General features: G+C 58.6%; 51 protein-coding genes and 1 tRNA gene (2 of these 52 cut by a window edge). 23 read left to right on the plus strand and 29 right to left on the minus strand.

Translation table 11 applies throughout. The annotated features are described in order from the left end of the window. Window positions 1-288, plus strand: partial view of an HD domain-containing phosphohydrolase gene (locus CUJ84_RS16390; protein ID WP_105006981.1) — the 3' end only. 774 nt of this gene lie to the left of the window's left edge; only the last 288 of its 1,062 coding nucleotides appear in the window; the start codon falls outside the window, past its left edge; the stop codon is at window positions 286-288. Window positions 289-367: 79 nt separating this feature from the next. Here the strand turns inward: CUJ84_RS16390 and araD are convergent, their stop codons facing one another. The 6 genes from araD to chvE all read right to left on the minus strand — a co-directional run bounded on the left by araD (window position 368) and on the right by chvE (window position 8,688). Then, window positions 368-2,107: an L-arabinonate dehydratase gene (araD, locus tag CUJ84_RS16395; protein WP_018073838.1), complete on the minus strand. Its 1,740-nt coding sequence runs from the start codon at window positions 2,105-2,107 to the stop codon at window positions 368-370. 61 nt (window positions 2,108-2,168) lie between these two features. After that, window positions 2,169-3,602: an aldehyde dehydrogenase family protein gene (locus CUJ84_RS16400; protein ID WP_018481569.1), complete on the minus strand. Its 1,434-nt coding sequence runs from the start codon at window positions 3,600-3,602 to the stop codon at window positions 2,169-2,171. Between the two features lie 68 nt (window positions 3,603-3,670). Continuing rightward, window positions 3,671-4,666, minus strand: a complete 996-nt coding sequence (gene araD1, locus CUJ84_RS16405) for an AraD1 family protein (RefSeq protein WP_105006982.1) — start codon at window positions 4,664-4,666, stop codon at window positions 3,671-3,673. Window positions 4,667-4,784: 118 nt separating this feature from the next. Next, window positions 4,785-5,996: a multiple monosaccharide ABC transporter permease gene (gene mmsB / locus CUJ84_RS16410; protein WP_003561801.1), complete on the minus strand. Its 1,212-nt coding sequence runs from the start codon at window positions 5,994-5,996 to the stop codon at window positions 4,785-4,787. After that, entirely contained in the window at window positions 5,993-7,531 is a 1,539-nt protein-coding gene (gene mmsA / locus CUJ84_RS16415) for a multiple monosaccharide ABC transporter ATP-binding protein (protein ID WP_105006983.1), read from the minus strand. Before mmsA ends, mmsB begins: the two co-directional genes overlap by 4 nt. Before the next feature lie 92 nt (window positions 7,532-7,623). After that, window positions 7,624-8,688, minus strand: a complete 1,065-nt coding sequence (gene chvE, locus CUJ84_RS16420) for a multiple monosaccharide ABC transporter substrate-binding protein (protein ID WP_012758577.1) — start codon at window positions 8,686-8,688, stop codon at window positions 7,624-7,626. 271 nt (window positions 8,689-8,959) lie between these two features. Here chvE and CUJ84_RS16425 point away from each other — a divergent pair, with 271 nt between their 5' ends. Continuing rightward, entirely contained in the window at window positions 8,960-9,964 is a 1,005-nt protein-coding gene (locus CUJ84_RS16425; protein WP_105006984.1) for a LysR family transcriptional regulator, read from the plus strand. A gap of 158 nt (window positions 9,965-10,122) precedes the next feature. Then, window positions 10,123-10,593: a hypothetical protein gene (locus CUJ84_RS16430; RefSeq protein WP_105006985.1), complete on the plus strand. Its 471-nt coding sequence runs from the start codon at window positions 10,123-10,125 to the stop codon at window positions 10,591-10,593. On the opposite strand, the gene CUJ84_RS16435 is transcribed toward CUJ84_RS16430, so the two are convergent. Beyond that, window positions 10,594-10,875 carry a hypothetical protein gene (locus CUJ84_RS16435; RefSeq protein ID WP_105006986.1) on the minus strand — a complete coding sequence of 94 codons (282 nt, stop codon included), beginning with the start codon at window positions 10,873-10,875 and terminating at the stop codon, window positions 10,594-10,596. It abuts the gene before it with no gap. 314 nt (window positions 10,876-11,189) lie between these two features. Between CUJ84_RS16435 and iolG the strand changes: the two genes are divergently transcribed. Continuing rightward, the gene (gene iolG / locus CUJ84_RS16440; RefSeq protein ID WP_105006987.1) at window positions 11,190-12,182 is read left to right on the plus strand and encodes an inositol 2-dehydrogenase; all 993 of its coding nucleotides are present in this window, start codon (window positions 11,190-11,192) and stop codon (window positions 12,180-12,182) included. A gap of 509 nt (window positions 12,183-12,691) precedes the next feature. Here iolG and CUJ84_RS16445 read toward each other — a convergent pair. After that, the gene (locus tag CUJ84_RS16445) at window positions 12,692-13,915 is read right to left on the minus strand and encodes an ROK family transcriptional regulator (RefSeq protein ID WP_105006988.1); all 1,224 of its coding nucleotides are present in this window, start codon (window positions 13,913-13,915) and stop codon (window positions 12,692-12,694) included. A gap of 228 nt (window positions 13,916-14,143) precedes the next feature. Here CUJ84_RS16445 and xylF point away from each other — a divergent pair, with 228 nt between their 5' ends. The 6 genes from xylF to CUJ84_RS16475 all read left to right on the plus strand — a co-directional run bounded on the left by xylF (window position 14,144) and on the right by CUJ84_RS16475 (window position 19,752). Further along, entirely contained in the window at window positions 14,144-15,184 is a 1,041-nt protein-coding gene (gene xylF, locus CUJ84_RS16450; RefSeq protein ID WP_018073829.1) for a D-xylose ABC transporter substrate-binding protein, read from the plus strand. Between the two features lie 266 nt (window positions 15,185-15,450). Beyond that, on the plus strand, window positions 15,451-16,764 hold the full coding sequence (locus CUJ84_RS16455; RefSeq protein WP_017989150.1) for a sugar ABC transporter permease: 1,314 nt from the start codon (window positions 15,451-15,453) through the stop codon (window positions 16,762-16,764). Window positions 16,765-16,778: 14 nt separating this feature from the next. Beyond that, window positions 16,779-17,561, plus strand: coding sequence for an ATP-binding cassette domain-containing protein (locus CUJ84_RS16460; protein WP_003561812.1), 783 nt, complete (start codon window positions 16,779-16,781; stop codon window positions 17,559-17,561). A gap of 204 nt (window positions 17,562-17,765) precedes the next feature. Beyond that, window positions 17,766-17,842, plus strand: a tRNA-Arg gene (locus CUJ84_RS16465). 269 nt (window positions 17,843-18,111) lie between these two features. Further along, window positions 18,112-18,807, plus strand: a complete 696-nt coding sequence (locus CUJ84_RS16470; protein ID WP_105006989.1) for a hypothetical protein — start codon at window positions 18,112-18,114, stop codon at window positions 18,805-18,807. Window positions 18,808-19,215: 408 nt separating this feature from the next. Then, window positions 19,216-19,752, plus strand: coding sequence for a hypothetical protein (locus CUJ84_RS16475; RefSeq protein WP_105006990.1), 537 nt, complete (start codon window positions 19,216-19,218; stop codon window positions 19,750-19,752). A 504-nt stretch (window positions 19,753-20,256) separates the two neighbouring features. Here CUJ84_RS16475 and CUJ84_RS37990 read toward each other — a convergent pair. The 6 genes from CUJ84_RS37990 to CUJ84_RS16505 form a co-directional block, all read right to left on the minus strand. Further along, entirely contained in the window at window positions 20,257-20,400 is a 144-nt protein-coding gene (locus CUJ84_RS37990) for a hypothetical protein (protein ID WP_158686940.1), read from the minus strand. Between the two features lie 257 nt (window positions 20,401-20,657). Beyond that, window positions 20,658-22,322 carry a hypothetical protein gene (locus tag CUJ84_RS16480; RefSeq protein ID WP_199788718.1) on the minus strand — a complete coding sequence of 555 codons (1,665 nt, stop codon included), beginning with the start codon at window positions 22,320-22,322 and terminating at the stop codon, window positions 20,658-20,660. An 81-nt stretch (window positions 22,323-22,403) separates the two neighbouring features. After that, a complete protein-coding gene (locus CUJ84_RS16485; RefSeq protein ID WP_210208130.1) occupies window positions 22,404-23,501 on the minus strand; it encodes a dsDNA nuclease domain-containing protein in 1,098 nt (365 codons plus the stop codon). A gap of 649 nt (window positions 23,502-24,150) precedes the next feature. Beyond that, window positions 24,151-24,831 (minus strand): hypothetical protein, encoded by a 681-nt coding sequence (locus tag CUJ84_RS16490; RefSeq protein ID WP_158686942.1) that lies wholly within the window; start codon window positions 24,829-24,831, stop codon window positions 24,151-24,153. Then, window positions 24,818-25,651 carry a hypothetical protein gene (locus CUJ84_RS16495; protein WP_105006994.1) on the minus strand — a complete coding sequence of 278 codons (834 nt, stop codon included), beginning with the start codon at window positions 25,649-25,651 and terminating at the stop codon, window positions 24,818-24,820. The genes CUJ84_RS16490 and CUJ84_RS16495 overlap by 14 nt, the downstream gene beginning before the upstream one ends. A gap of 516 nt (window positions 25,652-26,167) precedes the next feature. After that, window positions 26,168-27,913 (minus strand): adenylate/guanylate cyclase domain-containing protein, encoded by a 1,746-nt coding sequence (locus tag CUJ84_RS16505; RefSeq protein ID WP_105006996.1) that lies wholly within the window; start codon window positions 27,911-27,913, stop codon window positions 26,168-26,170. A gap of 217 nt (window positions 27,914-28,130) precedes the next feature. On the opposite strand from CUJ84_RS16505, the gene CUJ84_RS16510 reads away from it, so the two are divergent. Beyond that, window positions 28,131-28,511: a response regulator gene (locus tag CUJ84_RS16510; RefSeq protein ID WP_105006997.1), complete on the plus strand. Its 381-nt coding sequence runs from the start codon at window positions 28,131-28,133 to the stop codon at window positions 28,509-28,511. After that, the gene (locus CUJ84_RS16515) at window positions 28,508-28,735 is read left to right on the plus strand and encodes a hypothetical protein (RefSeq protein ID WP_105006998.1); all 228 of its coding nucleotides are present in this window, start codon (window positions 28,508-28,510) and stop codon (window positions 28,733-28,735) included. The genes CUJ84_RS16510 and CUJ84_RS16515 overlap by 4 nt, the downstream gene beginning before the upstream one ends. A gap of 395 nt (window positions 28,736-29,130) precedes the next feature. On the opposite strand, the gene CUJ84_RS16520 is transcribed toward CUJ84_RS16515, so the two are convergent. Continuing rightward, the gene (locus CUJ84_RS16520; protein ID WP_105006999.1) at window positions 29,131-30,327 is read right to left on the minus strand and encodes an adenylate/guanylate cyclase domain-containing protein; all 1,197 of its coding nucleotides are present in this window, start codon (window positions 30,325-30,327) and stop codon (window positions 29,131-29,133) included. Between the two features lie 121 nt (window positions 30,328-30,448). On the opposite strand from CUJ84_RS16520, the gene CUJ84_RS16525 reads away from it, so the two are divergent. Together CUJ84_RS16525 and CUJ84_RS16535 are read left to right on the plus strand one after the other, a co-directional pair. Beyond that, window positions 30,449-31,147, plus strand: a complete 699-nt coding sequence (locus CUJ84_RS16525; protein ID WP_158686943.1) for a hypothetical protein — start codon at window positions 30,449-30,451, stop codon at window positions 31,145-31,147. Between the two features lie 562 nt (window positions 31,148-31,709). Continuing rightward, window positions 31,710-32,633, plus strand: coding sequence for an adenylate/guanylate cyclase domain-containing protein (locus tag CUJ84_RS16535; protein WP_105007001.1), 924 nt, complete (start codon window positions 31,710-31,712; stop codon window positions 32,631-32,633). Window positions 32,634-32,975: 342 nt separating this feature from the next. Here CUJ84_RS16535 and CUJ84_RS16540 read toward each other — a convergent pair whose 3' ends face one another. Continuing rightward, window positions 32,976-34,742 carry an adenylate/guanylate cyclase domain-containing protein gene (locus CUJ84_RS16540; RefSeq protein ID WP_105007002.1) on the minus strand — a complete coding sequence of 589 codons (1,767 nt, stop codon included), beginning with the start codon at window positions 34,740-34,742 and terminating at the stop codon, window positions 32,976-32,978. 199 nt (window positions 34,743-34,941) lie between these two features. Between CUJ84_RS16540 and CUJ84_RS37995 the strand changes: the two genes are divergently transcribed. Together CUJ84_RS37995 and CUJ84_RS16555 are read left to right on the plus strand one after the other, a co-directional pair. Beyond that, window positions 34,942-35,346, plus strand: a complete 405-nt coding sequence (locus CUJ84_RS37995; RefSeq protein ID WP_158686944.1) for a hypothetical protein — start codon at window positions 34,942-34,944, stop codon at window positions 35,344-35,346. 608 nt (window positions 35,347-35,954) lie between these two features. Next, entirely contained in the window at window positions 35,955-36,227 is a 273-nt protein-coding gene (locus CUJ84_RS16555) for a hypothetical protein (protein WP_105007005.1), read from the plus strand. A gap of 297 nt (window positions 36,228-36,524) precedes the next feature. Here CUJ84_RS16555 and CUJ84_RS16560 read toward each other — a convergent pair whose 3' ends face one another. The 3 genes from CUJ84_RS16560 to CUJ84_RS16570 form a co-directional block, all read right to left on the minus strand. Continuing rightward, window positions 36,525-36,719 carry a hypothetical protein gene (locus tag CUJ84_RS16560; protein WP_003577126.1) on the minus strand — a complete coding sequence of 65 codons (195 nt, stop codon included), beginning with the start codon at window positions 36,717-36,719 and terminating at the stop codon, window positions 36,525-36,527. A 489-nt stretch (window positions 36,720-37,208) separates the two neighbouring features. Beyond that, a complete protein-coding gene (locus CUJ84_RS16565; protein WP_018496949.1) occupies window positions 37,209-37,526 on the minus strand; it encodes a hypothetical protein in 318 nt (105 codons plus the stop codon). A gap of 289 nt (window positions 37,527-37,815) precedes the next feature. After that, the gene (locus tag CUJ84_RS16570; protein ID WP_105007006.1) at window positions 37,816-38,532 is read right to left on the minus strand and encodes a competence protein CoiA; all 717 of its coding nucleotides are present in this window, start codon (window positions 38,530-38,532) and stop codon (window positions 37,816-37,818) included. Between the two features lie 156 nt (window positions 38,533-38,688). Between CUJ84_RS16570 and CUJ84_RS16575 the strand changes: the two genes are divergently transcribed. After that, a complete protein-coding gene (locus CUJ84_RS16575; RefSeq protein ID WP_105007007.1) occupies window positions 38,689-40,860 on the plus strand; it encodes an adenylate/guanylate cyclase domain-containing protein in 2,172 nt (723 codons plus the stop codon). Between the two features lie 11 nt (window positions 40,861-40,871). Here the strand turns inward: CUJ84_RS16575 and CUJ84_RS16580 are convergent, their stop codons facing one another. Both CUJ84_RS16580 and CUJ84_RS16585 read right to left on the minus strand, forming a co-directional pair. Next, the gene (locus tag CUJ84_RS16580) at window positions 40,872-41,381 is read right to left on the minus strand and encodes a YHS domain-containing (seleno)protein (RefSeq protein ID WP_105007008.1); all 510 of its coding nucleotides are present in this window, start codon (window positions 41,379-41,381) and stop codon (window positions 40,872-40,874) included. Between the two features lie 13 nt (window positions 41,382-41,394). Next, on the minus strand, window positions 41,395-41,988 hold the full coding sequence (locus CUJ84_RS16585) for an ankyrin repeat domain-containing protein (RefSeq protein ID WP_105007009.1): 594 nt from the start codon (window positions 41,986-41,988) through the stop codon (window positions 41,395-41,397). 422 nt (window positions 41,989-42,410) lie between these two features. On the opposite strand from CUJ84_RS16585, the gene CUJ84_RS16590 reads away from it, so the two are divergent. Then, window positions 42,411-43,007, plus strand: a complete 597-nt coding sequence (locus CUJ84_RS16590) for a GNAT family N-acetyltransferase (protein ID WP_245457485.1) — start codon at window positions 42,411-42,413, stop codon at window positions 43,005-43,007. A gap of 120 nt (window positions 43,008-43,127) precedes the next feature. Here the strand turns inward: CUJ84_RS16590 and CUJ84_RS16595 are convergent, their stop codons facing one another. Beyond that, window positions 43,128-43,532: a hypothetical protein gene (locus CUJ84_RS16595; protein ID WP_105008215.1), complete on the minus strand. Its 405-nt coding sequence runs from the start codon at window positions 43,530-43,532 to the stop codon at window positions 43,128-43,130. A 1,038-nt stretch (window positions 43,533-44,570) separates the two neighbouring features. On the opposite strand from CUJ84_RS16595, the gene CUJ84_RS16610 reads away from it, so the two are divergent. The 3 genes from CUJ84_RS16610 to CUJ84_RS16620 all read left to right on the plus strand — a co-directional run bounded on the left by CUJ84_RS16610 (window position 44,571) and on the right by CUJ84_RS16620 (window position 48,435). Then, window positions 44,571-45,797, plus strand: a complete 1,227-nt coding sequence (locus CUJ84_RS16610) for a DUF3422 domain-containing protein (protein ID WP_105007012.1) — start codon at window positions 44,571-44,573, stop codon at window positions 45,795-45,797. A 234-nt stretch (window positions 45,798-46,031) separates the two neighbouring features. Continuing rightward, window positions 46,032-47,456 carry an adenylate/guanylate cyclase domain-containing protein gene (locus tag CUJ84_RS16615; RefSeq protein ID WP_105007013.1) on the plus strand — a complete coding sequence of 475 codons (1,425 nt, stop codon included), beginning with the start codon at window positions 46,032-46,034 and terminating at the stop codon, window positions 47,454-47,456. Between the two features lie 85 nt (window positions 47,457-47,541). Beyond that, entirely contained in the window at window positions 47,542-48,435 is an 894-nt protein-coding gene (locus tag CUJ84_RS16620) for a LysR family transcriptional regulator (RefSeq protein WP_011654937.1), read from the plus strand. A gap of 14 nt (window positions 48,436-48,449) precedes the next feature. Here CUJ84_RS16620 and CUJ84_RS16625 read toward each other — a convergent pair whose 3' ends face one another. The 7 genes from CUJ84_RS16625 to CUJ84_RS16655 form a co-directional block, all read right to left on the minus strand. Continuing rightward, on the minus strand, window positions 48,450-49,151 hold the full coding sequence (locus tag CUJ84_RS16625) for a DUF4405 domain-containing protein (RefSeq protein WP_245457486.1): 702 nt from the start codon (window positions 49,149-49,151) through the stop codon (window positions 48,450-48,452). Between the two features lie 26 nt (window positions 49,152-49,177). Beyond that, window positions 49,178-49,651 carry a cytochrome P460 family protein gene (locus CUJ84_RS16630; RefSeq protein WP_011654935.1) on the minus strand — a complete coding sequence of 158 codons (474 nt, stop codon included), beginning with the start codon at window positions 49,649-49,651 and terminating at the stop codon, window positions 49,178-49,180. Between the two features lie 657 nt (window positions 49,652-50,308). Further along, window positions 50,309-51,301 (minus strand): Bug family tripartite tricarboxylate transporter substrate binding protein, encoded by a 993-nt coding sequence (locus tag CUJ84_RS16635; RefSeq protein WP_105007015.1) that lies wholly within the window; start codon window positions 51,299-51,301, stop codon window positions 50,309-50,311. Between the two features lie 84 nt (window positions 51,302-51,385). Beyond that, window positions 51,386-52,801: an MmgE/PrpD family protein gene (locus CUJ84_RS16640; RefSeq protein ID WP_105007016.1), complete on the minus strand. Its 1,416-nt coding sequence runs from the start codon at window positions 52,799-52,801 to the stop codon at window positions 51,386-51,388. A gap of 36 nt (window positions 52,802-52,837) precedes the next feature. Then, window positions 52,838-53,740, minus strand: coding sequence for an SMP-30/gluconolactonase/LRE family protein (locus CUJ84_RS16645; protein ID WP_105007017.1), 903 nt, complete (start codon window positions 53,738-53,740; stop codon window positions 52,838-52,840). A gap of 32 nt (window positions 53,741-53,772) precedes the next feature. Further along, entirely contained in the window at window positions 53,773-54,528 is a 756-nt protein-coding gene (locus CUJ84_RS16650) for an SDR family NAD(P)-dependent oxidoreductase (protein WP_105007018.1), read from the minus strand. Window positions 54,529-54,705: 177 nt separating this feature from the next. Beyond that, window positions 54,706-55,482, minus strand: a complete 777-nt coding sequence (locus CUJ84_RS16655; RefSeq protein WP_041936962.1) for an IclR family transcriptional regulator — start codon at window positions 55,480-55,482, stop codon at window positions 54,706-54,708. Window positions 55,483-55,840: 358 nt separating this feature from the next. On the opposite strand from CUJ84_RS16655, the gene CUJ84_RS16660 reads away from it, so the two are divergent. Further along, a complete protein-coding gene (locus tag CUJ84_RS16660; protein ID WP_105007019.1) occupies window positions 55,841-56,821 on the plus strand; it encodes a Bug family tripartite tricarboxylate transporter substrate binding protein in 981 nt (326 codons plus the stop codon). A 141-nt stretch (window positions 56,822-56,962) separates the two neighbouring features. Then, window positions 56,963-57,671: the start of an aldehyde dehydrogenase gene (locus tag CUJ84_RS16665; protein WP_105007020.1), read on the plus strand. It continues 773 nt past the right edge of the window; the window shows 709 of its 1,482 coding nt (coding positions 1-709); its start codon is at window positions 56,963-56,965; the stop codon falls past the right edge of the window.

Here is a 57,671-nt window from a genome sequence, read left to right on the forward strand (position 1 = left end):
CATGAGAAATGGGACGGAACCGGCTATCCCAAGGGCCTGTCCGGCGACGCGATCCCGATCGAAGCGCGCATCGTCGCAGTCGCCGACGTCTTCGAAGCGCTCTGTTCCGATCGGCCCTACAAGCAAGCCTGGCCGATCGAGCGGGCTTACGAGGAAATCATCGCCTACAGCGGATCGCATTTCGACCCGGCCTGCGTTGCCGCTTTCCGTCGCAAATGGCCGGCGATCCGTGCGCTCTTCGAACATAGCGTCGACGAGGATCACAGCATGGCGATCCCAAACGGCTGATTGCCGTTAACCTGGAAAAACCGGCGGACAAGAAAAAAGCGGGGTGATGCCCCGCCTTTTCCAATCTTGGATAGCCCGATTAGTGGCTGTCTTTGCCGACCGCGTTTCCGCGACATCCCTTGAGGAAATCGAGGTCGGCGCCGGTATCGGCCCCTTCGACATGCTGCTGATGCAGGAAGGCATAGCCAGATGTGGGCAGATCATGGTTGGGCTGCCACTCGGCGAGCCGCCGCGCCAGTTCCTCATCGGAAATGTCGAGATGCAGACGACGGTTCGGCACATCAAGCTCGATCATGTCGCCGTTTTTCACGACCGCCAGCGGCCCGCCGACCGCCGCTTCCGGCGATGTGTGCAGCACGACGGTACCGTAGGCCGTTCCGGACATGCGGGCGTCAGAAATGCGCACCATGTCGAGGATACCCTTCTTGAGCACCTTCGGCGGCAGCCCCATATTGCCGACCTCGGCCATCCCAGGATAGCCCTTCGGCCCACAGTTCTTCATGACCATGATGCAGGTTTCGTCGATGTCGAGGTTATCGTCGTTGATCTTGGCCTTGTAGTCGTCGATGTCCTCGAAGACAACAGCCCTGCCCCGGTGCACCAAGAGATGCGGCGAAGCCGCCGAAGGCTTCAACACCGCGCCCTTCGGCGCGAGATTGCCGCGCAGCACGACGATGCCGCCCGAAGCTGTCAGCGCCTTTTCGGCCGGCAGGATAACGTCTTCGTTCCAGTTGACGACGTCCTTGACCTCGTCCCAGACGGTTTCGCCGGATACCGTCAACGCATCCTTGTGCAGGAGGCCCGCCTCGCCGAGGCGCTTCAGCACCACCGGCAGGCCGCCGGCATAGAAGAACTCCTCCATCAGGTACTTGCCCGACGGCATCAGGTTGACGATGGTCGGGACGTCACGGCCACAGCGGTCCCAGTCGTCAAGCGAAAGATCGATGCCGACACGGCCGGCGATGGCGAGCAGGTGGATGACGGCGTTGGTCGATCCGCCGATGGCCGCGTTGGTGCGGATGGCATTCTCGAAGGCCTGCTTCGTCATGATCTCGGAGGGCTTCAGGTCGTCCTTGACCATCTGCACGATACGCCGGCCGGTAAGCTGCGCCATGACCTTGCGGCGGGAATCGACGCCCGGGATCGCGGCGTTGCCGGAGAGCGCCATGCCGAGCGCCTCGGCCATGGAAGCCATGGTGGAGGCAGTGCCCATGGTGTTGCAGGTGCCCGACGAACGGCTCATCGAGGCTTCCGCCTCGAGGAATTCGGCCTGCGTCATCTCGCCGGCCTTCACCATTTCGGAAAATTTCCACAGATGCGTGCCCGAGCCGACCCGTTCGCCACGGAAATAGCCGTTCAGCATCGGCCCGCCAGTGACGACGATCGAAGGTAGGTCGCAAGAAGCCGCCCCCATGATAAGCGACGGCGTGGTCTTGTCGCAGCCGACCAACAATACGCAGCCATCCATCGGCTGGCCGCGGATCGCCTCTTCCACCGCGAGCGCGGCAAGATTGCGGTACATCATCGCGGTCGGGCGGAAGGTGTTTTCGGATGCCGAGAACACCGGCACCTCAAGCGGGAAGCCGCCGGCCTCCCATACGCCCGCCTTCACCTTTTCAGCGAGCTCTCTGAGATGACCGTTGCACGGGGTCATATCCGACCAGGTGTTGAGGATGCCGATCACCGGCCGGCCATCGAACAGGTCGTGCGGATAACCCTGGTTCTTAAGCCAGCCGCGGTGATAGATCACGTCGCGGCTCGTACCGCCGTACCATTCCTGCGACCTCAGCTTGCGCGGCCATTCCGCTTTCTTTTTCATCGTCTCTATCCTTCGGGATATCGCCGGATCGCCTCGTACGACCCGGTTCATCGCAATTGTCTCAAGCCAGCGTGTAGGCAGTCTTGACGGTTGTGTAGAATTCGGCAGCGTACTTGCCCTGCTCGCGCGGGCCGTAGGACGAGCCCTTGCGGCCGCCGAAGGGAACGTGGAAATCGACGCCCGCGGTCGGCAGGTTCACCATCACCATGCCGGCCTCGGAATTGCGCTTGAAATGCGTCGCATGTTTCAGGCTGGTCGTCGCGATGCCGGCGGAGAGCCCGAACGGCGTGTCGTTGGCCGTCGCCAGCGCCTCGTCGTAATCCTTGACCCGGATCACCGACACCACGGGCCCGAAGATTTCCTCGCGCGAGATCCGCATCTGGTTGGTCGCTTCGGTAAACAGCGTCGGCTGCAGATAGAAGCCGGGCGTGTCACGCGAGATCACTTCGCCGCCGAAGGCGAGTTTCGCGCCTTCTTTTCTACCGATCTCGATATAGTCGGTATCGGTCTTCAGCTGCCGCTCATCGACGACAGGGCCGATATGGGTGCCGGCCTTCAGGGCGTTGTCGACGACGAGCGTCTTCAGCTTGTCGGTCAGCGCCGCGACGAACTTGTCGTGGATGCCCTCGGTGACGATGAGGCGCGACGACGCAGTGCAGCGCTGGCCCGTCGAGAAGAAGCCGGAATTGGCGGCTGCCTCGACGGCGACGTTGAGATCGGCATCGTCGAGCACGACCATCGGGTTTTTGCCGCCCATTTCGAGCTGGAACTTGCGGTTATGCTCGATGGAGGCGGCGGCGACGCGCCTGCCGGTGCCGGTAGAACCGGTGAAGGTGATGCCGTGAACGTCGGGGCTTTCGAGCATGGCCTGGCCGACGACCGAGCCCTTGCCCATAACGAGGTTCAGCACGCCCTTCGGCAGGCCGGCGCGATGCAGGATATCGACGATCGCCCAGGAACAGGCGGGCACCAGTTCGGCCGGCTTGAAGACGATGGTGTTGCCGTAGCAGAGCGCCGGCGCGATCTTCCAGGCGGGAATGGCGATCGGGAAGTTCCACGGCGTGATGATGCCGATGACGCCGAGAGCCTCGCGGGTGATCTCGATGCCGATATTCGGACGAACCGACGGCAGGACCTCGCCGGCCAGCCTCAGCGCCTCACCGGCGAAGAATTCGAAAATCTGCGAAGCGCGGATAACTTCACCGGTGGCTTCCGGCAGGGTCTTGCCTTCTTCGCGTGCAAGCAACGCACCGAGCTCGTCCTTGCGCGCCATGATCTCGTCGCCGGCCTTCTTGAGGATGACGTGGCGCTCCCAAATGCCCGAGCGCGACCAGGCCGGGAAAGCGGCCTTGGCGGCTGCGATGGCGTTTCTCGTGTCATCAGCGCTGCCGTCGGCATAGAGGCCGACGACCTCATTTGTATCCGACGGGTTGATGTTCTTCGTCGCGTTCGAGCCGACCCATTCGCCGGCGATCAGATTTTGATAAATGGTCATGGGCTCAACAAGCCTCCTTTACCGTTTACGAGCAAAGATCCGGCCGCCACTGCGGCCAGGTCTGGAATTCAGAGCTGCCTGACGGCAATCTCTTCCTCGGCGGCAACCTTGAGCGGATTACGGAGCGACAGGCCGAATTCGGCGACTTCGATCTCGAAGACATCGCCCTCTTCGGTCTTGACGCCATCGGCAAAGGAAAGGGTCGCCGTGCCGAACATATGGACGTGAACATCGCCCGGAACGCGGAAGAGGCCATATTTGAAGTGGTGATATTCCAGATTGGCGAAGGTGTGCGACATGTTCGCCTCACCCGACAGGAACGGCTTTTCGAAGATCACCTTGTCGCCGCGCTTGATGCGCGAGGTGCCGCGAATATCCTCCGGCGCCGCGCCGATGCGGATTTCCGGACCATAGGCGGCCGGGCGCAGTTTTGAGTGGGCCAGAAAGAGATAGTTGATCCGCTCGGTGACGTGGTCCGAAAATTCGTTCGACAGCGCAAAGCCGATGCGGAACGGCGTGCCGTCCTTGGCGATCACGTAAATGCCAGCCATTTCAGGCTCTTCGCCGCCGTCGAGCGCGAAAGAGGGCGAGATGAGCGGCGCGCCGGGAGCTGCGGCGCCATAGCCGTTGCCCTTGTAGAACCATTCGGGCTGGACGCCCTTTTCGCCGGCCTTCGGCTTGCCGTTCTCAAGGCCCATCTTGAACATCTTCATCGAGTCCGTGAGGGTTTCCTCGGCGGCCTCGGTGGTCTTCTTGTGCATGGAATCGCGCGTTGCCGCCGAGCCCAAATGCGTCAGGCCGGTGCCGGTCAGATGCAGGTGGGCGGCATCGGGATGAGTGATCGGCGGCAGGAAGCGGCCCTCCGCATAGGCCTTTTCAAGATCGACGGCATCGCCGTAGCCATGGGCTTCGATGACCGAGGCAAGCGACTTGCCGCCGTCTGCAGCTTCCATCGCCAGCGCATAGACGCTGCCGGCGTTCTTGACCGACTTTGCAGCGCCGCCCGCCTCGCGCACGGCGACGATGATCTCTCCGTTTGCACCCTTGATCTGGGAAATAAGCACGTCTTCGATCCTTCTCGTTTCGGCGAAGACAGGAAAAAGCTCCGCCTGTCCGGCTCCATCAGGAGCCGGAATCCATCATTCATAGGACTGCGAATGCCTGGCTGGCGCCTTGAGACGCTCAGCCCTTGTTCTTATTGTAGACGTCGAAGAACACGGCAGCCAGAAGCACCGCACCCTTGACCATCTGCTGCGAGTCAGTGCCGAGACCGTGGATCGACATGCCGTTGTTCATGATGCCCATGATCAGAGCGCCGATAACAGCGCCGGTCACCTTGCCGACGCCGCCCTGGGCAGATGCGCCGCCGATGAAGCAGGCCGCGATCACGTCGAGTTCAAGACCGAAGCCGCCCTTGGCCGTTGCCGAGTTGAGGCGCAGGGCAACGATCAGTCCGGCCAGTCCGGCAAGCAGGCCCATGTTTGCGAACGTCAGGAAGGTCAGCCGCTCGGTGTTGATACCGGAAAGCTTCGTCGCCTTCTCATTGCCGCCCATGGCGTAGATGCGCCGGCCGATCGTCGTGCGGCGGGTAATGAAGGCATAGGCAGCAACCAGAACGAGCATCACCATCAGCACATTCGGGAAGCCGCGATAGATCGACAGCTGGTAGCCGAGCGCCAGGATGGCGAGGGTGACGAGGGCGTTCTGGGCGAGGAAGAAGCCCAGCGGCTCGACGTCATTGCCATGCTTTTCATTCGACAGGCGCTTGCGCCATGCCAGATAGAAGAGGGTTACGGCGCCGACAACGGTCAGAATGATCGAGGTCGAGTTGATGCCGCCCATATCGAAAGCGTTCGGCAGGAAGCCGATGCTGATCAGCTGGAAAGCCGGCGGGAAAGGACCGATGCTGGTGCCGGTCCCCGATGCCGTCATCACGAACAGCGTCAGGCCGCGGAAGACCAGCATGCCAGCCAACGTGACGATGAAGGACGGGATCTTGTGATAAGCGACGAAATAGCCCTGGATGCCGCCGACAAGCGCACCCATGGCGAGACATACGATACCCGCCAGGACATAGTTGGTGTGCCATTGCACCGTCATTACGCCGGCGATAGCGCCGATAAAGCCGACGACGGAACCAACCGAAAGGTCGATATGGCCGGCAACGATCACCAGCAGCATGCCGAGCGCCATGATGACGATGAACGAGTTCTGCAGAATGATGTTTGTCAGGTTGAGCGGCCTGAAGAGAACGCCACCGGTCGAGAACTGGAAGAACACCATGATCGCGATGAGCGCGATAAACATGCCATATTCGCGGATGTTGCCGCGAACGTAGTCTCCGATGGAGACGACACGCCCTTGCTCAGCGATGGGTTGATTGATCGGTGTCATTGTTTCTTCTCCCCTGAGCGCATGATAGCGCGCATGATGGTTTCCTGGCTTGCTTCTCCCTTCGGCAGTTCCGCGACGATGCGTCCTTCGTTCATCACGTAGATGCGGTCACACGTACCAAGCAGTTCGGGCATTTCCGATGAGATCATCAGAACGCCCTTTCCATCGGCGGCAAGCTGGTTGATGATAGTATAGATTTCGTATTTTGCGCCAACATCGATGCCGCGCGTCGGCTCGTCGAGGATCAAAATATCGGGATTGGAGAACAGCCATTTCGACAGCACCACCTTCTGCTGGTTGCCGCCGGAAAGATTGACCGTCTCCTGGAAGATGCTGGAGGAACGGATGCGCAATTTCGACCGAAAGTCGGTCGCAACCCGCGCCTCCTTGAAGCTGTCGATAACAGACGCATTCGACACCGCCTTCAAATTGACGAGCGTCGTATTGTGCAGGATCGTGTCATTGAGCACGAGGCCGAGCTGCTTGCGGTCTTCGGTGACGTAGGCGAGCCCTGCATCGATTGCCTTGCGCACGGTGCTGACGTCGACCGGCTTGCCGTGCATCAGCGCCTCGCCCGAAACCTTGTGGCCATAGGCCTTGCCGAAGAGGCTCATGGCGAATTCGGTGCGCCCTGCCCCCATCAGGCCGGCGATGCCGACGACTTCGCCCTTGCGGACGGTGACGTTGATATTGTGCAGGACCTGACGATCGCGGTGCTGCTGGTGGTAGGCGTTCCAGTTCTTCACTTCGAGAATGGTTTCGCCGATCGGCACCGAACGCGGCGGATAGCGGTCTTCAAGATCGCGGCCGACCATGTTGCGGATGATGATGTCTTCGCTGATCTCGTCCGCATGACAGTCGAGCGTCTTGACGGTCATCCCGTCGCGCAGGACGGTGATCTGGTCGGCGACCTTGCGGATCTCGTTCAGCTTGTGGGAAATGATGATCGAAGTGATGCCCTGCTTGCGGAACTCGATCAGCAGGTTGAGCAGAGCGTCGGAATCGCGTTCATTGAGCGAGGCTGTGGGTTCGTCGAGGATAAGCAGCTTCACGCTCTTCGACAGCGCCTTGGCGATCTCGACGAGCTGCTGCTTGCCGACGCCGATGTCGGTGACCAGCGTGTTCGGAGATTCGGACAGGCCTACTTTCTTCAGCAACTGCTTCGTGCGGTTGAATGTCTCGTCCCAGCTGATGACGCCGCTCTTGGCATTCTCGTTGCCGAGGAAGATGTTTTCGCCGATCGACAGCAGGGGCACGAGCGCCAGTTCCTGGTGAATGATGACGATGCCGATTTCTTCGGAGTCCTTCAGGACCTTGAAGTTGCGCGTCTCACCTTCATAGATGATGTCGCCTTCATAGCTTCCTGTCGGATAGACGCCTGATAGCACCTTCATCAGGGTCGATTTGCCGGCTCCGTTTTCGCCCACCAATGCGTGGATCTCACCCTGGCGAACCTTGAGGTTCACATTCTCCAGCGCCTTGACGCCCGGGAACGTCTTGGTGATGCTCCGCATTTCGAGGATTGTATTGTCCATAGTCAAAGTTCCAGCGCCTGCAGCCGTCAACCAGCCGGGCGATCATAAAATCGAAGACCGGAACCCGCAAGCGCGGGCTCCGGTCCTTCTCATTACTTCAGCTTGTCTTCAGAGTAGTAACCGCTGTCGACGAGGATCTGCTTGTAGTTGGTCTTGTCGACGGCAACCGGCTTCAGCAGATAGGACGGAACGACCTTGACGCCGTTGTCGTAGGTCTTCGTGTCGTTGACCTCGGGGTCCTTGCCGGACATCACGGCATCGACCATGGCAACGGTGACCTTGGCGAGTTCGCGGGTGTCCTTGAAGATCGTCGAGTGCTGTTCGCCAGCGATGATCGACTTGACCGACGGGATTTCAGCGTCCTGACCGGTGACGATCGGCAGCGGCTGAGCCGCAGTACCGTAACCAACGCCCTTCAGCGAGGAGATGATACCGATGGACAGACCGTCGTAAGGCGACAGAACGGCATCGACCTTGGCGTCGGTGTAGTTAGCCGAGAGCAGGTTGTCCATGCGGGCCTGGGCCGTTGCCGGATCCCAACGCAGCGTGCCGACCTTGTCCATGCCGGTCTGGCCGGACTTCACGACGAGCTTGCCGCTGTCGATGTAGGGCTGCAGGACGGACATCGCGCCATCATAGAAGAAGAAGGCGTTGTTGTCGTCCGGCGAACCGCCGAACAGTTCGATGTTGAACGGGCCCTTGCCATCCTTGAGGCCGAGGCCGTCAACGATGGAGCCAGCCTGCAGAACGCCGACCTGGAAGTTGTCGAACGTCGCGTAGTAGTCGACGTTGCCCGAATCGCGGATCAGACGGTCATAAGCGATGACCTTGATGCCGGCGTCGTGTGCCTTCTGGAGAACGTCGGAAAGCGTCGTGCCGTCGATCGAAGCGATGACGAGAACCTTGGCACCCTTGGTGACCATGTTTTCGATCTGCGAAAGCTGGTTCGGAATGTCGTCGTCGCCATACTGCAGGTCAGTGCCGTAACCGGCAGCCTGAAGCTGCTTGACGATGTTGTTGCCGTCGTCGATCCAGCGGGCCGAAGCCTTGGTCGGCATCGCGATACCGACAGTGCCCTTATCCGCGGCCAGAGCCGGTGCAACGAACGAAGCGACGCCGAAGGCAGCCGCAGCCATCAATGAGATAATGGATTTCATTTCTCTCTCCCTTGTTAATAGAGAAGCGGACGAAAAATCGCCCGCCCCGAAACTGTGGCAGGTTCCGTATTGGATAGTTACTTCAGATGGTGAGAAACGAAGTAGGTCTCCTCCACGATCTCACACGTGTTGAGTGCCAACCAGCACACGGCGGCAAACTGGTATGGATTCCTATAACTGTCAAATAGAATAAGTGCTAACGTGCATAACAATTTTGGTATATCGTTAAAAAGTATTACTTTTGATGGAGCGCAGCGAGGAGGCTGCAACCATGACGGTTATTTCCGAGCCATTTTCGATGGATCATGTCGATATCCACAGTGATAATTTCGGCGATGACAACCTTTTGCGTGCAGGACTTAAGCTGAATCACCTGCGGATGATCGTCGCAATCGAAGATAGTGGACAGATTTCCGCAGCTGCGGAAGTCCTGAACATCTCGCAGCCCGCCGCGTCACGGATGTTGTCCGAAATGGAATCAATCACCAAGACATCGCTCTATGAGCGCGTGGCCCGCGGCGTGGTGCTGACGACCTTCGGCGCAGCGCTCGCGCGAAGGGCTCGGAAGATCCTCCTGGAGCTGCGTGAGGCGAGCCGCGAGATCGCCGAATTGAAAAGCGGCAAGGGCGGCTCGGTCTTCATCGGCTCGGTGACGGCGCCGGCCATGAGCCTCGTTGTGCCGGCGATCAACAAGGTGCGCAAGGCCTATCCGGGCATCGAAATCAACATCCAGGTGGAGACGAGCAACGTGCTTGCCCGCGAACTGCTCGCCGCCCGCCATGACTTCATCATCGGCCGCATTCCCGATGATCTCAACCCGCGCCTGTTCGAGGTGACGGAGATCGGCATCGAGCGGGCTTGCCTGATCGTGCGCAGCTGCCATCCACTCATGAAGCAGAAGAGCAGCAGCCTTTCCGACGTCAGGGATTACGACTGGGTGTTCCAGCCGCCGGGCACGCTGCTGCGCCGCACGATCGAGGACGTTTTCCTGTCGCAGGGTGTGGCGCTGCCAGAAAATATCGTCAACACCTCTTCGCTACTTCTGACCTGCGCCATCATCTGCGAAACCGATGCGATCGCTCCGGTCGCCGTCGACGTCGCCCAGTTCCTTGCCAGCCAGGGCTCGAATGCCTCGGATGTGCGCATGCTGCCGATCGATTTCGACATCAACGTCAAGCCCTACAGCATGATCACGGCGAGGGAACGGGCGCTGCCGCCGAGCGCACGGCTGCTCTACGACATCATCCTCGAGGAGAGCCGCAAGCAGGCCGGTTGACGACACCCGCAAGCCCTGCACCATCTTGCTCTCTTTTAATGCGCCGCGAGCAATTCCAGCAAAAGTGTGCAGCGGTTTTGCGTCCGGAATTGCGTGAACAAGGAGATAGAGCATTTCCGTGGTTCGAAGAAAAACGGAAATGCTCTCAAGGAAGGCGGATGCTGTTCGGACAGTCGGTATTTCAATCAGTCCTCGAGCGGCTGAAGGCGGAGGACGAGACGGTCGAAGACGCCGAAGCGCCGACCGTCCATCGCGTCTCCGGCCTCGGCACCGGGCTTGCCTTCGATGTCATGGAGGGCGTCTCGGCTGCCTCGCAACGCGTCGGCCAGGCCTATTTCGACAATCTGGATCTCGATGCCGCCGCTGGGGTCGTGGAAAAGCCGGCGCCTGCGCCTCCGCCCGAGCCCGTCATGCCGGATCATCTCACCCGCACGACACCGCAGGAGATTGCCGCCGAACTGGCGATCTCCGCCGCCGATACGCCGCTGACGCTCCGTGAAAAGCGCCGCGCCTTCGCGCGCGCCAATCATCCCGATGGCGTAGAATTGCCCTTCCGCGACAATGCGACGAAGCGCATGATGCTGGCCAATCTGCTGATCGACGAAGCGCTGCGGCGATTGAGCCGCTGACTATTCCGCCTGCCCGTCCTTTGAAGGTTTTTCAGCGGTCGCCGCGGGTTCGTCCTCGTCCTCGGCGTCAGGCTGCACGGGCGGCTCGATGGCCGGAGGCTGCGGATTGAAGGTCCAGAACAGCATATAGAAGGAATAGGCGCCTGCCCCGCCGGCCAGCACCGCCCAGAACGGATCGCCGGTGACAAGTTCGACCACGGCCCAGCCGAAGCAAACGGCAACGATGGCAATCCGCACCCAGAGGCGCCGATATGCCGGATGATTCGGATCGATGAGTTTCATTCCTGCCCCGCGGTCGCATTTGTCGCACTGCCGTCGGCCCGTGCCGCGATTGTCTCTAGAGCCTTTCCTGGCCAGATTAAAGTATTCTCTTGGCTGAAGGGCCGGGCATCTTTCCGCCAGGATCGGAGGCGATCGGCTCTGCCCTGACCAAAATCTGCTCCGGCAGAATACGTCAATCCGACCATGAAAGGCTCTGGTTCGAATCTTGCAAATGTGAAAGATCCGCGGGCTTGACGCGGTCCACAGAAGATGGAATGAAAATTCCAGAAATTTGACAATTCGGTTTATTTGTTCCGAATTCAAGGGAGGTTAGAATGACAGTGAGATTTGGTCTTCTCGGCGCCGGCCGCATCGGCAAGGTCCATGCCAAGGCCGTCAGCGGCGACGCCAATGCGACGCTCGTCGCGGTCGCCGACGCCTTTCCGCAGGCTGCCGAAGCGATCGCCTCCGCCTATGGCTGCGAAGTCCGCACCATCGAGGCGATCGAGGCCGCCAAGGATATCGACGCAGTCGTCATCTGCACGCCGACGGATACCCATGCCGATCTGATCGAGCGCTTCGCCCGCGCCGGCAAGGCGATCTTCTGCGAAAAGCCGATCGATCTCGACGTCGCCCGCGTCAAGGCCTGCATCAAGGTGGTGGAAGAGACCGGCGCCAAGCTGATGGTCGGCTTCAACCGCCGCTTCGACCCGCATTTCATGGCGGTGCGCAAAGTCATCGACGAGGGCAAGATCGGCGATGTCGAGATGGTGACGATCACCTCGCGTGACCCCGGCGCCCCGCCGGTCGATTACATCAAGCGCTCCGGCGGTATCTTCCGCGACATGACCATCCATGACTTCGACATGGCCCGCTTCCTGCTCGGCGAAGAACCGGTGTCGGTTTTCGCGACCGCCGCCGTTCTCGTCGACAAGGCGATCGGCGAAGCTGGTGACTATGACAGCGTTTCGGTGATCCTGCAGACCAAGTCCGGCAAGCAGGCCATCATCTCCAACTCCCGCCGCGCCACCTATGGCTACGACCAGCGCATCGAAGCGCACGGCTCCAAGGGCCTCGTCTCGGCCGAAAACCAGCGTCCGGTCTCGATCGAAGTCGCAAACGGCGACGGCTACACCCGCCCGCCGCTGCATGACTTCTTCATGACCCGTTATACCGAAGCCTATGCCAACGAGATCGCCAGCTTCATCTCGGCGATCGAAAAGGGCTCGAAGATCTCGCCTTCCGGCGCCGATGGCCTCGCAGCGCTCGCGCTCGCCGATGCCGCGGTCCAGTCGGTCAAGGAAGGCAAGCTCATCAAGATCGGCTGACGGCCCTCTCCCGACCGGAAGCCATGCATGAGATGGCCGGGCACTTGCCCGGCCATTTCGCGTTTGGCGGCTTTTGACTCTGTGTCGTCTTTGGCCTTGTGGCGCTGATATCCGGTTTGCGCCGATGGCTGCCCCTCACCACAAGGGAGAGAGGTTGGGGAGGAGCAAGGGGCGAACGGACATGCCGCGGCCTCTCGATTCCCTCTACTCCCCAGCGGGGAGAAGGTGCCCGTAGGGCGGATGAGGGGGCCGGCGAAGCCGGTCTTTCTCAACAAAATCCATGGCGGGCTTCGACCGCACTGGCGTCGTCTCGACCGTGTTCAGGGCGCTTACCATCGGCGTGAAGGGATAAGTTATGTGACGGGTGTGCCGTGTGGCCCCCTCATCCGACCCTTCGGGCCACCTTCTCCCCGAGGGGAGAAGAGGATATGCCGCACCCTCTCCGTTCCTCGCCACCTATCACAGGGCACGTCCCCTCGCCCGGCCTTTCGCGTTTCGGCGATGCGTTCTCAATCCCCGCTCTGAACGCCCGAGAGAACGATATCCTGGTCGATCACCGACAGTGCCCGGTTCAGATGTCCTTCGAAGACGAGGATCTGCTCGTCGGCGACCACCCTGATCTCGGGCATGCCTTCCATGCGCACGATATGCGACTGCCCCAGACCTTCTTCGATCCCTTGCCGAAGTAGGTCGTAATACCGCGTGCCCGGCCCGGTGATGGCGATCGGCATGCGCTCCGTCAGGCTCAGCATGCGCGACAGCCCGTTGCCGAGCGCCAGCCCCGCCTGGCGAAAGGCGAAGGCGGGGACGCGGTGGCCCTGGCGCGCCTTGGCGGCGATCTTGTCCAGTTCCGCCACCGGCACGAACTTTGCCGGAATCGTATCGAGCGGCACTTCGAAGGCGCTGCGCAGGATGGCGTAGAAACCGGCATAGGCCTCGATGCAGCCGCGGGTGCCGCAGCGGCAGAGCCCGCCATTGGCCATGTGCAGCATGTGCCCGAAATTGGGCGCCGATATCTCCTGCCCGGTCTGGTTCCCCCGCCTGACGATGCCGAGCCCCACGCTATGGCCGAGCGAAAGGGCGGCGAGCGAGCGGAAATCGGCGCCTTTCACCATCTCCTCACGCGCGCCGAGCGCTGCTGCGACCAGCAGCGTCTCGTTGTCGAGGATCACCTTGGCCTGCCATTCCGGCCGGAGCGCCGATTCGAAATCGATCTGGTCGCTGCCGAAGATCGGCGACCAGACGAGAACCGGCTCGGTGGAATTGACCAGTCCCTTGCTGCTGATCGAGATCAGCAGCACTTTTTCCTGCGAAATCTTCGAACGATCGAGAATACGCAAAAGCCCGGCCCGCACCGCAGCGACGAAGCGGGCAGCGCCGGCCGGATCATGCGAACGTTCCTCGCTGAAGCGGTCGATCAGTTTGCCGGCATAATCGACCAGGGAATATTGCACCGCATCCGAGGAGATGATGACGACGATGAGATAGCCGCAATCGCGTCGCTGGCGCAGCAGCACGCGCGGCCGGCCGCGGCCGCTTGCCGGCTGATGTTCCGACTTTTCGATGATCTGGGCTTTTTCCAGCTCAGTGGTGATCGCCGAGATGGTGGCCGACGACAGCCCGGTGAAATCGGATATTTCGGTATGCGCGAGCGCACCGTGGCGACGCAGCACGGACAGCACGAGCACGCTGTTTCTCTGCCTGACCAGCTCCGTGCTCGACTTGGTCAGCATGAATGCCGCCCTCTCTCCCTGCTTGCTCCACCCTTGGTTTCCACTGCATCTCCAGCCGAAGTTTCGCAAGGAAATTAAGCTGGCAGTGCAGTGTTGACAGTTGAAAAAATCTCTGACACTAAATTTCTCGACTGTCGAGAAAAAAATCCGAACCTTTTCTCGACAGCTTTTCGCGGTGGCCGGAGGAAGCATGGGCTGGGCCGGTCGCAATCCACTCGGGAGGACATTATGAAGTCTATTTTGAAATTGATGGCCGGCGCGGCCATCCTCGTTTCCGTGCATACCGCTGCCATGGCTGCCGATCTCGTCGTCGGTGTTTCCTGGTCAAATTTCCAGGAAGAACGCTGGAAGACGGACGAAGCCGCCATCAAGAAGGCTCTCGAAGCCAAGGGCGCCAAGTATATTTCCGCTGACGCGCAGTCTTCTGCCGCAAAGCAGCTTACCGACGTCGAATCGCTGATCTCGCAGGGCGCCAACGCGCTGATCATTCTCGCCCAGGACTCCGATGCAATCGGCCCGGCCATCGAGAAGGCCGCTGCGGAAGGCATCCCCGTCGTCGGCTATGACCGCCTGATCGAAAACCCGGCTGCCTTCTACATCACCTTCGACAACAAGGAAGTCGGCCGCCTCCAGGCCGAGGGCGTTTTCAAGGCCAAGCCGGAAGGCAATTACGTCTTCATCAAGGGCTCGTCTTCCGATCCGAATGCTGACTTCCTGTTCTCGGGCCAGCAGGAAGTCCTGAAGGCCGCCATCGACGCCGGCAAGATCAAGAATGTCGGCGAGGCCTATACTGACGGCTGGCTGCCGGAGAACGCTCAGCGCAACATGGAGCAGTTCCTGACCGCCAACAACAACAAGGTTGACGCCGTCGTCGCATCGAATGACGGCACCGCCGGCGGCGCGATCGCTGCTCTCGACGCACAGGGCCTCGCCGGCTCCGTTCCGGTTTCCGGCCAGGACGGCGACAAGGCAGCCCTCAACCGCATCGCTCTCGGCACGCAGACGGTTTCCGTCTGGAAGGACAGCCGCGAACTCGGCAAGCGCGCCGCTGAAATCGCTCTCGACCTCGCCGGCGGCAAGGACATGAGCAAGATCGACGGCGCCCAGGCTTTCAAGGGCGGCCCGAAGGGCGTCGAAATGCAGTCGGTCTTCTTGAAGCCGCTTGCGATCACCAAGGAAAACCTGAACGTCGTCATCGACGCCGGCTGGATCTCCAAGGCGGAAGCGTGCCAGGGCGTCAAGGCAGACAGCGTCGCTGCCTGCAAGTAAGCCAAGGCTTGTAAACTGGAATTGCCGGCGCCGCAGCGGAACACCGTTGCGGCGCCGGACGCGGATGAGAATTCCAACGACGAAGTTTTCTCCGCCTCGCCGCACCATCGCGGGTTTTCATTCCCTGCCGGAAGGGTGTCGCGACGCCACGCGACCGGCTTCCGGAAGCATCACGATGGTGAGTTGAAGAACAGACGCATGACGCCGATGGCAGCCTCTAGCACTCCGGCGCGTCCGTCCAAACAAAATGGGGGAACGGCAAACCCATGGCCGAAATGGTAAAATCCACAACATCAAGCGGACCGCGAGCGGCGGAAGCCAGTCCGGTGACCCGCTTTTTCCGCGCCACCGAGATCGACACGCGTCTGCTCGGCATGATCGGCGCGCTGATCATCATCTGGATCGGTTTCCACATCATCACCGGCGGCCTCTTCCTGACCCCGCGCAATCTCTGGAACCTCTCGGTCCAGACGACCGACATCGCCGTCATGACGACGGGCATGGTGCTGATCATCGTCACCCGCAACATCGACCTTTCGGTCGGTTCTGTGCTCGGCCTCTGCGGCATGATCATGGGCGTGACGCAGGCCAAGATCCTGCCGGAATATATCGGCTTCGACAGCCCCTTCACCTGGGCGATCACGCTGCTGGTCGGATTGGCGGCAGGTTGCCTGATCGGCGCTTTCCAGGGCATCATCATCGCCTTCCTCAACGTTCCCTCCTTCATCGTCACGCTCGGCGGCCTGCTCGTCTGGCGCGGCGCCACTTGGCTCGTCACCAGCGGCCAGACGGTTGCCCCGATGGACCAGACCTTCCGCATCATGGGGGGCGGCGCCGAAGGCTCGATCGGCGCCACCTGGAGCTGGATCGTCGGCATCTGCGCCTGCCTCTTCGTGATAGCAAGCATCGTCGGCTCACGCCGGCAGCGCCGGCGCTTCGGTTTCCCGCGCCGGCCGATGTGGGCTGAATATTTCCTCGCCGTCCTGAGCTGCGTGCTCATCCTCGGCGCGGTCTGGATCGCCAACAGCTATTACTGGCCGATCAACATCGCCAAGAAATATGCCGAGACCAACAATATTCCCTGGCCCGAAACCGGCCTGGATATCCCCTACGGCATCGCCGTGCCGGTGTTGATCGCCATCGTCGTCGGCATCATCATGACCTTCATCGCGACAAGGCTGCGCTTCGGCCGCTACGTCTTCGCAATCGGCGGCAACCCCGAAGCGGCAGAGCTCGCCGGTATCAAGACGCGCTGGGTCACCGTGCGCATCTTCGCGCTGATGGGCATTCTCGCGGCCATTGCGGCGGCGATTTCCACCGCGCGCCTCAATGCCGCAACGAACTCGCAGGGTACGCTCGACGAGCTCTACACCATCGCCGCCGCCGTCATCGGCGGAACGTCGCTGGCAGGCGGCACCGGCACCATCGCCGGCGCCATGCTCGGCGCGCTCGTTATGCAGTCGCTGCAGTCGGGCATGGTGCTTGCGCATGTCGATACGCCGCTGCAGAGCGTCGTCGTCGGCACCGTCCTTGTCGTGGCGGTCTGGCTCGACACCGTCTACCGCGCCCGTGCCAAGTGAGAGGAGCCCTAGACATGGCTGATCAACGCACTCCCCTCGTGGAACTGAAAAACATCTCGATCTCCTTCGGCGGCATTCACGCCGTGGACAATGCCTCGGTCGATCTCTACCCCGGCGAAGTGGTCGCCTTGCTCGGCCATAATGGCGCCGGCAAGTCGACGCTCATCAAGATCCTCTCCGGCGCCTACAAGCGTGACGGCGGCGAGATCCTGATCAACGGCGAGCCGGCCGACATCCGCAATCCGCGCGATGCCAAGAAATACGGCATCGAGACGATCTACCAGACGCTCGCTGTCGCCGACAATGTCGACGCCGCCGCCAACCTCTATCTCGGCCGCGAGCTGAAGACCCGCTGGGGCACGCTCGACGACGTCGCGATGGAAGCCTCGGCCCGCGAGGTGATGGGGCGGCTCAACCCCAACTTCAAGCGCTTCAAGGAGCCGGTGAAGGCGCTCTCGGGCGGCCAGCGGCAATCGGTGGCGATCGCCCGTGCGATCCTCTTCAACGCCCGCATCCTGATCATGGACGAGCCGACGGCCGCCCTCGGCCCCCAGGAAACGGCGCAGGTCGGCGAGCTGATCAAGCAGCTGAAGAAAGAAGGCATCGGCATCTTCCTCATCAGCCACGACATCCACGACGTCTTCGACCTCGCCGACCGCGTCTCGGTGATGAAGAACGGCCAGGTCGTCGGCCACGCCCGCACCGAGGACGTGACCAAGGACGAAGTCCTCGGCATGATCATCCTCGGCAAGGTGCCGTCAAAGGCCATCCCCGGCCCCGGCGCCATGCAGATCTGACCACCGCAAGGCGATAGCCCGCGACAATCACACTCCGCCGCCCGCAAGGCCGGCGGAGTTTTTATGTAACCTTCCCAGGCCGACAGATAAAAACACCCGTTAAACCGCAAGCACCCGTATTTCTGAGAATTTCGCGATTGAAGCCGGCCGCAAGCTAGGCTAAGAACCACCCATCGGACAGGCGATTCAAACCGCCTTCGGCATGCACCCGTAGCTCAGCTGGATAGAGTGTTGGATTCCGATTCCAAAGGTCACAGGTTCGAATCCTGTCGGGTGCGCCACTTCATTCCGGGTCCGTTCTGGACACATAGGTTACGGTGATCTTGCGCCGCAGGTTTGTCCGTAATTGCCCGTGGTTGGACCAGTTATGATCCGATAGATTTGTCCTTCATATTGAATCAGTGATTTTGAGTAGAGTAGACGCGGTAGGCGTGGCAGGCGTCCCCTGGCGGCACGTCGCGAATCATTTTCAGCAATGCGGCTTGAAGACGGCCGCCTTTTGTCGCTTTCATCGCTCGATGGAATGATCTCCTCCTTGCGGAGATCATTCATGCCGAACCGCCCTTCAGAGCTGTCCAACTTCTACCCCGACAAATTTGCGCAACATGCGAGATCGCTTGAGGCAAGTCTGGTTGGTTGCTCAATAGCTGCCGAGCAGACCGGTGGCACTATTCATTCGTACGCTGGAGAAACCGACATGAGCCCCGCGCTTTTTGAGTACCGTATTGGACTCCTTGAGCGGCTGCAGTCGGTCGATCGCCAATGGCGACAAGCAGGTGAAGAGATGACGGACCTGAGTGGCTCAATTGCGGGCCTAACACATGAAGCAGGATTATATACGGCGATGCCACAAGGGCTCCCGGCCGGGACAAGGCGGTATGTCCATTTTGGCCGGCAGTGCGACATAGGAGGCTCCGCGAACGTTTATGTGGAAGGCTTCTATTACGGCACCGTTCAGCGACCGACTGGTGCAGCGATAACATTCGCTTTTGTCGGGGGTGGCGACCCGAAGCCGCACAGCACACTCGCCGACCGTTTGGCTTCACTCACACGCACGGCAATCGGTATCGTCTCGCCAAATGCAGAGACGATCAACAACATCAAATTCGTCGCGGCGGACCCTCAAATCCTAAAGAGTGCGTCGTTGTCTCGCGCGTGCGATTTCGCATGTGCCGCACTCAGGTTGATAGACCAACGATTTCAGGTCTTCCAAGAGTATCGGCCTTCGTTCGGCATCATTCATTGATCGCCCCTCTTGGGAGCTATTACTGACATTGAGGGTAATGAGGCGAAGGGCGTGTTAGAACCACTCCTCTGGATGGACGGCAACCGCCTACAACTACCGGATTGCATTCTTGCAGGCGGTAAGCTCTCGTCAATTTTTTGAAGGTAAATCCTGTCACACTCGGTGCCGACGTGGACTGGCGATCGAGGGACACGAACGCCCCGTTGGCCAATCAGCTAAACATCGCGTGCCACCCATTCTCATTTAGCAGCGGGCAGGCGTTGGAAGCGAAGTCGGCAATTCCGAGTCTCCCTGAAATCTTTTTCCAGAAAAAACAGAACTCGGCTTCCTGTTTACGGTTCGCCGGTGATTTCCGGCCATAAACGGACCTGACCGGATATTCCGGTCTCGTTCTTATGGAGTCAGTAAATGGAATTTATCGCAACGAGCTGTGTGCACAGCGAAATTATGAAGCCCCGGCCCAACAAAGAGGTCTTGTCGTTCCTCGACGCAAACTCGGTTCTGTTGGCTTTCCCGACAGTCACCGAGATCATGTGGGGCATCGAAAACATCAGGCGCGCACAGCGGGACAAAGCCCTCAAATTGACGGATGCGTTGAACACTGCCCTTCGCACGCACACCTACCTCGACAGAATGACACCGGATGTCGCCGAGATGCTTGCCGCCATGCTTGCGTGCAAGCAGCTCAAGGATTTGTGGATCGGCAATCCGTCGGCAAACTGGCCAGTTTTTCGCGAGCATCTTACAATTGCTGCGTTGTCGATATGCCTGGCTGTACCCGTCGCAACAATGAACATGACGGCGTACGCCCGTATCACCGAGTTCTTCCCTCTTCCTGGAATTTACTATCCGGGGCAGTTCCGATGGCACGCACGACCAGTGGCCCACCCCCAGCTTGTCAGCGTAGCAGTTGGCCAGCACGCGACAAACGTGCTGACCAACTAACGTATGTCAGAGCGGTAGTTCACAAAAATGCAGGCTGACCCGCAAAGTCAGGCAAGCATTTGGTCTTGGTACTCGACGGCCCGCACGCTTGCAGGCGTGCTGGCTGTCTCCAAGCGAACCGCAACAGTGCCCAGGGCAACCGTCAGCGGCTTCAGTCAATAACGGGCCCAGTTTTAGAGCCGAGCCCGTTGCAGGTTCCCACTGTGCAGTCGCTGCCCGGTGGGTAGGCGCTTGGCCTGGACACAGGTATCGCCGGCAAACATTAAAAAAGTGCCGGCTTTTCACCTTGGCTGCCAATTTGGCAACATATGACTTCCGCAGTTAGTGACAAAGCCTCGCCCTGGCTGCGGTCGCGCTCTAAACCAACCGAGATTTCTTCTCGGCGTCCTGCTCCTCGACAGGAAATCTTGGAAACGTCGAGAGAACGAAGATGCGGGCGATGTCCAACGCAAGCTTTAGCGTAAGCGAGTTCTGGGCTGCGTCGTACGTCTCTTTGAATTCCGTTCAATGTCCCATCATCCCTTCCGGGATGGTATCGTTGCTAGCCTCCAGAACGGCGTGCAACAGCACGGCCGTCTGCACGTCGGCCACCAGCATCGGAACGATCAGTCTGACGCGCCTCAGCGCCTCCTCGGTATTCAACGCCATGCCTGCCTCTCACGCGGATGGGACGTCTCGTCCGTCGATAGCAGCACCCGCGGCAGTTTGTACCGACTTGGCTCGCCCTTCCCCGTGAAGTCTTCGAAAAAAGCAGCCTCGATAGGCCGGCTTTCGGAAAGCAACCGGTAGAGTGGCCTAAGGTACCTGGAAATATTCGAGAAGTGGTCAAGGCGATATTCTGGAAACAAAATTTGGCTTTCTCACCTCCGGGTGAACAAAAGGCGGTTTTTCATTGTGCCAGATCATCATGCCTGCATCTGAGTGAAGAACGCCTGCATCCGGTCGTTCATACCATCGAACTCCTCCGGTCTGAGCACCGAAAGCTTCTGGTCAAACTCAAGCACCAATCCGTCATCGACTTCCACCCCGTGCATCGACACTGTCCCGAGGATGGTCTGGCCGGTGTCAGGGCGTTCCGAGATAATGAGCTTGATCATGGCGGCGACGTTGGCCGCATCCTGGTCCTGCTGGTTGGGACTGTCGAGGATCATCGGAGCCGTGAACGACCCCTTGAACTCGTAGATCGTTTTCAGGAACGCGAGATCATATGCCAGCACCGCCCGAGGCTGGTCGCTCCCGGTATCACTGATGCGGCCGTTGATCTTGGAAACCGTCGCATGATCGATCGCCGAAACATCCAACTCGCGCAGGTAGCGCAGCATAAGGACCGCATAGAAGTTCTCGACCTTCTCCCTGCGGTCCTTGTCCTTGAAAGTGTCCTGCTTGTCTTCGATCTCGGTGATGCGGCTTGCGTAGTTGCCGATCTGCCTGTCCAGTTCGGTGAGTTGCTCGTCGAAAAGACCGGCGGCGGCGCGACGGCCTTCCATCTTGATGACATCCCGGAGACTGACGTCACCTCGTTTCTCGTCCAACTGCGTCTGGATTTCCGCAATGGTGGTGTCGGCCGCGCGCACTTCCAGCTGCGCCTTGCCGACAGCTTCTGACAGTTTGCGCATCTCCTGCCCACTTCTGGTGAGAAATTCGAAGCACGCCTCGCGGTCGTCCAAAATGCCGAAGCGGTTGGCGAAGTCGTTTTGATGAACAGTCCCGCACGTCGGGCAAAGTATCTCTTGGGCCTCCAGGGAGGCGGCGAATTTCGCGTCCTTCTCGAGTTCGGAGATCGCCTCCTTCGCGATACGAACCTGGCTGTCCAGCGCCGTTCGCTGGTCCAGAACTTCCGCGAGCTGGGCCGCGCGGGTCTGCCTAATTGCTCGTACGTCCTTGAGCCTGACCAGTAGCCCCTGGATGGCCTCCTCATGGTCAGCGAGCGTAAGCTCCAGACCCGAGAAGTCGGCCTCGAGACCGAGCTTTGCAACCGCCTTGCCAATAGTTCTGCGCTCGGCGGCCAGTGCCTCCTGTTCAAGCTGAAGTTTCCGCCGCTCCGCCGCAAGCTCGTAATACTCGTTTCCGAGAATGCCGGAGTGGTAGTCGATGACCGAGTTCTTGAAGTCGACGTACTGACCCAGGTGATCGAAGGAGTTGAACGGTTTTTCCCATCCGCCCTCCTGGTTCACGTAGAATGGAAGTAGCGCGAATGCCGGAGGCGGTATCTCGGGCTCGCCTTGCCGGTTTGAAAAGACGAGGCCGAACTTAAGCATGCCGGCGATGAACGGCCCAAGGTCCTTGGTGATATTTCTGGTGCAGATAAGAGCCTTGCCCTCGCCATCGAACACGGCGACGGTGTCGCCTGTCCGGAGGATGGAGTGCCTGACACCGTCGATCGTGAAGGTGACCATCGCCTTTACCTTGGCGTCGTTCCACTTCCGGTGAATGGATTTCGGCGCTGCGCCGAAGGCCCAGTACAGGCTCTTGATTACAGACGATTTTCCGACGTCATTCGGGCCTTTGATCACCGTCAGCTTCGGATGGAACTCGATCGCCCTCGCGGTCCGTTCGACGAGCGACAGCAATTCCAGCTTTTCGAAGCGCAAGTTTCTCATCGTTCTTTTTTCTCAGATTCCGTATCAGCAGTTGGTATTTATCGGTCGCACTCATCGCTTGAACTCATAAAGTATGACGGCATGCTCGAAGTCTTCCGCCATGTCGCCGAACCTCTGCCGTATAAGGCTTCGGACGGCAGGGAGCGACTGCACTACCCCGTCCCACATAGTGGACGCCGTTTCCATAATGGGGACAACGATATTCTTGACCGCATCGGCGAATTCGAGCCCCGACGCATACGGCCGTTCAAAGCGCGACATTTCGTAGTTGCGCCACTCCCTCTCTATCCGGGCCGCTTGGGCGAACGGCAGGTTCAGATAAGAGGCGACCGAGTTCCAGTCTGGCCGATGCTGGCGACGCTTTTGGAATGACTCCAGCTTCCCCGTGATATCGGCGCGCGTCAGGAATTTGGACTTCCTCAGTTCGTCGATCCCGGTCAGATCGGCAAGCTTCTTCGACCTTTGCCTGCACTCGTCGACGAGAATGAAATTGAAGGCGCGCGAGTCGATCCCGCTTCCGATGGCATCATCGAGGAACTTCGTCACGATGCCGAGTAGCGTTTGGTCATAGGTATCAAGGTGAAGGCCGCAATCCGAAAAATGGAAGAGCGGCAGGTGATCTGTCGATTTGAATCCCGAGCATTCGATTCCCAAGGCAGTTATGAACTTGTCGAGCTTGGCCTTTTCCGCCGCACTGAATGGAGCTTCGGTCAATTCGCTGGACATCTCCGACAGCGGCCGGTTGCTTACAAAGACCACCTTGTCCACCGTCGAGCCGAAGCGCTCCACGTTGTCAAACATCTTGCCAGCGTAAGAAGGCTTGCGCGTTTCGCCCGACTTCGTCCGCTGGCTGATCTTCGCCAGGCTCCAGCTTGGGCTCTTCGTCGTCTTGACCTGGTAGAAACTCAAACGTGTCGGTGCCGAGAGACTGTCCAGCTCAGCGATATCATCGTGAAACTCGAAAGCCACCGCATATTCCGCGCCAGAAGAGTGCAGCGAAATTACCTTCATGAGGCCCCAAGCCGTCTGGAAGTCGAACCGGTCATAGGCTGTCCGCCCGCCGTTCTCCCGCTCGGGCACTGTCAGTAGGTCTTCGATTATCGTCAATGACATCCCCACCAAGCCATCGAATCGCGCAACAGCTTCCAAGTTGTGTGGGAACGCACCTTATTGGTGTTTTTATTCTGCGCAAGCCGACGCTATCCGACAACGAACGGTTCTCTCAGCACCATGACCCCTCAGAGCTTGGGCGATCGGCGGTTTGTTCAATGGCAGTTAACCCCAAGGGTCGTTGAAATGCTCTTCATCGATCGCGCCGTTGGCGTGAATTTTTCATCCAATGGGCCACCTCTGCTGCGCTCTGTGCCGCCACCCGGAGGTCTTTAATAAATCCGCGGACGCACCCGTACGTTCTCTTATGTTCCCGTCGCGCTGGGCGGTGAGATCACCTGTTCGACGCGTGGCATCTCGCCACGACGCACGGTCGGCTGTACTCGAGCACAACCGATCGCCCGTCTGCGGCTTCGGGCGCGTCGAAGACCCTGCGCGCACGCAACAAAGTGATTGGCCTATGACCTCCGGGTCACAGGCCGTTTTCAGGTGCGCTTAGCAGTATGCGCTATGCGGGTGTTAATGACTTCACGGTATCAGCGTTCGGCAAACTTACGGCACACCTCGGTAGGTCATCCTGGGCGACCGGCAAACGGTTTGTCTTGCAAAGCAGGCTTATCGGTCCGCTTTCGACAAAACGGATATCTGGTCGGTACCGCGATGCGGACGGTACGATTGCAGGACGATATCAGCTGCCGTTAGCGAACCCCGGTGCCAAAGCGGCATGACTATAGAGGTTGTCGAACTTTCGCTTGAAAGCCTCCTGAAGACCATAATCGCCTCGAAGAGCATGGCGGTAGTCGATGAGATAGGCTTTAATCGCATCTCCGAATGCGTCACGGTTGACGACCTTAGTTTCGAAGTCGATCAACGCATATCGCGAGCGACCTGCCTTGACGATCCAGCCGTCTTTCGTCTGCGCTTCGTGAACAAGCCCGCATCGGATATCCCCGTAAAACACTCGCGCACTGGCCTCCGCCGGAAACCAGTCCGAAAATGGTGGGTTCTGGCAAAGGAATTCCACAAACAGTCTTTTGCTGCCCCCATATTCGTAATCTACTCCCCACTCCGCACCCTGCCTGTAATTCCAGCCTCGGCGCAACGAGGCCAGGAATTCGACCACCGAGCACTGGATGGTTAGGATTAAAAAGCCCTCGCCCTTGAGTTTTCGGCTCCGATCTATCCCCTCGATCGGATCGAAGTAACGAAGCCTAAACCTCGTATCCAGGCAGTTCTGAATGGCAAGGTCCCATTGTTCAGGAGAGGCATCCGCGGCCAAGGCTACCTTGATGGTTGGCCATGCTTTCGGAAACTTATCTGGCGATGACACATGATCGTCGGACGCACGTTCTGCCTCAGTCATCTTCACCTGTGAGTTCCTTCCAGCGTCCGACATCCACGTCAATGTATCCCACGGGGTAACTTCTTCCCATATTGGCGAATGGAAGTTCGCCCTCACTGTGGACCCGTATAAGCGCAGCAGGCGGCAAGTCAGAGGTGACGAAAAGATCGAAGGCGCTCTTTTCTGGAATACCGCCTATTGCCCTGCCGAACGTCGCGACGACGGCAACGGCCGCCGAGTAACTGTGCGTGGTTGCTGACATCGGAACCGCCACTTCCAGAATTCGTGGCGTTCCTGTTTCGGCTAGCGAGGAAAGCACGCTCTCATCGTCGAGGAACATGGAAGCCACTTCTCCGCCCCAATGCGCCAACAAAGGTTCGACGCCCCCGTCGTCCGGCGAAATCGGGTGGGAAGCCATCCAGAACTTTCCCGAGCGTGATGGCTGCGAGTGAAAGGGGCTCTGCTCGAACATTGTATCGGCGGCCGTTGCCGCAAGGGCCCCGGCGCGCACCAGCACATCCAGGCGACCTCGGAGCAATGACAGGGTCGACACTCGCACGCCATCGGCGCGAAGCGTTCCGACCTCCTCGTCCGTCATGCGGCTATAATGATATGCACGGATCGTGCGGCTTCGCATTTCCAGATCGAGCGCCTCGCGAAAGTGCTGGAAGGCGGACGCATATGGATTGAGGGGCCGTGTTATCGGCCGATCGAGACCACTCGCCAAGTCATAGGCGAGCGTGATCTCCAAGTCTGTCTTCATATAGCCGATGATGACTTCAGCTTTGGCAGAAAGCATCTCATGGAGATCGGCATCGAACGTCCTGACATCCCAGACATCGATCATAGTCGCTCACCGCCCCGCAACCTAAACCCGATTCCGCTTAGCAGCAGGTGAGTTTTCGCCCGCTTCCCGAGTTGTCGAAACCCGAGGTCGTCGAGAGCAGACCCGAAAGAAAGGTTGGGTGTCGGGGCATTACGAGGAACCTCGCCAGCGCTCGTCGCAACGTCTTGGGAATTCGCTTGCGATTTATCGTCCATGGGCTTTGATATCTTATCCGATCGGCGACAAGTTAGCCGGTTGGATGGCTCTTTGCACGCTGTTTCGACGTTAGGAATTCGAGCCTCGGCTGCGTCGTCCGTCTCGTTGAATTCGGTCCAATGTCCCTTTATCCCTTTCGGGATCATGTCGTTGCTAGCTTCCGGAACGGCGTGCGACAGCACGACCATCTGCACGTCGGCAACCAGCATCGGAACGATAAGTCTGACGCGCCTCAGCGCCTCCTCGGCATCAAAGCCATGCCTGCCTCATTCATGCGGATGGGAAGTCTCGTCCTTCGACAGCTTATCCCTTCACAGTATCCTATGGAACAATGTGAGAAACGGACACTCCAGCTTTATGGAAGCCATCCAACCAAAGTTCCCCATCGCCTGATAGGGCGCATAACCTTACGGTATTGCGGGCATAGACAGTGGCGTCGAACGTGTCGGGCTTCTGCCGCGCTATGACTGCAGCTTCCTCTACCCTGCCAAGCTGGGCGAGACAGGCCGCCTGGTTCAACCTGAAAAAATATGGCGGATTGATAAGGGTTCCGTATGCTGCCAGGGCAGCATCAAACCTGCGCGCCAAGTAGTAGCAGTCCCCGAGACTAGAAACGAAGGCCGGAGGCAGGAGCGGCTCGAACTTGCACCCCCGCTCAACAAGAGCCAAGCCTTCATCGTGCCTCCCCGCATAGGCAACGATCATTCCTCGTGCGACAAGGACATTTATGTCATGCGGACTCATGGCGATCGCAATGTCAGAGTAGCGCACGGCATCGTCAATTCTCCCTACGAGCAAAAAACACGCAGCGACGCTGGTAAGGACGAAGGGATCAGTCTTGTCGGCCGCGATTGCACGCGCGGCGAACTGCTGGCACTGAATCTCAAGTTCGGCATCTGTTGCGGCGCTCGGCTCACTGAACCGCCAATAAGCGTAGAGTAACCCCAACGAAGCGAGAGCGGGCGCGTATGTCGGGTCGATACGGACCGCCTCGTGCATGTGTTCGCGTGCACCCTGTTCGTCACCATTGCGCCAGGCCGCTCCTGCTCGGAGCCACGACGTATAGGCGGAGATACTCGTCGTGGAAGTCCTTCCGCGCACGATACCGGCGATCTCTTGAAGGTTGAAAAACAAGCGGCCAATAATCGCCTCGACGATTTGATCCTGAACAGCGAAGATGTCCGCCATCTCGCGATCGAATTTCTCAGCAAAGACATGAGCGCCGGTCTGTGCATCGATCAATTGCACCGAAGCGCGCATGCGCTGGCCGGCCATCCGAACACTACCTTCGAGGACGAAATCCGCGCCGAGCTGTCGGCCCACCTCGGCAACGTTCACCGATTGGCCCTTGTAGCTGAACGTGGTGTTCCTGGCTACGACGGAAAGATTCTTGAAGCGACTCAGCTCGGTTATGATGTCTTCGGTGATGCCATCGGCAAAATAGTCCTGTTCCGCGTTTCCCGACATGTTTGTGAGGGGTAGAACGGCGACGGTGGTAAATCCCTTGTCGCGAGCAAGCGTAGCCGAGGGTAGTGCGCGAGACGTCTCGATCCCAAAGATCCTGACTGGCGCAGCGATGTTCTTGAGCTGCACGAGTCCCAAGTCTTTCATCGTGATGGAAATTTTGCCCCGAACTTCATTGTGGACTTTTTCGGATATACAGATGCCGCCCGGCTCGGCGAGCGTTTCCAACCGCGCTGCGATATTGACCCCCTCACCATAGATATCTGAGCCCTCACCGATCACATCGCCTATATTGATGCCAATCCGGAGTACGATCTGACGGGGTTCTGGAATGTCGGCATTCGCCTCCGTCATCTTCCGCTGAAGCTCGAGGGCCGCCTCGACGGCCCTGATCGCGCTGGCAAATTCGACCAGCACGCCGTCGCCCATCAATTTGACAATGCGCCCTCCATGCGCGCGCACCACCGGGTCGAGCACATGCCTTCGTCGCTCCTTCAATGTCTCGAATGTCCCAGCCTCATCGGCTTCCATCATTCGCGAATAGCCGACGACATCCGCGACAAGGATCGCAACGAGGCGTCGGCGTATTGATTTCTCGATCACGCTCCGACGTCTCCTGTGTGTGGGCCGTTCTGAGAAGTCGACCTCGCTCGTGACACATTATCGGATTGTGGGTTTGATCAAAATCTTCTTGTGGCACTTGCTCCATATTGCCGAAGTTTTGACTGACGGACACTCTCCGAACGGATCTTCGGACTTCAGTCGGAAGTGACAGGCACGGTCGTTTTCGATACTCTTGCGCTGCCCCAGAAGGAGAAATATGCCTACGATCCTCATCCTTGAAGACGAACCGTTCATCGCGCTCGATATCGAGACGGTTCTGGAGGAATGTGGCCAGCGCAGCTTCGTAACGCTCTCGACCGGTTCGGACGCCCTTTCCTGGCTGAAGGAAAACTCGCCGTCCGCCGCAATCGTCGACCCTCGCCTCTCGGACGGCGTCTGCACTGCCGTCGCGCGGCATCTCGTCGATTCCGACATTCCGTTCATTGTCTATTCGGGCGAGACGGAATCCGTTTCCGAGCTGGAACCCGCGTTCGCAGAAGGTCATCTTCTGATGAAGCCGGCCTCGCCTGAGCAGCTTGTGGAAGCCGTCGAGACAGCCTTGTACGGGTCCGACCGTCGGCGTAAGTCCGGGACATGACGACACGTTATCTCTGGACGTTGGAACGCGAAGGCCGGTCGACCCGCAGCGGTCTCGACACGGTCGAGAAAATCATTTCGATCATTGTGGCCGAGGACGTTCCAGGTGCCATGTCGGCCGACTGGGTGGTCTCGTTCATGCGGATCGATGCCGACCAGGACGGATCGGCAGCTCACGAATCCCCGCTGGGCTGGACGCTGTGTCTGCAGCAGATGGCTACCTAGTTCGCCTTGCTGTCAGGTCTCGATGCGGTAGACAGCGGCGTTGTCCTGCACCTCTCGAAGAGGGCGGGATATGAGGGGTTGCAACGTGTATCCTTATGGCAGTCATTGCCGTGGCAATGGGAGCTACGGCTTCGTACGCGGCTGAGGGCCGGCGGGTTTCGATCGGATGGCAGACCGCATGCGGGGTCGATCCAGGTGGAATAAGCCGTTCAGGAGGTGCCTATGTCTTCCATAAGAGTTCCAACCATTGCAGCGGCGGTATTTTCAAGCAACGATCTCAAGTGAATTCGGGCAACATCCCGGTCAACAGACAAGTCGCACGGTGTCTACTCCCAGAAACCCTTCGACTACGAGATGAGGTCGGTAGGCATGCAGGTCCTTCGCGTCGGGTAGCCTTACTTTATCCGCTGGCCAACTTGGGTTTTCTCGATTTCGATGACCACGGCATCCTGGGCCGGATCGATGTCATCCCAAGTGGGTTTTGGTTTGCTGCCATCAGCTCGGAACTGGGCGTAGTTCTGGTGGCCGCCGGAATTTCCCGGCTGATAGGGAGCCCATGCAGTGTATGACAGTGGTTCGCCATCCACCCAATGCCATCCTCCGTCGGGTTCCTTCGCTCCGTCGTCTTGCATCAGTCCGATCATCGGTCCGCTGCTTTGCGGCTCTCCATCGACGTCCTGCACGACCCAGTAACCTGGCTTCTCAAGGGTTAGGTTGTAGACGAACTCGTTCTCTTCGGCCGAGGTTATGGTCGCAAGATGTCCCTTCAAGCCGGCGGCCAGGTCGAGTAGTACCGCCATGGTGCCCCCCCACGTTCTGATGACCAGATACCTTGAATGACCAAAATGTCCTTCGGTGACGAGATCGAAGTTCGCCAGTATGTCCTTCTCCGATTTGCCCTGAACGCTGTCTTCCTTCTTGTATGCCCGCTGCGCCCACTCCGGTGTGCGTTGCTGCGTCAGGACAAAGACCGAGGCCCCGAAAGCCATGACCGTCAAGATTGCTAGGCCAGCCAGAAACGCTGGCTTTCGGATAAATGCGGCCCACTTTCTTCTTGATAATGCTATGAAGTTCTCATCGGCGTCGGAGATCGCGTAAACGGTGATCGGCTTCGCGAGGTTCTTGACATAGTGTTCGCCAATCCTCTTGAGTTCGGTAGGCAGCTTTCGGTCGACCTGCTCAAATACGCCCTCACTGAGGCATATCCCGCCTGGCTGAGCGATCGACTCCAATCTTGCCGCGATGTTTACCCCGCCTCCGAGAACGTCGCCGTTCGGCTGCACCGTGACATCGCCGATGTTGATTCCAATACGGTATTTAAGGCGTTGCGCCGACGGTACGGTCTCGTTGTAGTTCTTGTGGGCTGCCTGGATATCAATGGCAGCGAGAACTGCTTCGACCGCGCTATCGAATACTGCGATGACGCTGTCGCCAGCGGTATTTGCGATTGACCCCTCATGTTTACGGATAATCGCGTCCATTATCTCGCGGAGTTTTGCCAGATGAGACAAGGTGGCAATTTCATCATCTTCGACATGCTGGCTGTATTGCGCGATATCTGCGGCGAAGATGGTAGTAAGCCTTCTGCCCATGTCGACCCCCCGGGTATCGAAATATAGGCAATATACAATTTGGTCACTGATCCATAAAGCACGAGCACCTCGTCAATATTAGATAGGACTGCACGCGGTTGAAACCGGCGGATGACGCCCCTTGAGCGTTCCAGCACACCCGTCCGAATTCCAGCGGCAAGCATGGCCGGAAAACGGGCTCCTGGCGTTCTCTCCGAGCGCGATGGCGACAAGCAAAAAATCGACGTCACTGCCGTCGGCGGCAGTTGCGGAAGACAACGGTTTGCCGGAACTGAGACTGCTATTGTTCACCGCAGAAGGTTACGTCTACGCGAGGGATGACGAAGGAAACTTGTCGATTTTTGACAAGGGTTTCGACGGCGTGGAGGCCGCGCGGGTCACCGACGACGGGAACATTTTCCTTAAACGAGGGCAAGCCGAAGGTGAGGTCGTGCCGTGGCCTCCAAAGGACCTGACGATCCCTCCGGCCAAACAGGGAGCGCACACGTACGAAAACTTCGAGGGCATCGAGACTTACGTTGGCACTTTGGTCAAGGTTCATGGCAAAAGGATTTCGGTCCACCTGCCGTGGAGGGTCAATACCCCGCCGATGGAGTTCCCGGGTGGCACGATCGTGGCAAACGCCGGTCCTGACGGCCTCTATACATTGGATTCGGAGAAGACGTGTGAACCTGTTGATCACAGCCGCGAGATAGCTGGAAACATCATTCACCTGTTCCAGCTGCCCGCCGAGAATGAAGCCCTCTTGGTCAACGGAAGAGAGGGACTTTTCCTCCTGGTCAAGAAGAGTGATCCGCGAGCGGTGAGTTGCTTGAGATGACTGTCTAAAGGCCGGGAGGCGACGACAACGCGGAATGATCATCACGATGCCGTTCGCGCACTGGCCTCGTTTTGCGGCCGAATAGCGTTCTCGACCGTCGCAACTGCCACAATTGTATTGTAGGGCTTGGGCAGGAAGCTTGCCTTCGCGGGCAGATCATTTGGGTCAATGTCCGCCCTCCCCGGCGTGACTGCGATCCCGATGTGCGGGCTGACGCTCGCCACCATTCTCGCAAGGTCGATACCGTTGAGGCCGCCAGGCATGTCGACATCGGTGAAGATCGCGTCGACGTCGGTTCGAAGGCCAAAATTCCTCCCGCTTCCAAAACCGATCCGGCCTCAAGAACCGCAAACCCGGCGTCCTCCAGCACATCCACCAGAAATAGGCGGACCAATGAGTTGCTCGCGGACCGGCGTTAGCTATCGTCGCGAGGGAACAAACCTGCCCCGTCGTCGGTTGATGAGCATCGACCGCCCCGTCGTTGGAAACGCATCCGGTCTGGTCGTTGGCATTGCTTTTGCAAACAACTTTGGGACTGGGTGTGTCGGATCGGACCGTTCGGATGGAAGCGCCACCGCTTGAAAGAAAGCTTGCAGCCATTCTCGCCGCTGATGTCGAGGGCTACTCCCGACTGATGAATGTTGACGAGGAACAGACACTTGCGACCTTGACCTCGCATCGCACGATCGTTGATGCGCTCATTGAAAACGCGCATGGGCAGATATTCGGCACCGCCGGCGACAGCGTGCTGGCTGAGTTCCCGTCCATCGTCCATGCTTTCAACTCGGCTGTGGCGATCCAGCAGGCGATGTGGCGCGCCAACCGAGAGCTTTCCGAAGACCGCCGAATGAACTTTCGCATCGGGATCAACGTGGGCGATGTGCTGGTCAAAAACGGTGATATCTTCGGTGACGGCGTCAATATCGCCGCCCGGTTGGAAGGGCTCGCGGATGTCGGAGGCATCTGCGTGACGAGGGGAGTCAGAGATCACCTGCGCGATCGGGTCGATGCGACCTTCGAGGACCTGGGAGAGCATAGCATCAAGAATATAGCCCGCCCGCTCCGTGTATTTCGCGTCATATTCGATCCGGAGGCAGAACCGGTACTGGATATGGAATTGCCCCCAGTCGGAATGCCCAAAGAGTCCTCTTCAGTGGAGCAGTCGGTGGCGCACGACCCCGATGGCGACAACGAGGGCCACCGCGTCGAAGTCGCCTTCTGGGAATCGGTACAGCAAAGTGACGATCCGGCCGAATACGCTCTCTACTTGGAGCGCTTTCCGAATGGGCAATTCGTCGAATTGGCCGCGGCCCGTCTTGAAAATGGCGGACCTGGCGACCACGATCCCGGCGTCGAAGTCGCCTTTTGGGAGACGGTGCGCGATACAGGCAATCCGGAAATGATCGGAGCCTATTTGGCCAAATATCCGCAGGGGCAGTTCAGCGAACTCGCCAACATCATGCTGGGCGAGCTTCGCCAAAATTGATCCAGGAGAGCGCGTCTTCGATCAATTAAACCACGGTGCTTGAGATCGGCATTCCTAAGAAACACTCAGCCGGGCGTTGGTGCGGTCAAAATGCCGACGGTCTTCCTCTCCAGCGCCCACACTGCAGACCGTTTCTATCCCCGCAGGCGGGACACCGGCTCACGACTGGTTAGGTAGCAAAAACCACCAAAAACGACCTACGCACATGAATTAGAAGAAAAATTCCAGACAAACTTCCGAGAATGCCTGTTGATCGCGCGGCAGCCTTGCGTGTGCGCCCTCGTCGGGATTCGCCCAAAGCGGGTGCTTTCGCAAGGTGGCCGTCTAGCCTAGCGCCACATTTCATTCTTTCGGCATACCGGCGAGCTGCAATCCGTCGAGGATGGGTTCCATGCGTTCCGGAATCTTGGCGGGTTGGCCGGCGCGGAGGCGAGCGACGGTGACGCCAGGCGAAAAGGCAAGCAGGCCTGCAAGATGCTGTCGGGCTTCCTCCATGCGTCCGAGCTTTGCGTTGGCCGCAATCATCATCCAGAAGCATGGACCGTAATAGGCATTCGCTGCCATGGATTTGCGCGCCAAGGCCAGAGCCTCTTCATAATTGCCGCGGACCATTTCGACATGAGCCAGCCCGGTAAGGTTCCAGTGAGCACCAAGACTGTTCGGACTCAGTCGTTCGGCGCGCAGGAAATATGTGACCGCTTCATCGAGACTGCCGCAATGGAGGTTCGCGACGCCCGCAAAATTGACCACATCGAGGTTGTTGGGGTTGAAGGCGACTGCCTGGCGTACCAGCTCGAAGCCTCGATCATATTCTTTCAGGTACTGGATCAAGGTGTTGCCGCAGATACCCGCAACGGTAGCGTCACGGTGGCCATGGACAAGCGCCCGTTCGATGTAGTTTTCGCAGACGGCTCGCTGATCCTCAACGCCGGCCAACTTCCAGCCCAGGGTCCCGCGTTGCATAAGCAGCCCGACTGCCGTCGCAAGGTAGGTTGCGTTGTTCGGCTCAAGGGCAATTGCCTTGTTGATCAGAGTGAGGCCGTCGTGGTTCCGCTCCGGTGTGTCGGAGTAGAAGTACAGCATGGTTTGGAGGTAGAAGTCATAGGCCTCAATGCTTTCTGGCCGTTCCCTTCGTGAAAGCGCGATTTCGGCAATCTTGATCTGCGGCTCAACGATCGCCACGACGCATTCGGTAATGCGATCCTGGAAGTCAAAAACATCTTCCGTCGAGCCGTCATAGTGCTCTGCCCACAGGTGCGCGCCGGTCGCGCCTTCGACGAGCTGTGCGGTGATGCGCAACCGGCTACCGGCACGTCGAATGCTGCCTTCAAGTACGTAGCGCACGCCAAGCTCTTGCGCGACCTGGCGAATGTCGATGGCCTGTCCCTTGTAAATGAATGAAGAATTGCGCGCGATAACAGCGAAGGAGCGGAAGCGACTGAGCGCAGTTATTATGTCTTCGACGACTCCGTCGGCGAAATACTCCTGATCCACATCGCCGCTGATGTTCTGGAAGGGAAGAACGGCCAACGACGGGCGCATGCTGTCTCCCGTCTTGAGCGGAACGACTGATTTCGCTGCCGTTGACCGAGGCGGACGCCATTTCCAGATGTGGATGGGTCTGTCGATGTTTTTCAGCCGAACCCCGCCGCCGTCCTCGAACAATGCGTTGACGCGGCCAACAATGCTCTCCTTGACAATCGCAGCGATGCAGATGCCACCAGGCTCTGCCAATGGCTCGAGTCGGGCGGCAACGTTGACCCCGTCGCCATAGATGTCGCCGCCGTCGAATGTCACATCGCCGAGGTTTATCCCGATCCGCAGTACGATTTCCGGGGGCGGGGCATCGACATTGCCGGCTCTGTTCTGCAATGCCAGTGCGCAATTGACCGCATCCACGACGCTGTCAAATCGGACGAGTGAGCCATCACCCATCAGCTTGACGAGACGGCCGTTATGGCTCGCAACGGTTGGATCGAAGACACACTGCCGGTGAAGTTTCAAGGCGGCCAAAGTGGCGGTTTCATCGGTCGCCATCATGCGAGAATAACCGACGACGTCCGCCGCCAGGATTGCCGCCAACCTCCGATCGACATGATCATGGCTCATCGTGTCTCTCTCCCGCTCAAGAGAGCATAACGCCCACCCAAGTGCGATCCAAGATAGAGATCGAATTCTGGAGCAAGAAAGTCCTCTCGAACTGGTTCCGGCATCGCGAGTGATCGGGTGTGATCCAATGCCCCTACGCTCTGTTGTGGCCGGCCGGTTCATGACGCACCCTTGATGAATGGATGATCACGGTGCGAAAATGAACGTTCCAATTCCGACGATATCGAGAGCCATCTCGGAAGAGCAGATGCAGCGTCGGTTTGAAGCTGATCTCAAAGGCGATGTCGAACTCGGCAGCCTTCGTCTCATCCGATGGAGAATATCCATCGAGAAGAACAGGGAGAAAGGTATCAGCCTAGGACACCTCCTATCGCTGGCAGAAAAGATCGAGTCGAGATGGATCGCCATCAAGGCGCAATACGGTGAAGGCGCATTACTGGTAGAGGAAAACAACGTCTCCCAGATGCTAACAGCTCCGGGTGGGCGGTTCGCCACGGAACCGCACTTGCTTGAAAACGCGCGCGTCCTGCGAGACCTCAAGGGTCAAGAGTGGTGGTCGCGAGAACATCGGCTCGACTCGCTCCTTGAATTGGTTCGAGCTTGAACTGATGAACTACATAACGGCCAACCGCTGAAACGGAGTCGAACGGTACTTGCTTTCGGCGGGCAACCAGACCATCGGCGTATATTGTATAGCCGAGAAAAAGATCGAATTCGATTAGGATTTCGACCTGCCTCGATTCCAGACCGGCCACAAATGCCTTCTCAATCAGTTCCTGCAGCTCGTTAAAGGCCTGTCGTATATACTCTTTCTGTGCATCGAGGGCTAAGCGAGCGACGATTTCCTCAAGGTTCGGGCTTTCTAGGTCATTCCCCGATGAGGTCTTTGTAAAATAAATGACGCGAAATACGGGCTCTTGCCCTGTAGCGTTCGCCCGAACGCTCCGAAATCCGATACCTGACATCTGTCGCCCCAAGATTAGTGACAGACCCTGATAAGGGGCGACGTCCTAAAATTGTATGAGCGTGCTACCTAGTGGCCGTGGGCGTTTTTGTGCGTCGAACAGAATGTGAAGAACGAAAATCCGCGTAGCTTCTTCCTGGAATGTCCGCTGGATAGGCGACGGGAACTTCGGTGTCTCGCGGCCGTTTAGTTGCAGATGCGGCGTATCGGGCGGACATTCTGCGCCTCGGGCGGCAGAAGAGATCGTCATGGCAAGGGATGCCGACATAACCATATTGAGAAAGCGCGGAATGCTGGCGACCGTGCGCGGCGTCGTTGCGCATAGCGTGGGCGGGGCCGAAGTCGAGACTGCGCCCTGCGATATGCTACTGGGTAACGCAATTCTGCATGTCGCGAGACTGGATGTTTCGGTTTGCACGACCGCCGCCGCGAGTGTCGTTGTGGAGGGCATCACTTTGAATTGCGAGGACTGCCGTCGGCTCGCCTTGAAATATGGCGACAAGCTTGAAGTTCGTGAGTAGGAAGCAAGAGCCCTGATCACTGGCCGATCAGCTTGCTGGGCCCAAGGAACCTCAATCGGACATCAACACGACAACCGACCTCGGAGCCACGAGAGAATTCAGTTCGATGACGCGGTGTCCGGGAGTTTCATGGTTGAGACGTGGGGCATTGACCCGCCTCGGCTGATGCTCTTTCGTCCACCATTCTTCACCTTTGAGTTCTCGTAATCGGGCAGCGTTGTGAAACAGATGGGGATTGCGTTCATGTCGGCCTCGGATGACGGACGCCGCATGACGTAGAAAAATATCTCCTGCCATTCAGTGCGAGGTGATCGCACGACCGCTGGACGCGAGATGCTCTGTAATGGCGCGCCGGATTTCGGTAACCGTGTCGAAGAGCCTGTTGTCCAGGTCGATGACATTGAAGCGGACAGCGATGAATTTGAGGCGGTTTTCGACAGGGACCGCGATCCCGACTTCCTGACCGTTGAATACGACAGCTTGCTTTTGCATAACAAACCTCGGGCGCGCCACACGGGAGCACCATCTTAGAAAAGTGGAACAAAGGGTTTACGACGCGTCAGATTGCCGTCGTAGGTCGGTATCGGATCGAGACGAGATCACGCACTCGCTGCACCATTGCGAAGAAATGAAGTCGGACAAACAACGTCATCATCCTCCTCAAGCGAGGTCAAACGACCGCTGAGTATCGCCGGCGAGGGCCGATTATTTCGGAACTCTTCTGTAGAAAACGTAGTCGAGAAACTTCGAGTAAGCAACTGATTTTTGTTATTAATTAGCGTTTTGAATCGTATGACAATTACCGCAGGTGCGAAGTAACAAATGATGTACGTTCGTCCGATACCCCATCGTCGAAGGCCCGCCGACGGCTTTACTGGCGATATTGCAGATCGCCACTGAGCGCAGGTGCCAGGTCGGCTGGACCAAAGAGTCCGATTCCGCTCCCACGTAGTTTCCGGACTGGCGCGATATCCCTGGGCTTCAGAAGTACCTAATCACCGTATAACCAGCGATATATCCGAGTGGGAACATTGCCGCTACAATGTAGCCAGGTCGATAGTTCGACGTCATGGCAATGACGCTGGTTACTAGCCCGGCTGCAATCCCAGCCGCGAGGACAGCTGGAAGGGCATCCGCCGCGAACGCGCCTGGGCCATCCCCTGATCCTATGGAAAAGAAATAGACAACAATCATTGCGACGGTTGCCGCCATAAGCGTCCACCCCTGTCGCCAGAACGCAAGCCCGACGAAACCTACGATGTACGGCAAAACAAAAAGGAGAAAGAACAACATCAGCATACCAAACTTCGGAGAATAAGACCCTCGCGCTGGGGGCACCGGCAGAGGGTCGCGAAAAACGCTAAAACTCGAGAGCGCCACTAAAACCTTACAATGCATTATCATCGCCTCAGCGCGGCAGAGAAGATACGTCGAGCTTGGGCACTCCTCGCACGGCCACGTTCAACTTGAACCGGGTCTTCTTATTCTGGCAATCGCCGATGCGCTAAACTATTCCGAATTTTGAAGGCCGTCGAAATGATATCGATCGGCCTCATCCTTACCCTCGACATCCCATGCTCACAGAGTTTCAAAACCTTGGGCGACTTCGTGCTTGTTTTATAATAGGCCTGCGAAATCCGCGTATGGGCGCACCCGAGAGCAGATGGTCCACCACGCTCAGCCGATGCACAGGTGTCACGATCACACGACCCATGGGCGGGAACTTCAGCCGCCAAAGGACTCCTGTCGAAGGCAGCCGAGGCAAAGAAAAGTCGGAATCGCCGAAATCCAGGAACACGGGACGGTGCCCTCCTCTCCACCGCTCGATGATCGCGGAGGCACGATCAGACAGGAGCCACGCGCGGGCCTCGGTCTCCACCGATGGAGCGTCGATCAGTGCATCGCGGAATGAAGACAGGTCGCGTTTCAGCCGATTGCCGTTCACGAGCCATACCATGGAACCGTAGAACGCCTCGCGAGAAGCCCTCTCCTGCGGCGAGATCGCCGAATGCTGAAATTCGATAACGGTACCGCTCGCTGCTTTCACATCGGCTATATGGACTTCGCCGTCCGTAGCTCGATGATGGATTTCCTGCCATTCCGTCGGGAACAGGTTCTTCCATGCTCGATGCCATTCGGTCTCGGGCTCCCACCAACGGTCGCAAACAGAGGTGCTGACGTGGGCCCAGTGATGCAGCCGCTTGAGACCGCACTTGGCTAGCGTTGACGATCCGCATCCGGGGCAGATTCCACGGATGCCAGTTGTCGCCTCCTGACGGATTCCTTCTACGAGGGCGAATTTCATTGTCATCTCCAAACCGCCATGAGCGACGCGCAAGCTCGGTTCCTAGTAGGGAAGTTGGCGGGCGGCTTGGATACCGCTTGGGGCTGCGGTGCCTGCGCGCCTTCGACGTGGTAAGATATCCGGCTCGCTTACGAGATCGAAAGGGTGGGCAGAGACATGGAGAGGCGGCTCACCGCTATACTTTCCGCCGATGTGGTTGGCTATAGCCGCCTCATGGGAGAGGATGAGGGCGGCACACTGGAGCGGTTGAAGGCATGTCGCAGGAACTTGGTCGATCCCGCCATTGCGGAGTTCCACGGCCGCATTATCAAGCTCATGGGCGATGGTGCACTGGTTGAGTTCGCGAGCGTGGTAGACGCGGTCCAATGTGCCGCGATCATCCAACGGAAAATGGCCAGCTACGACCCGAACACCTCCGAGGAAAAGAGAATTCAGTTTCGCATCGGCGTCAACCTTGGCGACATCATTGTCGAAGGCGATGACATCTACGGCGACGGCGTCAACATAGCCGCGCGCCTGGAGGGTCTAGCCCAGCCGGGCGGAATCTGCATATCCGGCACCGCTTTCGACCACGCGGTGCACAAGGCCGATGTCGGCTTCTCATCTCTCGGTGAGCAGAGGCTGAAGAACATTGCCGATCCGGTTCGCGCCTATAGTGTTCTGCTCGACCCCTCCGAGGCGGGCAAGGTCGTCGCGGCCCCTCGGGCCGGACGTCGGGCTATGATCCTGACAACACTCGCAACGCTCATAATCGCGGCCATCTTGATTGTCGTCGTATGGCAACGGCCGTTTGCACCGCAACGCCCATCGATCGCGGTGCTGCCATTCACAAATTTGAGTGGCGACCCAAGCCAAGACTATTTTACCGATGGCATTACCGACAACCTGATCTCCGATCTCGCCAGACTTTCTGACCTTGACGTCATCTCCCAGAATTCGGTGTTTGCCTACAAGGGCAAACCCCACGTTTTGGCCGACATCAAACGCGATCTCGGCGTGCGCTTTGTCGTTGAGGGCAGCGTGCAGCGGACCGGCGATCAAATCCGCGTCACTGCGCAATTGATGGATGCGGCAAGCGGTGACCATCTGTGGGCCTCTCGATTTAGTCGCGGCGCGGCGGATGTTTTTGCTGTGCAGGACGAGATGAGCCAGCAGATCGCCGAAACGCTCGGCCTGAGGTTGACTCGGTCCGAGACTAAGCGGATTACCCGTCCGCCGACCGCCAATCTCGAGGCATACGACTACTACCTTCGTGCCGAGCAGGCGACGCGCACCGGCCGCCGTTCACGGCTGCTCGAGGCACTGGCGCTCTTTGACAAGGCGGAGGCCATCGATCCCGGTTTTGCAGAGGCCTTCGCGGCCGACGCGCGCGCTACCGCCTATGTCTGGCAAAGCGTCTACGACGACGTTCTCCAGAGCGCCTTGGCGCGAAAACGGGCCTACGACAAGGCAAGTCGCGCTCTGGCCCTCGACCCCGACCTTTCATCGCCGTACGCCGTTCTTGCCATCATCCAGGGCGTCGACCGCCGCTACGAGCAGGCGATCGCCTCGGCGCAGCAGGCAGTGTCGCTCGGCCCCACCGACGCCGAAGCCTATATGGCGCTCGCATACGTTCAGTTGATCTCGGGCAATCATGCCGAAGCCGCTGCGGCCGTCGAGACGGCGCTGAGGTACGACCCGACCTTATCGGCTATCGACCGATATACTGCCGGCCTGGTTTTCTATCTGCAGCGCGACTACGCGAAGGCGCTCGCCAATTTCGAACGCGCGCGCGACGGTTCTCCAGATAACGGCGGGTTCGTCATTCCCCTCGCCATGGCCTATGTCCGAGCCGGCCGCCTTGAGGATGCCCGTGCGGCTGTCGCCGAAGGAAATCGCCTTCTCGCGGGGCTCGATTGCCTGGCGGGTTGGCGTATGGGCTATGCCCACTTCCGCAACGAGCAGGATTTGGCGTTTATCGTCGATGCACTGCGCGAGGCCGGCCTGCCGGAATGGCCCTTCGGTTTCAAGGGCGACGACAACGATCGGCTGAAGGGTGACGAAATCGCAAGCACCGTCATGGGCAAACTCCTGCAGGGCAAGACCGAACCCTTGGGAAGCCCGGCACTCATGCAAATCGGCCTCGATGGCAAGTCGGCATTCCGCTCGGCGACGCAGATGATGACCGAGACGGTTTCCGTCGATTACGACCTGCTCTGCGAACAGAGTGAAAACGCGTTTGGTCGAGCCGATTGTGGCCCGGTCTACAGACGTGCAAACTCGCCCGATAAAACCAACTATGTTTACGTGAACTCGAGCAAGGTCTTCTATTTCTCGCCCGTCAAATAGACACGTTGCGGTCAGTGATACTGATCCAGTTCGAGATCGGCTGCGACCTTCGGCCACTTGCTATCCGCCTGAGGCACGGCGTCCGCCGCATGGGCGGCGAACCATTCCGCATCGCCCTTGTCGTAAATCAGGTAAAGCTTGCCGTCGATGATCTTGAATGCCTCTGGATCGTTATTGACGGTGACCGATCCGTTCCCTACCTCGCCCGCGCAGTAGCCGCCGTACTGAGGGGCATATTTGAGCGGCTCACTCATGAACATTTCACGGTGTTTGGCATTGGCGAAATGCCACGGCGTCCCCAGCCATTCGTAGGAGAATTCCTCGGAGCCTTTCACTGCTTTGCCTTCGGTGAAATAGGCGACCGTGTCGTATCCCATAATCGCTACACCGCTGAAGTACCCCGTGTTTACCGAGTCGTCGGCAAATGCCGACGATCCGCCGATAGCCGCTGCCACAGCCAAACCGAACACCGCCACAGAGCGACCAATCGCTCGTGCACCGCTTCTGGTCACTACATCCATCTCCGCCTCCTGTTTAATCGTGGATTTCCATGCACTTCGCATAATCTTGGTCGCCCAGGAAGCTGGCCGGAGGGCAGGTCGCGCCATGCCGCTTGAACAGCCGGACGATGTCCGTGTTGCGCTTCAAGAATGCCCGCGTGATCGGCGTGTAGCCGTGAACCTCCGCATGACCGACGTCGGCCCCCTCAGCGAGCAGAAACGTGGCGAGAGCGACGTGATTTTCCTCGCCGGCCACCATCAGCGGGGTCACACCCGCTTTATTGGCTGCGTCATCGAGCGTCGCGCCGTGGGCGAGCAGCAGTTTGCTGATCGGCACGCTGCCGGAAAAGGCGGCAGCATGAAGCGGCGTAAAGCCACCGGAGTTACGCGCCATGACGTCAGCACCTTTGCCGATCAACAGTTCGGCCACGGCGAAGTGGTCTGCGAGCGAGGCGTTTATGAGAGGTGTTGCCTGATCGCGGGCCCGGCTGTTCACACTGACACCCGAGGCCAAAGCCTGCTCGACGGCTGTGCTATCTCCAGCCGCAACGGCATCGAACAAGGGTTCCCCTGCGGCCGCCATTGTCGCCGCGAAAATCAACACAGCCGATGCAAGCAGCCGGCGCATAGTTTCACCTTAGCGATTTCTAATACAAATAGCACAACGCCAGGACTTTGGATAGGCAATGTGCGCTGGTATAGGCGCTGCGATGGCATGGCGCGAAGACACCCGCAGGCTATCGAACGACGGGCAGTTTCTTCCGTGCAGTGCAGCACGACGGCAATCTTTGAAGCGAAAGGTCGCCATCCACGGTTTCGTTGCTGAAGTAGCGGACAACTACTCGTGTTCACCGCTGCCCAAGCCCAGGGTCGAAACGCAGGACTCATACGAAGCCTTGATCACTTCCACGAAGGATCGAGCCCTGGCGCTGTACAAACATGGACACGCCTGGACGCTCCATCGGTGTGTCGGCCCCGTGTCCGGTCATGGTCATGCCGGCCTCAATGGCACGGTGAGTGTCCTCTTTCGGGCCTGAAGCGGTCAACTCCATGATTCCAGGACATACCCTACTCGGCTATCGTGAAGCCGGAATGCGAACAACAGGCAAGGATGATCGCAGTGACAGGTTTCGAAATGCGGGCGACCTCCACCTCAGCAACGCGCAAAACTGCGCGGTTATCTTGAGACTGCCAGAAGCCCAGGATATCAATTTCACTGCCGACCTCTTCTCAAGAAAGGAACTCGTCGCGCATCGTCCCGACCCTCACCCAGACACACCAGAAGAGAGCGCCGCTCGCCTTGCGCGAGACATGGCCCATTGGAAAGATCACGGCTTCGGGCGATGGACAGCGTTAGCTGATGGAAATCTAGTCGGCTTCGGCGGAGTCACGGTCTCAAAGGAATTTGATGGCCTTAACCTCTCGTACCACCTTCACCCTGATTACTGGGGGCATGGTTTTGCCACAGAGTTGGTGACGGAAGCGGTGCGATTTGCATTCGAAGATGTCGGCACTCGTCGCGTTATCGGACTGATACGCCCCGCCAACCCAGCCTCTCGACGGGTTTTGGAGAGATGCGGCTTCTCGTTCGAACGAGAGGTTATGCTGCACGGCGCTCCGACTAATTTGTATGTCCGAGAACGATGACCGGTATTGTGCGCGCGCGCGCGCGCGCGATCCGGCGGAGGGCGTAGTCGCATGTCGGCCGAAAACGTCCACCCAACGATGGGCAGCGAGTGCGAGTGACACGAACCTCAGCCGGCAGATTTACCCGACCGTCGAGACAGCGTGCACCTTCATGTCATCTCGAACTTCATAGAATTTGTCCCCATCGATATAGATAGAGTGGCAATTTGGCTTCTCGCCTTTTGCGTTCGAGCAGGCTTTGCCGTCCTTGAAGGTGAGCTTGCTTTTCACGTCCATCATTTTGCCGTCGACGTTAGCCTTACCCGTAATCGTGCCCTTCTTCCAACTCCATACCAGATCGGCGGTCACGGGCTTCTCCAGATCGAAAATCTCGACCTTCACATGCTTGCCATCAGCAAAGGCTTTGAACTCTTCCAGCGTGACCTTTTTGGCACCCGCTGGGAGAGCTGGAAGGTCCACGGCATATGCGTTTATACCTGATAGTAAGAACGCCAGTGCACCAATGCTTGAAAGAATCTTTCTCATGGCGTAGGCCCCCACCCCAAAATTAGGGTGCGCTAAGTTACCGCCCGTGGGTTGGTGCTGCAACCTGGACCACCATCATCATTTTGATGGAGGCGGCGAAGTCGCCGTGTCTGCTTGCGGCTCAAGTGGTCAGGCCCAACACACACACTCGATAAGCTACGAGCAGTTGGACTTCTGGCATTCGGTCCGGCTGGAGCGCTGGTACTCGGCAGTGTAGGTGGCCTGGGAGCGCTGTTTGGCACAGGATGGACCCGGGAGCAGACAACCCGGCTTCTGTCCTCTGAATGGCTTGCAGAGCTTGATGAGGCTACCGAACGTTTTCGATTGGCAATCGGCGCGGCCATCCGATGAAAGATCGATTTGCTGTGTGAAAAGCGTGCCAAGCTCCCTCATGGCAACCACCCCGTTCGCAACTAGATCGACGCAAAATTCTCGGACGAGATCGTTTCACTTGGTGAAGCCTCCTATGATCTCGATTTCGGGATTGGAAAATTGCAGCAACCGACCAAGGCAAGAGCATCCCTTGAGTTGATGAGGCAAGCGACCGTGCACCCTGTCGCGGTCGAGGCCGAAATGACCCACCTGCTTGAGGTCCTGGCTTCCGAGCCTTCAAAGACAAAGGCTGCGGGCAAAAAGGCTACTCAGGTCTGGAACAGTTTAGCTTCCAACATGCCAATCAAACGCAAATGAGTTGCCGGCCCAGGCAATAGCTGCAGGTTATACCCGCGATTTGAGCACTATGTCTGGTCCGTGGGCAATCAACTATACCGATAGACGCCGACCGATTTTCGGGGGCCTGGACGGTTCGCCGCCCTCTCGGACATCGAATTCTACCGTGTCGGCGAAGCGAGGAAAAGTGCCCTCTAAAAATCGCAAAGACCATACCGTCAATCTCGTCGAGCGGTACAAGCCGTTGGGGATCATGGCAGTCCGCGCTGCGACTGAGATCAGACCGCAAGAGCCAACACAACACGACCGCCGAACGTCGGCTGAGCAACAAGTTCCAAACCTGTTGCTGGACAACTATCAAGGAAGCGATTGACGACCACCGTCCATGGGGGCCCGAAGGTGAGTGCTATTAAGAATTTTAATGCTGAACTACACGCCCGTCCCTCAATTTACTTCAGCGGGCCGTCTTTGGTTGAGCACGTTGCCTTGATGCCCGCCTCCACGAAAACGCCGGGAATCGCCGAAATCCAGCTGAAGAGCCCATCTGCTGACGATGGAACACGGGTGCAAGTCGAGCATCACACGGAATTCACGACGGTAACGAAGGTAACGCCGATCAAGTTACCGGTGCGGGAATGGCCACAAGAGACTAATTTCCCGAGGGATTTTGACGTCTCGACTCCGCCGTTTCGATTAATCTGTAGGGTATCTGTTCTAGTCCTCGACGCCCCGCCTGAAGACATTTCTCCCGTCCTCAAACGGTACGGGTTTGGCGACACAGCGGCATCTGCCATCGGCGGCGGTGCGGCGCAGGTCTGCTCGGATTTCCTTGTAGGACCCGGTGATAGCAGCCGCATTCTATTGTTCAACGGCGAACTTAACGCCTATCGCTTGGGTCGAATGGTTCGGCGGATCTGCGAAATCGAGACCTATCGATCGATGTCGCTTTTGGGCTTACCGGAAGCTCGACGCCTCGCGCCGGCGCTGAAGGGCTTCGATGAGACGCTGACCGACCTCACGAACCGTCATCTGAACACTCCAGTGGAGGAGCACAAGAAGCTTCTCGACGAGATTTCTACGTTATCCGCACACGTGATCTCCGCAACCGCGGAGACACGAAATCGCTTCGGAGCGACGGCGGCTTACGCCACCATCGTTGAAGAACGCATAGCTGAGCTGCGCGAATCCCATGTCCCCGGCTTCCAGCGATTTGGCGTCTTCGTTGCGAGAAGGTTCAAGCCGGCTGTTCGTACGTGTTCGGCGACAGCACTGCGGCTGGAACAGCTCTCACACGCAACGATGCACCTTCTCGATTTGCTTCAAACCCGTATCCAGGTTGGAATCGAATACCAGAACACGGTCCAGATACGCGCAATGGCAGAACGCGCCGCCGTCCAACTGAAAATCCAGCGCGCAGTGGAAGGGTTTTCAATCATAGCTATTAGCTACTACTTGCTCAGCTTACTGAAGATGACCGCGGAGACTCTGGATCATGCAGGCTTACACCTTGGGCCCTACACGATGCTGGTTTCCATACCAGTCGTGATCACGGCAGTCGCGCTGGCGGTGTTTCGGGTGAGGCACGCTCTCAGGTAAACCTGACCCCGCGAACAGCGCCGCAAATTCATGAGCCAACCGAATAACAACTAGCGGAAAACCCGCCTAATGCGGGCGCTATGTCGTTCCTATATCCGTGTAGTCACGATCCAAAAAAGGGGCGGACGGTCACCTTGTACCCCGACAAACGTCCACTACCGTATGCCCGCGCTTTTGTATCTGAACCCTGAACTACAGCGACACACGAACGATCATCTAGGAGCCCCCGTTCACATGGCGAGATTTCGCAATACGCTGGCAGCCCTTTTGCGTGCCGGCCCCCTGTGGCGGAATGACGTCAACCTCACTCCTCAGATCAGCGAGCCGACGGCCCAATACATCGAAGACGAACTCAGCCGCGAAGAGCTGCGCGGCCTTACCACCATCTTCTGGGGCAGATCGTCGGTCCTCGCCATCCTTTCTCTGTGGGCTCTAACCCTGCCCTTCGAGCGTTCAGGCGGCTATCTTTCCGCGCTGCTTGCCTTCGGCGTTCTGGGCGCACTACCCCGCCTCCTTGTGAAGCACGGGCTCCGGCGGAAAATCATCCTAGCCCTGTTTGTCCTACTCGATGTCTCGGTCCTGACTTTTCTACTGATCGTGCCTCCACCGTTCTACGTCGACGACTGGACGCCGCAGATCAATCTGCGCCTGCCAAATTTCCTCTACGTCGGCATCTACATTGTCAGCATGGCCCTCAGCTACTCGCCGTGGCTGGTGCTGCTTTCGGGTTTCATGGCAGCAGTGGCATGGAGCATCGGCTTCGCGTGGGTCGCAACACTTCCAACGTCGGTGCTCTCCAGTTCGAGAAAGACCCTGGATACCGGCATGTCGTCAGAGGCCGTTATAGCGAGCTTTCTCGATCGCAATACCGTTAGCCTCACAATTTGGTACAACCAGGTCCTGTCAATTTTTCTGGTGACAGTGATGCTAACCGTGACTGTCTGGCGATCTCGGCAATTGGTTAGAAAGCAGGTAGCGGCCGAGAGGGAGCGCTCCAATTTGGCGAGATACTTCTCACCTAATATCGTTGGCGCACTTTCCAACGATCTTTCCGACCTCGACCAGTCCAACACCCAGCACGCAGCCGTCCTATTTGCAGACATGGTTGGTTTCACGGCGATCTCCGAAAAGTCTTCGCCACATGAGATCATGGTGCTGCTTAGGGCGTTTCACAGCCGTCTTGCCAAAGTGACCTTTCAACATGGAGGCACCGTCGACAAATACATCGGTGACTCGATCATGGTTCACTTCGGCACTCCCGAGCCGAGAGACGACGATCCTGTCCGGGCGTTGGCTTGCGCGGAGGCAATGATCGGCGAGATCGAGAACTGGAACGAGGAACGGACGGCCGAAGGTCTTGAGCCGATCCAGATCGGCATCGGCCTGCACTATGGGGAAGTCGTTGTCGGCAACACCGGTCACACCCGCCGGCTGGAATACACGGTGCTCGGCGACACAGTTAATGTCGCAAGCAGACTTGAGCGTCTTACGAGGGGAACGCCGTCCCATGTGATGGTGAGCAACGACCTCGTGTCGGCGGTCAACTCCCGCGGGGTGGACGCAACAGACGTGATGCCCGGCCTGTACCCTGACACCTCGCGTCGCGTTCGTGGCCGAACTGCTCCCATTGCTGTATGGTGTCGCGCGGCAACAACATGACCATCACGCATGCGTGAAATGTTCAGTGGAGATTTTCAGAAAGAACGGGGTATAATCCTCTTTCCAATATGAGAAGGCTTCATGAATGGCTCGCGAGTCTATAGGTGATTTGAATGCGTTTGCGTTGGTCGCACGGGAGCGAAGTTTTACCCGGGCAGCAGCGAAAGTCGGGGTATCGCAGTCGGCGCTCAGCCATACCATCAGACAACTTGAAGCCAGACTCGGCGTACGCCTGCTGACCCGCACAACTCGAGCCGTTTCGCTCACGGAGGCTGGAGAGCGGCTACTCGACGGCATCGGACCTCATCTGGATGAGATCGACGCCCAGGTTGAGGCCTTGAGTGCTCTTCGTGACAAACCAGCTGGCACCATCCGACTTTCGGCAGCCGACTATGCCATTACTCATGTCCTCTGGCCAAAGCTGAGGAAATTCCTGCCGCAGTATCCCGACATCAAGGTCGAACTGATCCTCGACAACGGCCTGACGGATATTGTGAACGAGCGATACGATGCTGGCGTTCGTATGGGAGAGCATCTCGCGAAAGATATGATCTCCGCGCGGATCGGACCGGATTTCAGCTTGGCGGTTGTTGGTTCGCCCTCCTACTTCAAGGAGCATGGAATTCCGTCGCACCCAAAGGACCTAGTGGGGCACACCTGCATCAACTTCCGGCTTCCAAGCTCGGGCGGTCTGTACGTCTGGGAGTTCGAGGAAAACGGGCAGGAAATCAAGATACGGGTGGATGGGCAGCTCGCATTCAATAACATTTTCAACGCGCTTGAGGCTGCCCTTGACGGCTTCGGTATGGCTTACATCCCGCTGGAGATCGTGCAGCCTCTCGTTAATGAGCGAAAGCTTGAGCACGTCCTTCAAGAGTTTTCACCCCCGTGGGACGGCTACTACCTCTACTATCCAAGCCGTCGCCAATCCTCTCCGGCATTCGCGGCATTGCTCGATGCATTGCGGCATCGAGCTTGACGCCCATCGTCCATCTAAGCTCCCCCGATAGAGGGCGAGTTCCTTAGGCCCGCCCATCTCCAAATTGCCATGAGCGAATGGGTGATAATCGCGGGTACAGTGAAAACCGCGAGCCAGTGTCCGAAGAACGGTGCGACGGAAGCAGTAAAATCCCAGAAATCCAGACTGTAATTGAACGTCAGCTTCGTCCACACACCAAGGGTCTGAAAGCTTGCGAGCCCTTGCAGAAGGAAGACAGCCCCCAGAGCGAGAAATATGGAGCGCAGTACGGGGTTCGTGGATCTGAGACCCAAGAGGTTCAGCAGGCTGGCCCGCAAACGCTCCCAATGGAGCCCCACGTGGATACCGGTAACGATCATGACCCAATAGGCCGAGAACCAATGTATTTCTCTTAGGTAGATGGAACCCGGGATAGGCAGCCAGGCAAAGACCGACTTGGATATGACCACGCTCGTGATCAGCAAAACCGCCATGTTCACAATCAGGCTAATATGCAAGACGACGCGGACCACTCGCCTGGCTTCGTACTTGCCACGCGTCAGGTTCCTGAACCAGGCCCGATTGACGTAGATGTGCCAACAGAGCAAGCCAAAGAGCACGGTGCCGAAGACCTCATGGGGAACGTTATCCAGCCACCAGTAGGCGAGCGAGAAAAGCAACAACGCGAGCATCAGCGACGGCAGCATCACTCGCTGCAAAAGGAAGCTTTTGACCATGGGGATTAAAGCGCCTCTGCGCGTGATCATTTAAACGAAAGCGCGTCTGTGAAGGTGAACATGAACTGGCGATCCTCGCGCGAGCGGTGGCACGAGTAGCACTGCGCTACATTTTCGTCGGCCTTGATGGACTTGTCAGGCCAGAACCATTGGTAAGCCCAGTCCGAAGAGCCTACGCCCATCTTCTGCGCGACGAGGTAGCGGTGCAGCACGTCACTCTGGTAGTCGACCAGAACCATGTGCGTCCCTGCCGCTACTGGCTGACCAGCCTTAATCGCGGCGAGAGCCTCAGGGTTTGTGAGCATGTGTTCACGCGTCACGCCACGCCGCACCGTCGTATAGTGCACAAGCTGGTCCAAAGGGGGAAATGTGACGGCGTTTTCTGCTGCGGTAGCTGGCGTGATTTCATTGATGGCGGGGCCAGAAAAATAGCCTGCCGCGAAAACAACTGAACCGACGGCGACAGCACAGGCCAAGCCCGCAAAGGTCTTACGTGGCATTCAATAAATCCTTTCGTTGTCGGTCCTCCCCACCGAACGAGATCAAGACGTCAATACCGCTTGCTCCGGTGCGATCCGGAGACGGTCACACAACAGATAGCAAAGACAACAGGCCAGGATTAGAGCCCGCAACCGTTTGACGTTATGAGGTTATTTCATCAATCGGCAGATGATTTCGGACAGCTCGGGCGAGATGGAGAGCGAACAATTTACTTTCGCACGCTCATCGAATAAGCCAGCCACCGTCCGCCGTATAGACTGACCCGTGGAAAAAACTCGCCTCACCGCCAGCGCGGAAGAGTGCAACGTTCGCTATCTCGGATGCTTTTGCCATCCTGCCGGCGGGCGCTTGCGGGAATTCGCTGCATGACCGTCAAGTCGGGCTCGGCGTCCAACCCGGCGGCAACGTCACCGCGAACCGCAACGCGATCGCGCGCCCAGTTCCCGACACAGCACCTGTGACCACAGCCCACTTTCCGTGCAGTCGCTGTCGATGATGGACAGACGCTTCAAGCGATCCGACCTCCATATGATTCTCTTCCTGAAATGGCCGTTAGCTGGCAAGCGACGCGGGATGCATGTCGCGTTCGTTCGAAGTCCAAGTGGAATGAAGACAGTTGGCGTGTCCGCGGCATTGCCCGACACGCCATTCGAAGGTCAGCCGTCGAGCTTGATGTTCAACGAACGGATCAGGGGTTGCCAGGTGGCTTTGTCGCTCTCCCATCGACGAGACATGCTTTCGGGATCGCTTGGAGGCATATCGAGGCCCAGCTCAGCGTACCGGGTCTTCACCAACGGATCCTGCAACGCCTTGCGAAGTGCCTCGGACAAAATTGCGACCACGTCGTCTGGCGTGGCCTTAGGTACGATCAGCGAGTGCCACGCCCCTGCGGAGAAGCCCGGCACGCCCTGCTCAGCCATCGTCGGAACATCCGGAACTACCGTGAGACGTTTTTCAGAGAAAACCGCAATCGCCCGGATTTTCCCATCCTTGATCTGAGAATTGGCCGTCGTGTAATCGATTACGATACTGTCAACGATACCGGCCAAGACGTCGTTCAGCGCGGGGGCCATGCCCTTATACGCAACGTGTTTGAGATGCACGTTGGCGTCGCGGGCAAGACGCTCCATCGCAAGGTGCAGCGGCGTCCCGATACCGGGGCTGGCGTAGAGAAGCGGCTCCGGCGCGCCCTTTGCCTTTTCCAGGTATTCCGCGGCCGTTTTGATCGGCGAGCTGCTGGGAACGCAAAGCAACAGGTTGATGCCGGCGTACATGCCCACTGGCCTGAAGTCGCGGTCCGGGTCGTACTGGATTTTGGGATAGACCACCGGATTGATGATCAGCGTCCCATTATCGGCGCTTCCCACGGTATAGCCGTCCGCGGGAGAGCTGGCCAATGCCGCCGCCCCAACGGAGCTGCCCGCACCTGGGCGATTGTCGACGACGATCGGCTTCCCCAGCGCTTCTGACATCGGATGTCCAACCAGGCGAGCGACGGTGTCCGTAGCGCCACCCGGTGGAAAGCCGACGATCCACTTGACCGGTTTGTCTGGATAAGCGGCCCATGCTGGGCCCGACACAGCAAGGGTTGCGGCCGTTGCTGCTCCGGTCATCAAGAACCGGCGTCGTGTAATTTCAAAGCTTGGCATGCTACTCTCCTCCCATTGAGATACATGGCTGTTTCGACATCCGGGGACGTGTCCGCCGCCCCCGGGAGAAACCCGAGTCGCGGGCTATGCGGACTTTCGGTGTGCGACATCGATGTTGGAAACGGCAGCCGCGACGATCTCCCGGACGTCACGGATGCTTTCGAGCGCCTTCAGCGAGTTACAAAGCTCGACAATCCTGTCGGCCGACAGTGGTGAGACCGCGGCACGCGCGCAGGAACCAAACTTGTGGAAGAGTTCGTCCCAAGTCATCGGCAATTCGACCGAGCCCGGCACTCTCGACCCGAGACGCGAGATGCTGGTGCCATCTGCGAGCAGGACTTCGATTTTTCCGTCAGGCAGTTTCGATGTCCAGTTATAGCTGCTGTCGGGGACTGGCACGACCTTGCGGGCCAAGGCGAGGACCGCACGATCTTTCAGCGCCTCGCTCGTGAAGTCCCCGACCTCCATCTGCCCCTTTGCCAGTGCGAGGGCGACGAGGAACGGCAGGCTGAACTTCGCATCGACAAGCGTGTTTGGAACCTGTCGCTCGGCCAGAGGCGAGCACATCCTCTGCTGGAAGTCGCCGACAAAGACTTTCACCTCGGCTACCTGATCCAGCGTGACGTCGTTTTCCTTCATCAACTCGATCGCCGCGTGGATGTAGGTGTGGGCATTTCCAACGGCCGGCCAATACTTGTAGGTCATCCCCCCACTGAGGAATTCCTTACCGAGGTTGGCGACCATCTTGTCGCGATCGTACTCTCCCTTGAAATAGACCTTGAAGACCCCCGCCTCGCCTTCGAAGAGGTTGCGGATGCCGGTCATCCCGCGTGCGGCAAGCCTGACGGCGTTGACGCTGGCCTGCGAGCTGAACCCGGCGTACATGCCCCTGAGGTCACTCCCGAGGCCGAAAATCTGCTCCATCGTGCCGCTGGACTGCAGGCTGGCGATCCCGAGCGCGTTGGCGAGCTGTATCGGGTCGAGCTTGAAGATCGAGCCGCCTGCCGCCGTCGCCGAGAAGCAGCCGACGACCGTCGAGAGGTTCCAGTCCATATGCCAGCCGACATTGCAGCGAAGGCGAATAAAAATCTCCTGGCCGATGGCGACTGCGGTAATCAGCTCTTCCCCGGTCACATCCTCGCGCAGTTCCGCCAATGCGAGCACCGTCGGAATGATCGAGCTGTCGGCGTGCGCTCCCCATGGCGTCTGACTGTCAAAGTCGAGGCCGTGCGCGAGCGCGCCATTGGCGAAAGCCGCAGCGCCCGCCGGAACGCGGTCGCCGTATCCCAGAATGGTCGCCTCGCCCTTGCCGCCGCTCTCCTGCACCAGTTCGACAATGGGTCTGACCGCAGGTTCCATGCCACTCGCAGCAAGCATGACCCCGATCGTATCCAGGACACTTTTCTTCGCGGCTTCGACCGCCGTCGGCGGCAGATCGGCGAACCTGGTGTTTGCCGCGAATTCGGCAAGATCCTGTGAAAGGTCGGCAGTGATGGTCATTTCAAAGTCATCCTCGTTTTTATTTCAAATTGCCGGTCAGCCGGCGAACCGGGTCTCAGGAAGTCCTTTGACCCCGAGACCATGAATGGCGAACAGGCCCCCGGCACCGTGTTCCTTAGGCGGGATGCCGCGCATCGGGCGTCCCATGCTGGTGAAATAAAGAATGTCCAGGTCGGGGCCGCCGAACATGATGCTCGTCACGTTGCGCACCGGCACGTCGACTACCCGGTCGATGATCCCATCCGGCCTGTATCGGACGATCCGGCCCCCAAGGACCTTCGCGTTCCAAATGAAGCCGTCGGTGTCGACGGTCGCGCCGTCTACCGTGCTTCCGTAGCCCGCGTCGGATACAAAGAGACGCTTGTCGCTGACGTCACCCGTTTCAAGATCGTAGTTGTACGCCCAGATGGCCTTGTGCTCGGAGTCACCGCAGTAGAACGTCCGGCTGTCCGGGCTCCAGCACGGTGCATTGAAGCAGATGAACCCCGTGTCTACCTGAGTTACGCGAAGGTCGGGGTCCAAGCGGTACAGCGACCCGTTCCTTGAGGGGTTTCTGGGGATGGTCACATCAAGCGGATGGAAGTCGTAGCCCATGCACCCCGCGAAAAACCTGCCTCGTCGATCGACCTTGCCGTCGTTGAACCTGTAGTCGGGTTGGTCGGCCAGCGGATTTCCAACGTACTCGATCCGCTGGGAATTGAACTCGTAGAGGGCGAACCCGCTTGCCAGCGCCAGCACAGCGCCTCCGTTTTCACGGAGGGCCATGGAACCGATGTACGTCGGCACATAGAAAGTGCGAACGTCGCTTCCGTCTTCACGGCAGGACCATATCTCCCCTGCCGTGCTGTCCACCCAGTACAAGCACTGTTCGCGGACGTCCCAAACCGGGCCTTCGCCGAGATTGTTTTTGCAGTCCACTAAAAGTCGAATATCGGCCAACGCATCCTCCCTCGTTGGTCAGCACCAACAGATCAAAGGCAAGCGGTCTGGCCTCCGTCGACCGCGACAATCGCGCCGGTCATGAAGCTTGCATCCTTGGTCAGAAGGAAGAGGATGACAGCCGCAATTTCCTCGGGCTCTCCCATTCTGCCGATCGGATGCTTGGCATTGACCCGCTCCACGGCAGCCGGGTCCTGCAGCATGTATTCGGTGAACGGTGTTTTAGTCATGCCCGGCGCTACCGCGTTCACGCGAATGCCAAGCGGCCCGAGTTCAGGCGACATCGATTTCGTGATGCCGGACACCGCGAACTTGGAGGCCACGTAAGGTAGCCTGTTCGCAACGCCCATTACACCCGCGCCAGAGGAGATGTTCACGATCGCGCGGTCGCCGGTATCGTCTTTCACCGCTTGCACGAAGGCTTGGCAGAGGTTGATCGTGCCCTCGAGGTTAACCGCCATGACGCGACCGAAGCTCTCCGGTTCGACATCCACGATGCTGCCGACGCCCTTGATGCCAGCACAATTGACCAGGCCGTGTAGCGCCCCGTGGCGTTTGCGCACATCCGCAACTGTCTCGATGGACGCAGAATGGTCGCAGACATCCAGTGCGATGCCTTCCACTCTCGTCCGGTCGCCGATCTCCTGGACAACCTTCGAGACGCCCTCCTCCGTGACATCAACGGCAATTACGGTCGCGCCTTCGGCGTGCAACCGCTTAACGGCAGCCGCACCAATGCCGCTGCCTGCTCCCGTCACCAAGACAACTTTGCCCTCAAATCTCTGCATGCCTGCTCCTCCATGGCGGCCAACCCCTGTCGGGGAAAGCTCGTATAATTTTGTATATGAAATAGGCTTTCATATGTTGAAGATGCCGTCAACATTTTATTTGCGCAATAGAGTTTCAGATACAAAAGGGGCCCGGCGATTTGCCGAGCCCTCCAAAAGTGCCTTGTTCGAGGAAGACTACCGGTCGACGGCTGCTCCCGCGCCCATCCTTTTCGAGAGGTCCCGACAGGTCTCAACGAGCGCGTTACGCGCCTCGGGCACAGGCACGTGCGATGCGCTGTTTAGCCGGTGTATGAATGGCGTGGTAATCGCGGCGACAGCCTTGCCGGTGTAGTCGAAAATAGGTGCGGATAAGTTCGTCACACCGGCGAGCGTAAGTGACGGGCCCTCGCAATAACCCACATCGCGCACCCCGGGAAGATCGGCCAGAAACCTGTCCCGGCGCTCTCCGGCTTCCGTTCCGGCCAAAGTGAGCAGGTGCTCCAAAGCCGCGTCATCCATGAACGCAGCCAGCACGCGGCCTGATGCCGAATCGAAAATCGGGATTTGCGCTCCGAGCCGAACGGAGTTCAGGTTGTTGTCGGGGCAGTCCACCTGGGCGACGACCAACAGCCGCCCACCCTGCAGGATACACAGGTGGATGGATTGGTTGATCCGATTTGCCAGCTTCTGCATCGCGTCGCCTGCAATCGCGGTCAGCCGGCGGATCGGAGGATGGCGGTGGGCAACTTCGAACAGCTTTGTTGTCAGCTGGTAGCGGTCATCTCCGCTAAGCTCGACGTAGCCCCGCTGGCTGAGCACCACAAGCATGCGGAAGATTTCGGACGTCGTTCGGCCGAGCATCTTTCCGATCTCGACCTGGGTAAGCCCATCGCTGGCGGATGCCAGTAGCTCCAAAATGTCGAGGCCTTTCGTGAGCGCCGGCGCGCGATATTTCTCGTCTTCGGCGGACATGTCGGTCACTGTCACTTCATCCTCGATCAGCTGCGCGTTTCAACCACATTCCATCAGATAGCGATTTCATCGGCTCACGATAAGCGTCTAAATGGCAAGCGCGCCACCCCAAAAATACACCATCCCGTAGGACCGCAAAGCTTAGACGTGGCGGGGGATTCGACACGGGCACCCCGGCCCCACCATATAACACGCGCTTATAACCTTTGGCGTTAGATCGGGTTTTCGCCTTTACAGAGTCGGCTCGACGGGTTCGATTAAGCGCGTCGCAGGCCACTATCGGCAGTTTGCGCTGGAGCCCGACGGGAGGTCGGGCGGTGCTGATCGCGGCATGGATGTTTACCAGGGGGAGAATTCCATGATTACGAGACGAAACGTTTTGCTCGGTACGACTGCAGCTATTTCAGCAGGACTGTTGACGCGGGTATCGGATGCCCGCGCGGCCGAGTGGCCGGTACGACCTATCACCATCAACATCGGGAACGCGCCTGGCGGGGATGATGACACGCTCAGCCGCTTCCTGGCGCAGACAGCGAGCGAGGAACTCGGACAGCCTGTTGTGATCGAAAATCGTGCAGGCGGCTCAACTACTGTGGCAGGAAATGCCGTCGCCGGAGCCAAGCCAGACGGATACAATATCCTCTGCCTGATCACTGCCGGACTGGTTCAGACCGTCCTTAGAGATAACCTCCAGTATGGCCTCGATGACTTTGTACCGATCGTCGAAATCGGCGGTTACCCACTGGCGCTCATCGTCTCCGCCAAGGCAGGAATCACGAGCATCGACGAGTTGATGGCTGTGGCCAAGTCACCGGATGGCGTGACTTTTGCCAGCGGCGGCGTCGGCACGATGGGACACCTGACAGCCACGATGTTCCTCAAGGAGGCCGGGGGCAAAGGTGTCCACGTCTCCTACAAGAACAATCCCGAGGGCATTCAGGCTCTCGCAGGCGGCTTCACCCAGATGATCTTCGCGTCGGCTCGAGAGGCCGCGTTGCTCAAGGATGATCCCAACGTACGGGTCTTGGCGGTCACTTCCCCTGCCCGAACAACCAACTTGCCGAACGTCCCAACGACGGCGGAGATCGGCTATCCGCAGGTCAACTCGCGCGTCTGGTACAGCTATGCCGCCCCAAAGGGGGTTCCCGACGAAGTGGTGACGAAGTTCTCCGCTGCGATCGTGAAGGGCGTCAAAGACCCCAAGTTCCAGGAGCGCTTCACGCCGCTGTCTTTCCAGACCGACATCAAGACCGGCGACGAACTCACGGCTTTCCTGAAGGCTGAGCAGGACAAATTTCGCAAGGTCATTACGGAAAACAACATTCGACTGAACAACTGAGCTGGCGGCAATGGCCGCCAGCAAATGAACGGCCGACGGGTGCGGACCGCTGTGCAATCGCCGATGGGACCCGTTTTCGCTGCGGGCTCCCGTCGGCGAAACGTAATTCGCTGCCCAGCAAGACGAATTCAAGGAGTGAAGATGCGCAGCTACCAACTTTTCATTGACGGGCAGTTCACCGACGGAGAACGCGGAGAGCATATCGAAACTCTCGACCCCTATCACGGCAAGCCGTGGGCGGAATTGGCTCGAGCGACGCGGGGAGACGTGGACCGCGCGGTAAAGGCGGCCCGCGAAGCCCTCGACAACGGCCCCTGGTCAAAGCTGACAGCGACTGCACGCGGCAGGATCATGCGGAAAATCGGCGATCTCATCACGCGTGATGCCGATCGGATTGCCGAGATCGAAGCTCGGGACAACGGCAAACTGCTCGCCGAAGTCCGTGGCCAGCTTAACGGCGTGGCCGAGTGCTGGTACTACTACGCTGGTCTCGCCGACAAGATCGAAGGCGCATGGATACCTGTCGAGAAGCCAGACACCATGGCGTTCACGATGCGCGAACCCATCGGCGTGGTAGCCGCCCTAACCGCCTGGAATTCACCGATCTGGTTTGCCACCGTAAAATGCGCGCCTGCCCTGGCGGCCGGCTGCACCGTCGTCGTGAAGCCGTCCGAATTCGCCTCGGCCAGCACGCTGGAGCTTGCAGCGATCATCAAGGAAGCCGGGATGCCAGACGGAGCGTTCAACGTTGTCACGGGCTATGGACATGATGCAGGCGCGGCACTTGTCGAACATCCCGATGTCGCGATGATAACCTTCACGGGCTCCGATTTGACCGGAGCAAAAATCT

It is taken from the genome of Rhizobium leguminosarum (assembly GCF_002953715.1).
Classification (GTDB): Bacteria; Pseudomonadota; Alphaproteobacteria; order Rhizobiales; family Rhizobiaceae; genus Rhizobium; species Rhizobium leguminosarum_V.

What these genes read in the sequence shown, in the direction of transcription:
- araD (WP_018073838.1), bottom strand. Translation starts at nt 2,107, where the DNA reads ATGAAAAAGAAAGCGGAATGGCCGCGCAAGCTGAGGTCGCAGGAATGG.
- CUJ84_RS16400 (WP_018481569.1), bottom strand. Translation starts at nt 3,602, where the DNA reads ATGACCATTTATCAAAATCTGATCGCCGGCGAATGGGTCGGCTCGAAC.
- mmsB (WP_003561801.1), bottom strand. Translation starts at nt 5,996, where the DNA reads ATGACACCGATCAATCAACCCATCGCTGAGCAAGGGCGTGTCGTCTCC.
- mmsA (WP_105006983.1), bottom strand. Translation starts at nt 7,531, where the DNA reads ATGGACAATACAATCCTCGAAATGCGGAGCATCACCAAGACGTTCCCG.
- chvE (WP_012758577.1), bottom strand. Translation starts at nt 8,688, where the DNA reads ATGAAATCCATTATCTCATTGATGGCTGCGGCTGCCTTCGGCGTCGCT.
- CUJ84_RS16425 (WP_105006984.1), top strand. Translation starts at nt 8,960, where the DNA reads ATGACGGTTATTTCCGAGCCATTTTCGATGGATCATGTCGATATCCAC.
- CUJ84_RS16430 (WP_105006985.1), top strand. Translation starts at nt 10,123, where the DNA reads ATGCTGTTCGGACAGTCGGTATTTCAATCAGTCCTCGAGCGGCTGAAG.
- CUJ84_RS16435 (WP_105006986.1), bottom strand. Translation starts at nt 10,875, where the DNA reads ATGAAACTCATCGATCCGAATCATCCGGCATATCGGCGCCTCTGGGTG.
- iolG (WP_105006987.1), top strand. Translation starts at nt 11,190, where the DNA reads ATGACAGTGAGATTTGGTCTTCTCGGCGCCGGCCGCATCGGCAAGGTC.
- CUJ84_RS16445 (WP_105006988.1), bottom strand. Translation starts at nt 13,915, where the DNA reads ATGCTGACCAAGTCGAGCACGGAGCTGGTCAGGCAGAGAAACAGCGTG.
- xylF (WP_018073829.1), top strand. Translation starts at nt 14,144, where the DNA reads ATGAAGTCTATTTTGAAATTGATGGCCGGCGCGGCCATCCTCGTTTCC.
- CUJ84_RS16455 (WP_017989150.1), top strand. Translation starts at nt 15,451, where the DNA reads ATGGCCGAAATGGTAAAATCCACAACATCAAGCGGACCGCGAGCGGCG.
- CUJ84_RS16460 (WP_003561812.1), top strand. Translation starts at nt 16,779, where the DNA reads ATGGCTGATCAACGCACTCCCCTCGTGGAACTGAAAAACATCTCGATC.
- CUJ84_RS16470 (WP_105006989.1), top strand. Translation starts at nt 18,112, where the DNA reads ATGCCGAACCGCCCTTCAGAGCTGTCCAACTTCTACCCCGACAAATTT.
- CUJ84_RS16475 (WP_105006990.1), top strand. Translation starts at nt 19,216, where the DNA reads ATGGAATTTATCGCAACGAGCTGTGTGCACAGCGAAATTATGAAGCCC.
- CUJ84_RS37990 (WP_158686940.1), bottom strand. Translation starts at nt 20,400, where the DNA reads ATGGCGTTGAATACCGAGGAGGCGCTGAGGCGCGTCAGACTGATCGTT.
- CUJ84_RS16495 (WP_105006994.1), bottom strand. Translation starts at nt 25,651, where the DNA reads ATGATCGATGTCTGGGATGTCAGGACGTTCGATGCCGATCTCCATGAG.
- CUJ84_RS16510 (WP_105006997.1), top strand. Translation starts at nt 28,131, where the DNA reads ATGCCTACGATCCTCATCCTTGAAGACGAACCGTTCATCGCGCTCGAT.
- CUJ84_RS16515 (WP_105006998.1), top strand. Translation starts at nt 28,508, where the DNA reads ATGACGACACGTTATCTCTGGACGTTGGAACGCGAAGGCCGGTCGACC.
- CUJ84_RS16520 (WP_105006999.1), bottom strand. Translation starts at nt 30,327, where the DNA reads ATGGGCAGAAGGCTTACTACCATCTTCGCCGCAGATATCGCGCAATAC.
- CUJ84_RS16535 (WP_105007001.1), top strand. Translation starts at nt 31,710, where the DNA reads ATGGAAGCGCCACCGCTTGAAAGAAAGCTTGCAGCCATTCTCGCCGCT.
- CUJ84_RS16540 (WP_105007002.1), bottom strand. Translation starts at nt 34,742, where the DNA reads ATGAGCCATGATCATGTCGATCGGAGGTTGGCGGCAATCCTGGCGGCG.
- CUJ84_RS37995 (WP_158686944.1), top strand. Translation starts at nt 34,942, where the DNA reads ATGAACGTTCCAATTCCGACGATATCGAGAGCCATCTCGGAAGAGCAG.
- CUJ84_RS16555 (WP_105007005.1), top strand. Translation starts at nt 35,955, where the DNA reads ATGGCAAGGGATGCCGACATAACCATATTGAGAAAGCGCGGAATGCTG.
- CUJ84_RS16560 (WP_003577126.1), bottom strand. Translation starts at nt 36,719, where the DNA reads ATGCAAAAGCAAGCTGTCGTATTCAACGGTCAGGAAGTCGGGATCGCG.
- CUJ84_RS16565 (WP_018496949.1), bottom strand. Translation starts at nt 37,526, where the DNA reads ATGCTGATGTTGTTCTTTCTCCTTTTTGTTTTGCCGTACATCGTAGGT.
- CUJ84_RS16570 (WP_105007006.1), bottom strand. Translation starts at nt 38,532, where the DNA reads ATGAAATTCGCCCTCGTAGAAGGAATCCGTCAGGAGGCGACAACTGGC.
- CUJ84_RS16575 (WP_105007007.1), top strand. Translation starts at nt 38,689, where the DNA reads ATGGAGAGGCGGCTCACCGCTATACTTTCCGCCGATGTGGTTGGCTAT.
- CUJ84_RS16580 (WP_105007008.1), bottom strand. Translation starts at nt 41,381, where the DNA reads ATGGATGTAGTGACCAGAAGCGGTGCACGAGCGATTGGTCGCTCTGTG.
- CUJ84_RS16585 (WP_105007009.1), bottom strand. Translation starts at nt 41,988, where the DNA reads ATGCGCCGGCTGCTTGCATCGGCTGTGTTGATTTTCGCGGCGACAATG.
- CUJ84_RS16590 (WP_245457485.1), top strand. Translation starts at nt 42,411, where the DNA reads ATGATTCCAGGACATACCCTACTCGGCTATCGTGAAGCCGGAATGCGA.
- CUJ84_RS16595 (WP_105008215.1), bottom strand. Translation starts at nt 43,532, where the DNA reads ATGAGAAAGATTCTTTCAAGCATTGGTGCACTGGCGTTCTTACTATCA.
- CUJ84_RS16615 (WP_105007013.1), top strand. Translation starts at nt 46,032, where the DNA reads ATGGCGAGATTTCGCAATACGCTGGCAGCCCTTTTGCGTGCCGGCCCC.
- CUJ84_RS16620 (WP_011654937.1), top strand. Translation starts at nt 47,542, where the DNA reads ATGGCTCGCGAGTCTATAGGTGATTTGAATGCGTTTGCGTTGGTCGCA.
- CUJ84_RS16625 (WP_245457486.1), bottom strand. Translation starts at nt 49,151, where the DNA reads ATGGTCAAAAGCTTCCTTTTGCAGCGAGTGATGCTGCCGTCGCTGATG.
- CUJ84_RS16630 (WP_011654935.1), bottom strand. Translation starts at nt 49,651, where the DNA reads ATGCCACGTAAGACCTTTGCGGGCTTGGCCTGTGCTGTCGCCGTCGGT.
- CUJ84_RS16635 (WP_105007015.1), bottom strand. Translation starts at nt 51,301, where the DNA reads ATGCCAAGCTTTGAAATTACACGACGCCGGTTCTTGATGACCGGAGCA.
- CUJ84_RS16640 (WP_105007016.1), bottom strand. Translation starts at nt 52,801, where the DNA reads ATGACCATCACTGCCGACCTTTCACAGGATCTTGCCGAATTCGCGGCA.
- CUJ84_RS16650 (WP_105007018.1), bottom strand. Translation starts at nt 54,528, where the DNA reads ATGCAGAGATTTGAGGGCAAAGTTGTCTTGGTGACGGGAGCAGGCAGC.
- CUJ84_RS16655 (WP_041936962.1), bottom strand. Translation starts at nt 55,482, where the DNA reads ATGTCCGCCGAAGACGAGAAATATCGCGCGCCGGCGCTCACGAAAGGC.
- CUJ84_RS16660 (WP_105007019.1), top strand. Translation starts at nt 55,841, where the DNA reads ATGATTACGAGACGAAACGTTTTGCTCGGTACGACTGCAGCTATTTCA.